We start from the raw sequence: 57,671 nt of genomic DNA, 5'->3' as shown, positions 1-57,671 counted from the left end.
GAAATCCCGGATATTTCCACATAATTCGGCCTAATGACCAAAGCCTGCTCCAAACCACGACACCAAAACTGATTGGCTTAACACGGCACCCCTGCTGGCAGCCAAAACTGGTTTTTCTTAGAGTGGCTGTCCTTTTAATTCTACCGACTTCATATAGCAGATGGCTGGCATTTGATTGGGCAAAAAGGTTTGAAGTTCTATCCGCTTGAAAGCTCTCGATTATTCTTTGCGCGGTTTCTCTAGGGATTGCCATGCGCTTCCTCCTCAATCCCCTCAAAACATGCAGTAACTAATTCGTTGGGGTTGGACATGGCCAATGAGATCATGACTAGTTCGCGTATATTGCTATCTGCATGAGCATTGATCGGATTGGCACTGTTTTTATTGCTTAAGAGTATTCCAGCATAATTTAGATCGAGGTTCCCATTGGCCATATGTAGAGCGCAGCTTTCTATCTGGTCAGCTAATCCGTTTTGACCAGATTCATATAGTCTATCTGCTACAAACTGTAGGGAAGCAGGCAGACCTCCATGGTAAGAACTATTAAGCCCCATAATTATTTCTTCGACAGCTGTTTTGGATGGTACACCTCTGAATTTTGCTTCTCCGATTATTATTCGGGGCCTTCTACCCCGAAAGTCAAAGGCTAAGACATCATCTCCCTTCATGGATTGCTCTACGTTTGGATTGTGCCTTAATCGATATACTGGAAGATCAGCCCCAGACGAAGCACTAATATATTCAGCTAGAAAAACTTCCGTTAAGTTACCTTTCTGTGTATCTGAGTGAGTTGGAAAACGCTGTACATTAGCATCATCGAGGGTGTAACCAAGTCTTTTTAGAGAAGTAATCTTTCTGTTGTCTCGCGCTATCATTTCGGGGCTTGCATGATGCTCGATCAGCGCGATTCTTAGCTCTTGAACGGCATCATCAACCTTGTCGTCAGGAAGTAATAGGGCACGATGCGCAATACTTTTAGCAGTAACTGAATCTGTTGACGCAGTGAAGCTACCAAAGTTTTTTCCAGTGGGATGTTTACCTAATATGCTTTCGTGTTTTGTTTTACGTCTCTCCACCTTCTTCTTGGCCGGTACTTTTTTGGGCGACTTGGGCATTTCTATTCTTCCGTGTCATTAATAATATTCTTCGATATAAGCATAAGCTTCGTTCGAATATTTCTTTATCTTTGCCAGGTTTGAACTAGTGGTGATTTATCCTTTTTTAGCTCGGAGGATATTTTTTAGTCATCGAAATAATCAAGACACCGACGTTAAAACAACATCGCAGTGGAAACTTTCACAGAAAATCACACACGCACTAATGCAAAACGTACTGCCAAACCTTTCATTCTGAGCCTGTTGCACAGGCTATCTGCGTCATTAATAACAGAAAAGTCAATTTTATTGTCTACGTATAAAGTACTGGTTTTTCGCCTAGCGCGCCTAGCGGGAAGCGCGCCTAGCGGGACACCCACGTTAGCACTTGAGTTGTTTATATCGCGGGCATGGCCCGCTCCTACCGCCCGCGATAAGCAGCCAACGCGAACACTATCAGCGAACACTATCAGGACACCCACGCTAGCTCTCTTATATCTCGGGCATTGCCCGCCCCGACGGCCTTGGTGACCCTCCAGCAACGGCTTTGCGGCTCAAATATCGCCCATTTATGAGCCGCAAATCTGAAATTTACGGCTCATCACGTTACTGAACATACACAACACCCTCCCCGCTGCATTGCCCAATTCCCTGCCCCTGCCGTCTCTACCGACTTCAGCACGACAATCTAAAACCTGAGCCGCACAAGATTGTATACAATCCGACTAAAGCGGCAGTCATAAACCTTGATTTAGCCCCTTATCGCGCTAAAATTGGCGACAATTCAGGCTTCTGCCAACCCTGCACTCAACAACCTGTCAGGAATCCAGCATGACATCACCTACCCATTTCGACCCTTCAAGCTCGGTTAAGACTCTGCCAGGCACGTCTCATCGCTTTCACAGCCTGCCAGACACCGCGGAACGCTTCGGCATCAATCTGGATGATCTGCCGTTTTCTCTGCGCCCTATTCTTGAAGGCATTGCGCGTAATGTCGGCAAAAACGGCATCACGGTTGAGCAGCTGCAGGCGCTGGGTAACTGGCCTGAGCATCAGGGTAAAGAGCCGGTAGAAATTCCGTTCACCGCCGGTCGTGTGATCATGCACGATCTGAGCGGTACACCCGCCATCGTCGATTTTGCGGCGATGCGCTCTGCGGTTGAACGTATGGGCCTGAACCCATCCATTATTGAGCCGCTGGTGCGTGCTGATCTGGTGATCGACCACACGGTCACCATGGACAACACCGGCAGCCCGGCGTCGCTGCGCATTAACAGCGAGCTGGAGGCTGCCCGTAACAAAGAGCGTTATGCCTTCCTGAAATGGGGCGCGCAGGCGTTTAACACCATCCGCATTATTCCGCCGCAAACCGGCATCGTGCATCAGGTGAACCTGGAATATCTGGCTCAGGGTTACCTTGAACAAGATGAGCTGATGATCCCGGATACCCTGATCGGTATGGACAGCCACACGCCAATGGCTAATGCACTGGGTATTGTTGGCTGGGGTGTAGGTGGTATTGAAGCTGGAGCATCTATGCTGGGCCAGCCGATGGAAATGCTGGCACCGGAAGTGATTGGCGTTGAGCTGACCGGCGCCCTGCGCGAAGGCGTGACCGCCACCGATCTGGTATTAACCATCACCGAAATGCTGCGTAAGTACCCGCGCGGTGTGGTGGGTAAATTCGTGGAATACGTGGGTGAAGGCAGCGCGAACCTGTCTCTGCCAGACCGCGCGACCATCGCCAATATGTCACCGGAATACGGCGCCACCATGGGCTTCTTCCCGTTTGATGAAATCGCCGCTGACTATATGAAAGCCACCGGCCGCGATGGCGACCTACCACTGGCTTATTACCAGGCGCAGAACATGGCGTGGAAAGCGGGTCAGAAACTGCCACGCTACACCGACCTGCTGCATCTGGATCTGTCGACCGTCGAGCCATCTGTTGCCGGACCAAAACGCCCGCAAGACCGTCTGCCGCTGGGCGATATCGGTAAGGTATTCCAGCAAGCCGCCACTGCAGGCAATCGCACCCCTGAAGTAGCTACCGTTACGCCGGTTAAGGCCGACGAAGCCGGTATCTTCCAGTCTCTGCCAGAGCGCACCTTAAAAGACGGCGACATTGTTATCGCCGCCATTACCGCCTGTACCAACACCTCTAACCCGGGCCTGCTGATTGCCGCTGGTTTGCTGGCGAAAAAAGCCAACCAACTGGGCATGAAAGTGCCGGACGGCGTTAAGACTTCTATGGCACCTGGCTCACCGGTAGCGACTGACTTCTTAACCAAAGCCGGACTGCAAGAGCATCTGGATGCATTGGGCTTTAACACCGCTGGTTACGGCTGTACTACGTGCGTTGGTAACTCTGGCCCTCTGGCACCAAGCATTGAAGCGGCCTTGCGTGACCACGACATTATTGTGTCTTCTGTGCTGTCGGGTAACCGTAACTTTGAAGGCCGCGTACACCCGGATGTTGATACCAACTTCCTGATGTCGCCGCCGCTGGTTATTGCCATGGCGATTGCTGGTAACGTGAATATCGACGTGACCAAAGAGCCACTGGGCAAAGATGCTAAGGGCAATGACGTGTTCCTGAAAGACATCTGGCCAAGCAACGCCGAAATCACGCAAACCATGCATGAGTGCATGGACCCAGCCGCCTTCCGCGCAACCTACGAAAACTCACTGGATGGTCCGGAGAGCTGGCAGAAGCTGGAATCACCGACCGGCCCTGTGTATCAGTGGGATGAGAAGTCGAGCTACATTCAGGAAATCTCTTTCTTTGATGGCTTCGCGCTGGAAACTCCAGCCGATTCACTGAACAACATCAGCAACGCCCGTATGCTGGTGATGTGCGATGACAACACCACTACCGACCATATATCACCGGTGAGCCGTATCCGCCCTGACTCTCCTCCGGGTGAGTACCTGATGTCGATCGGCGTTGATGCCAACGACCTGACTTCACTGGGTGCCCGTCGTGGTAACCACCACGTGATGCTGCGCAGCATCTTCGGCAACGTAAAAGCCCGAAACCTGATGCTGCCGGGCACCACAGGCGCGGTTACTAACTACTACAACGCTAATGGCGACGCTGAGAAGATGTCGATCTACGACGCTGCCTCCCGCTACCAGCAGGAAGGCACGCCATCGGTTGTATTTGGCGGCAAGCTGTACGGTACCGGCTCATCACGTGACTGGGCGGCCAAAGGCCCTGCTCTGCTGGGTGTGAAAGCCATCATCGCTGAAAGCTTCGAGCGTATTCACAAGTCCAACCTGGTGGGTATGGGCGTACTGCCACTGCAGTTACCAGAAGGCGTGACACTGGGTTCGCTGAATCTGGATGGCTCTGAAACCTTCGATCTGGCGGGTATTGATAGCCTGACGCCACGTGGCTCAGTAACGCTGACAATCAAGCGCAAAGACGGCTCAAGTGAAAAGCATAAACTGCTGTCTCGTGTGGATACGTCTTCTGAACTTGAGCAGATTCGCCACAAGGGCATTCTGCCGATGGTGTTGCGCGATATTATCGCTGCTAACAGCTGACAGCAGCCAACAACTGCTGAAACAGCTACTGCTCGCTTAGTCAGACACTCTGGTGCAACCAGGCAGTCTGACTGAGTAGCAAAACGAAACCGGCACTCGCAAGAGGAGCCGGCTTTTTGTATGCCCCTGCCCCCCCCTTTTTTCATGGAACAGCCCGTTGCTGTCGCCTGTTGCACTGCACACTATCGACGTTCGTCTCTTCATATTATCGACGCTTGCCTCTGGGACATTAAACCCGGCAATACTGTTAGAACCAAAAACAAAGAGCTGTCCCTCGCCACGAAGATGAACGGGCCGTGAAAAGTGTTTCTGGTAACGATAGGGATACATCAGCGTTAGAAGCTTATCGCGCACACGTCGCTCAACGTACTGAACTGAATATTCCGCCAGCCATTGAACGCTGATCATATAGTTGCTCTGGTCGAACTGCTGAAGGTCCACCACGGGCTTGCGAACAACTGAAAAACACCCTGCTGATGTTCGATGACTTCAACAATGTTAAAGGCGCGGTTACGCATCAGAACGCAGAGGCGAAACCTTCAGAGGCAGATTCTGGCAATACATTTTTGAATTAAAATCAACAATAAACGACGTCAGCAGGTTGAACGGGCCATACCCATTCAATAACATTCGGGCACTACGACCAATACAGGATTGAATGAGTGCCACACCCTGCTGACGAAAAACGCTCCCTGCTGATGGGTGTCATCAGTTCCGTTGCTTTGCTGATGAACACGCTTTTTCTTGGTGTGTTCCTTTACTCCTTTATCCTGCTTCGTATCATCCTGCCGGCACGACTGGCCGCGATATTCGCCAACCCAGTGATCACTGGTATTGCGTCTCTCTGGGTGAACAGCATCCTGTGGTGGATGAACAACGTTTACAAAGTGCAGTGGGACATTCAGGGGCTGGACCGCATTGGTAAGAAACAGTGGTTCCTGATTACTGCTAACCACCAGAGCTGGGTCGACATTTTTGTTCTGTACAACACTTACCTCGGCAAAGTACCACTGCTGAAGTTTTTCATTAAACAGGAACTCGCTTACGTGCCGATTGTAGGTCAGGCATGGTGGGCACTGGATTTTCCGTTTATGCGCCGTTATTCAAAAGAATATCTGGCCAAACATCCGGAGAAAGCCGGCAAAGATCTGGAAGAAACACAGAAAGCCTGTGAAAAATTTTCGCGCATGCCAACCAGCGTTATGAACTTTCTGGAAGGTACCCGCTACACCGGCAGCAAGCATCTCGGCCAGCAATCGCCATACAAGCATTTGCTGAAACCCAAAGCCGGTGGTCTGGCCTTCGCCATTCAGGCCCTCGGTGACAAATTTACCGCGCTGACCAACGTGACCATTCATTACCCGGATGGTATTCCAACCTTCTGGGGCATGATGTGCGGTTCTTTCAAGCGCTGCGTTGTACGCATTGAAGAGTGTCCGATTCCACCGCATTTCAGCCAGGGCGACTATCAGAAAGATGAGTCCTTACGCCTGGAAATCCAGCAATGGGTCAGCGAACTGTGGGAACAAAAAGACAAGCTGCTCGATTCTCTGGAGAAAAGCGCAAGCTGAGCGGCATCCGCGCACGACATTGCCATTCAACTTACCATGCTGGCAGCCATAAACTGGCCAGCATGGTTTCTTATTTTACAGCTCTGGCTGAGTCGCGTGGCAAATTACGTTGCCGGGAAGTGAAAAACCGGCACCGTATCACCGCCCTTTAATGCTGAATTACGCAGCTAAGGGCAGCGTCTTAGACTTCACGCCTTAAAGTATTCGCTGATCCAGCGATACAACACATCTGCGCTGAAATCAGTGCTGCTGACAGCCTGATAGTCATCGCCCGGGTCCTGATCCATCAATGTGTATTGATACTGAATCAGTCCAGGATGTTCATCATGCAGCACAATCAGAATGCGTTTGCGCGTCTGTAAGCAATCAATACTCATCACATCGGCGGGAATCCCCATGCGGCGCATCCCCTGCATAACCCCGATCACCGGATTAATATCGGCGAAATCCTGCTGAATACGCAGGTGTGCATCACTGGCAATTTCGGATAACGACAGCAACGCCGGGTTTGCACTTATTTTCCTGTTCATATGAATTCCTTGCAGCATAAAAAAACGGGAGCTGAGCTCCCGTTTTTTACGATTTAAACCGTCAGAGATTATTCTGCTTTCGGTTTTTCACGCAGTTTGATGTTCAGCTCACGCAGCTGCGCGGTGCTCACCTCGCCCGGCGCCTGAGTCATAACACAGGCAGCAGACTGAGTTTTCGGGAAGGCGATCACTTCACGAATACTGTTCGCACCGGTCAGCAGCATGATCAGACGATCCAGACCGAATGCCAGACCACCGTGTGGTGGCGCACCGAACTTCAGAGCGTCGAGCAGGAAGCCGAACTTCTCACGCTGTTCTTCTTCGCTGATACCCAGTACGTCGAATACTTTCGCCTGCATATCCTGATCGTGGATACGGATAGAACCACCACCCAACTCGCAACCGTTCAGTACCATATCGTAAGCACGGGACAGAGCAGCCGTTGGGTTGGCAGCCATTTCTTCCGGAGTACAGCTTGGCGAAGTGAACGGATGGTGCAGTGCAGTCAGAGAACCATCGTCGTTTTCTTCGAACATCGGGAAATCAACAACCCACAGTGCAGCCCACTCGGACGTATACAGGTTGAGGTCCTCAGCCACTTTACAACGCAGCGCACCCAGAGCATCACAAACGATCTTGGTTTTATCAGCGCCGAAGAAGATGATGTCACCGTTCTTCGCTTGCAGTTTTTCCATGATCTTCATGGTGTTGTCATCACCGATGAACTTGATAATCGGAGACTGCAGACCTTCTACACCCTTCTCGATTTCATTCACCTTGATCCAGGCAAGACCTTTAGCACCGTAGATGCTGACGAACTTGGTGTAGTCATCAATCTGCTTACGGGACAGTTCTGCGCCACCCGGTACTTTCAGTGCAGCAACGCGGCACTTAGGATCTTTTGCCGGGGCAGCAAATACTTTGAAGTCGATATCCTGCAGGAACTCTTCAACGTCAACGATTTCCATCGGGATACGCATATCCGGCTTATCGGAACCGTATTTGCTCATCGCTTCTGCGAACGGCATACGTGGGAAATCGCCCAGATCAACGTTCAGTTCTTTGGCAAAGATCTCTTTGATCATGCCCTGAGCCAGACCCATGATGTCTTCTTCATTGATGAAGGAGGCTTCGATATCAATCTGGGTGAATTCCGGCTGACGGTCAGCACGCAGATCTTCGTCACGGAAACACTTGGCAATCTGGTAGTAACGGTCGAAACCGGACACCATCAGCAGCTGTTTGAACAGCTGTGGAGACTGCGGCAGAGCGAAGAAAGAACCTTCGTGAGTACGGCTTGGTACCAGGTAGTCTCGAGCACCTTCCGGCGTAGCACGAGTCAGAATCGGGGTTTCGATATCGAGGAAGCCATTCTCTTCCAGGTAGCGACGCACAACAGAAGTTACTTTCGAACGGAAGCGCAGCTTGTCCTGCATTTCAGGACGACGCATATCCATGTAGCGGAACTTCAGACGGATATCTTCACCAACATCGGTGTAGCCATCCAGCGGGAACGGAGGAGTAGCAGCCTTGTTCAGGATGCTGATTTCCTTGCCCAGCACTTCGATCATGCCAGTCTTCATGTTGGCGTTGGTGGTGCCCTCAGGACGACCACGAACACGACCGGAAATCTGTACAACAAACTCAGAGCGAACGCTGTCTGCGGTGTTGAACGCTTCAACGGTATCCGGGTCAAAAACCACCTGTACCAGACCTTCGCGGTCACGTACGTCCAGGAAGATTACACCACCGTGGTCACGGCGACGGTGCACCCAGCCACAGAAGGTTACGGTTTGGTCGATCAAGGTTTCGTTGATATCACCACAATAGTGCGTGCGCATCGCTTGGTCCTGCTTCCGATTCGTCAAATTTAGCGTAGCCGCGCCCAAATCACGGGCGAGCGGCTGACCATAAAATAAAAGGCGGGCAGTATAACGGATTTCTACCCCCCTCCGATAGTTCCGCAGAGCGTCGCCAGGCACCTAAATCGTCACATATTCACCTTGAGCAACGGCGGCAAAGCGTTAGTCTGGCGCCATAACCATAACAATCCGCCCGCAGGGAACTCCTATGCACTCTTTTCAGAACAAAGTCATCGTTATCACTGGCGCCGCTTCCGGCATTGGGCGCGCACTCGCTCAGGCCTTTCACCAGCGCGGCGCGCATCTGGCACTGTCCGATATCAATATGCAGGGACTTGAAGAAACCCGTTCACTGCTCAGCGGTCAGGGCCAGGTAACCCTCGACGTGCTGAATGTAGCGGATCGTGCAGCCTTCAGCGCCTACGCAAAGAAAGTGGTCGATGATCATGGTCAGGTCGATGTTGTCATCAACAATGCCGGTGTCGCGCTGTCCGAAACCATCAGCAACATGTCTTACGACGATATGGAGTGGATTGTGAACATCAACTTCTGGGGTGTTGTGCAGGGTACCAAGGAGTTTCTGCCTCACCTGCTGCAACGCCCTGAAGCCGCCATCGTCAATGTCTCCAGCATCTTCGGCATCATCGCTCTGCCGACTCAGGGAGCCTACAACGCAACCAAGTTTGCCGTACGCGGCTTCACAGAGTGCCTGCGCCAGGAGCTGAAAAACAGCTCTGTATTCGTTACCACCGTGCACCCGGGTGGTATTAAGACCAACATCGTACGTAATGGCCGCATGAAAACCTCAATGACCGGAGATAAGTCTCTGGATGAGCAGGCAAAAGACTTTGAGAAAATGGCGCGAACCACTCCGGCACAGGCTGCAGAGACAATTATTCGCGGTCTGGAGCGACGTCAGCGCCGCATTCTGATCGGTGGAGATGCGCGCCTGATGGACCGTCTGCAGCGGCTGATGCCAGTACGCTACAGCGACGTTTTTGGCTGGGTTCTGAAAAAACTGGGCTGAAAACGCAGCCTGAGTCATCTTTTTAGTCAAAAATGCCTGAAAAACAGGGGTAAAACCCTTGCCACCCCTGTTTTTTTGCTTAAGAATCGAATGGCGCTCTGATACGCAAAAGCCTGAAGAAAGGCCGGTTTCAAAGCTGCCCGACTCCGGAACAAAACTCTAAAAAGGATCTGACTATGGCTGCAAGAAAAGCACCAGCAAAAGCAAAAGCCCCTGCTAAAGCAAAAGCACCAGCGAAAGCCGCTGCTAAAGCCAAGGCACCAGCAAAAGCTAAAGCACCGGCTAAAGCGCCTGCTAAAGCAAAAGCGCCTGCACGTAAGGCTCCGGCCGCTAAAGCTGCCGCTGCAGCACCTGCGCGTAAAGTGACCGCACTGTCTGAGAAATACACCAAGACTCAGATCCTGAACGAAATTGCAGAAAACACCGGCCTGAGCCGCAAAGATGTGACTGCAGTACTGGATGAGCTGAACATTGTTATCGAACGTCACCTGAAAAAACGTGCCGTTGGTGAATTCACTCTGCCAGGTCTGCTGAAAATCAAGACCATCAAAAAGCCTGCTCAGAAAGCCCGTAAGAATGTACCAAACCCATTCCGTCCGGGTGAAACCATGGATGTTGCGGCTAAGCCTGCATCAACCAAGGTTAAGATTCTGCCACTGAAAAAACTGAAAGACATGGCTGTATAAGCCAGCCTTTCTGTGGCCATGTAAGCGGTCTGTTCCGTCAGGAACCGGCCGCTTTTTTATGCCTGCTGACACCATGAAACAGCTGATTCCCCTGCTTAACCAGATCAGAAACTGCACCCTGTGCGAAGATCACCTGCCTCTCGGTCCGCGACCGGTTGTACAGGCAGCCAGCAGCGCTCGGATTCTGATTATCGGACAGGCCCCCGGCACCAGAGTGCATGCCTCCGGCGTCCCCTGGGACGACGCCAGTGGTAAACGCTTACGCCAGTGGATGAACGTCAGTGACCAGACCTTTTATGATGCCTCCCGCATCGCCATTATGCCGATGGGCTTCTGCTATCCGGGTAAAGGCAAAAGCGGTGATCTGCCACCACGCCCCGAGTGCGCGGCAGCCTGGCATCAGCAACTGCTGCAATGTTTGCCCGAGATACAGCTGACGTTACTCATCGGTCAGTATGCTCAGAAGTATTATCTCAACGATGCGTATAGCAGCCTGACCGAGCGTGTTCGCCAATGGCAACACTTCCCCAGCGGCAGCTTTGCGTTGCCTCACCCTTCACCACGCAACCAGCTCTGGTTGAAAAAGAATCCCTGGTTTGAACTGGATGTTGTTCCTCAACTACGCCAGCGCATTGAACTTGCCCTCAACACTTAGCGTGATTTTGCCAGCGCCATTCGCTGGCCGTATAGTGAAGCGACTTCACTCTCGCTGATCAGTATCCTCTATGTTTAAAGCGCGCCTTTCCGCCCTGCTGTATCTGCCACTCGTGCCGCTGTTGCCTCTGATTATTGCTCAGGGCAAACGGGTAAAACGCGATACGGTGCGCTTACCGGAACCCTCAGGTATTGCAGCGGGAGCGTCAGATAAAGGCGAGTTCACACTGATACATATCGGCGAAAGCACAGTGGCCGGTATCGGCGTTGACGATATTCAGCAGGGTCTGACCGCTGCGATACAGCGCCATTCACGTAACTGTTCAGGCTGGCACAGTGTCGGCCGCAATGGCTATACCGTAGGCGATATTCTTAGCAGCGTTGATCTGCTGCCCCGCATCAGCGACGAAAAACCTGTATGTGTGTTGCTAACCTTCGGCGTCAACGACACCACACGCTTTACGACCTTGTCAGACTGGCAGCAACACCTGCAACAGCTGGTCAGCAAACTGCCAAAGCCGGCGCTGGTCGCCTGCACCCGGGTGCCGGCCATGCAGCAATTTCCTGCTCTGCCAAAACCTCTGAATTTCTTTCTCGGTCTGCGTGCCTGGCAGCTTAATCAGGTTCTGGCTGCAACCTGTCGCCAGAACGGCTGGCACCACATCAGCACACCGATGAAAATTACCAGCGATAAAATGGCGCGCGACGGTTACCACCCCAATGCCGCTGGCTATGACCTGTGGGGGCAGGATATTGCTGCGACAATTGACCACATTTTCAGTGGCGGAAAAGCAGAGTAAAAAGAAATTATCAATCCGCAAGAGGATAACGTGATGAAGTATTTTCGCACTTTTCGTCCACTGAAACTGTGGCTATCCACCAGTGTTATTGCCCTTGCCTGTGTTGCATATCCGGCACTGGCAGATAACCGTGAGGTTTTTGCACTTAAGGCTGATGAACAGCAGTGGGTACGGGAATACATGCGTCAGATGCTGGAAACGGTCACCCTGATTCAGGGTGATCTGGCTGCCGAAAAACCCGGGGCAATTGCCGCACGGGTAAGTGCCCTGAATGCCTTTCAGGCAGAGACCAAGCCCAAAGGGATTGGCCGCTCGTTTCCGCAGGGGTTTCGCACAATGGCTCAGAGCATGGATCAGCAATGGCAAACACTGGCTGCATCAGACTCTTCCGCTGAAGCGCTGAAAAACAGCCATATGCTGCTCAATTATTGCAATGCCTGCCATCGCAGCTATCGACTGACTGTGCGCGAATAAATCGTTGCATTACCACTGGTCGCGCAACTGGCGCAGCGCCCGGAATACATCCCGGTCGGCTTGTCCCAGTTGCGGAAAATCCTGCAATAACTGCTCACGAATCCGCACTTCATGCAGGCGTAAAAACGGGTTGTACTGACGCTCCTGACCGAGTGTCATAACCGGCATGTCATCAGGTTCCAGTGCCTGAACCTGATCGGTCCAGTATTCAGCCATGCGATTGGCCGGCTCACGATTAAGGGCAAAGGCCAGATTGGTTTTCATATAATCGTGGCCGGGATACAAAATCGTTTCATCGGGTAGTGGCATCAACTGCGAAACAAAGGTGTCGTACATCTCATCCACATTTCCGCCATTACGGCAGTTTCCGGCGGCGGCATTAAACAGCGTATCGCCGGAAAACAGGATGGGAACCGGATCATACTGGGATGCAGGCGCCAGCAAACAAAGATGCCCCGGGGTGTGACCCGGTGTGTATAACACCTGCAGACGTATTGTTCCCAGCTCCACCCAGTCACCCGCGACCAGGCCACGAGCCTGTTGCGGGATTTTGCCCATGGCGCTTTGATGCGCCCACACAGGAGCGCCGGTTGCCGCCTTAACCACCGGATTCCCTTCAATGTGGTCGTGGTGTTCGTGGGTGTTCACAATCAGCTTAATGTCATAGCCGTATTCTGCCGCCAGCTGCAGCATCTGCTCGCCATCCAGCGGGTCCAGTGCGATAGCCTGGCGGGTTTCTTCGCAACCGATCAGGTAATTAAAATTACGCAGAGGGTTGTTCATAAAGCGTCGGATGACCTGCATAGCGCCTCACCAGTAAACGTAGTTTTCGACATCGTCCTCGCCTGTCAGGTCATCGACAAAATGACTGGAAAACAGGCTTTTCAGGTCGTGCACACGCTTTTCCAGCGTATCAGAGTCATAGGCTACCGCCGGGCTGTGTCCCCAAACCGGGCCCGGCCAGGCAGGGTCATCGGTGTAACGTGCAATATGATGAACGTGCAGCTGAGCAACGACATTGCCCAACGCCGCAACATTCATGGATTTTGCAGAAAAGTGGTCCGCCATTTTCTCCAGTACCCAGGACGACTCTTTTGCCAGTTGCATCTGGTCGTCGTGGGACAGGTGATACACTTCAAACACGTCATTGCGGGCAGGTACGAGAATAACCCAGGGGTAGCGGCTGTCGTTCATCAGCAGCACCTGACACAGCGGCAGACGGCCAATCAGGATAGTGTCAGATTGAAGACGTTCATCAAGACGGAACATAATGCTCTCCGGCAGTTGTAATACAAAGTCATAATAGGCCCACGCGTTCAGGGACACCAGCACGGACAACGGAACCGCCATGATTACCAGGGTAAACATCGTTCACAGTATTCACGACATTGGCGAGGACGCCTGGCAAAGGCTGAGCGCTGACAGCAACCCTCAGCGCTACCCGTTTCTTGATTTCGCCTTTCTCGCTGCGCTGGAAGACTGCGGCTGCATCGGCCTGCAGGCCGATCACCCCAGCGGCTGGCAGGTCCTGTACCTGACCGACAACTCAGACGCTCCTCAGTGGCTGTTACCCTGCTATGTGAAACAGCACAGCTACGGTGAATATGTGTTTGACTGGAGCTGGGCCGAGGCATACCAGCGTTACGGCCTGAACTACTATCCGAAACTGCAGTGGGCTGTGCCTTTTACCCCGGCGTCCGGTCCACGTCACCTTGGCATTTTACCCGATGAAAAGACGCTTATTCCCCTGCTGAACGGGATCTGTGAACGTCTTAACCTCAGTAGCTGGCATCTCACCTTCCCGGCAACGCCGCTGGCGCCACATGCGCAGGTCAGTGAACGCATCAGTTGTCAGTTTCACTGGCATAACCGCGACTACCAGAGTTTCGCTGACTATCTGCAGTATTTCACCAGTCGTAAACGCAAGAGCGTAAATAAAGAGCGGCTGCGGATTGTGCAGCAAGGTGTGACGCTGCAACGCAAAAGTGGCACTGATATTTCCGCTGCCGATATCGCCTTTTTTTATCGCTGTTATCAGGACACCTATCAGCGCCGGCGCTCATGGCCGTATCTGAATCAGGCGTTTTTCGAGCAATTGCGAACGACGATGTCCGGGCAAATGATGCTGGTCATCGCTTGCATTGATGAAACACCGGTGGCGAGCGCCTTGTATTTTTATGATGAGCAGACGTTATACGGCCGCTACTGGGGAGCGCTGGACGATATCGACGGCCTGCATTTTGAAGCCTGCTATTACCAGGGCATTGAATTCTGCATTGAAAATAATCTGCAGCGTTTTGATCCCGGCACTCAGGGTGAGCATAAAATCAGCCGTGGTTTTGAACCCGTTATCACGCGCAGTTATCACTATCTGCAGCACCCGGGTTTTGCTCAGGCCGTTGCAGATTTTACCGATGAAGAACGTCAGCAAGTGCTGAGCTACCAGCAGCAGGCCAGAAGCCTGCTGCCGTTCCGCCAGCAGGATGACGATTAAGGGTGCAGCAGTGTGAATGTCTGGTTATCGCCCAGCGCTGACGACGCCGCACTGAGTCCCGCACCACCGCCAAAATCCGCACGCATATAACGACCGTTGTCCGCGCGCAACGCCACACGATCGTTACCCAGATCGGTCACGGTAAACGCAGCAGCGGCACTGCTCTGAGCATGACCACAGGTCAGCGTACCCAGCAGATAGGAATCCAGTCCGATATAACTGCCATCTCGTGCCCGCAGAGCAATTTTATTGTCGCCGAGGTTTACCGGAATAAAGCTTTCCCATGTGCCAGGCTGGGATGAACCCGCAGAAATGAAGCTGCCACCACCGCTCATGGCGCGTACAAAATGACCATTAGCTGTACGCAGATGCACGACCTGCCCGGCGTATGGGAAGTCGTTGCTGGCGGCGTCACTGGCGTCAAAGCGGAAGATTCCTTCGGCGGCGTAATGATCCGACAGATCCCATTCCCCCCACATCGCCGCGGAAATATCGCGCGGCGCAAAGATGCGCTGCGTTGCCGCTAAAGGCTGCTGATGTACGCGACTGAACAGCGTGTAATCCAGGTATTCCAGATACGGCGCTTCGGCCCAGTGATTGCTGGCCGAATCGTAGCTCAGATTATGGCCGAGGTTCTCAGGTTCCTGCGCCTGTAGCAGGCTTTCCATCTGATCACGATCCTGCGGCAGACCGATCTTATTCACGTTGTAATCACCGGCCATCAGCACCGGCTCATCAGCCGGAATATTCAGGCTCTGAATGTACTGCCCCATTTCCGCCAGTTGTGCCAGACGCGCATTACGGTTGGCATCGTCATCAGACGACTGCGTATGGGTAGCAAACAGGTTATATGCCTTGCCGGCTTTATTGATGCGGGCGTAAATCACACCACGGGTAGCGGCACACTGAATGCCATCACAGGCATCGTAGGCGTAGGAATCTTCACGCTCAATCGGCCAGCGCGACAGGATACGGGTACCTGACGGCATCAATTTGCCAGCCTTGAAAATATCACCGGTCTGATACGGATATTCGGCACGCAATGCCTGCAGCAATTTATCGGATGGCGCTGCATCAAAGACCTCTGTCAGCACCAGTACGTCATAACCTGCCATCATCGCTGGCATTAACTGCAATCGGGTATCAACTTTCTTTGAGCCATAAATGGTGGTGGCCCAGATGTTATAACCGAGAACAGCCAGCTCACCGGCTTCGGCAGAGACCTGACGCTGCGGTACATGCTGCAACACATAGCGGATGTTGCCGCCTTCATCGGTATCGTCAGCGCGCACTGCAATATGGGCGGGCAGCGAGTCGAAGCTCACCTGCTGCTGGTGAATTTCCGCATCAGAGAAGGCGCCGGTCTGCCAGTCGCTGCCGCGAGCCGAATAGCTCAGTGCCAGACCATCCAGTGACTGCGCGAGCGTCAGGCTGTCTGCCGCAGACGACAGATGCACCATCACCTCACCTTCTGAGCCCTGAGTGCGTTGCAGGCGAGTCAGTACCCGGGTGGCGAGGGGCGGCACTTCGTTGACCAGTAAGGTCGCTTCCCCTTCCACACTGACCTGCAAAGTCTGGTCAGTGCTGTTGGTAAAAATCAATTCAGTAGACAGGCTTTGCGGTGCTGCAGACATGGCGGCAGCCTGAGATGCACACAAAGCACCCGCTACCCCACCCAGCAACAAGGTGCGGAAAGAGAAGGTCAGAGACATAGTAAGAATCCAGTTATTGTTATTGTCGGCTGTTCAGCGTCGGTAGCTGCCAGCAACTCAGAAGATTACCTGAGCCGGCAAGTACTTTGAGGGACCATCCAAGCCAGAGAAGCGACTTATGCGGACACCTGAGCGCTTTGCGCAAGCATTTGCAGCCCATGACCCGAAACGTCCTTTCTGCTATAAAGCCCGCTGGTATTTCAGGCAGGACAAGTCATGGCATTACAGGCTTACAAAGTAGAAGACGTGCTGGTATTTGCATCGCGCGGAACCGAGGCAAAAATGCTGGCTGCTCCGGCTCTGCGCCCGATGGAAGAATGGCGTGAAGACGTTTCCGGCTGGGTTGCCCTGCGCGCCGAACGTACTCCGGAGCTGGATGACCTGTGCGACCCTTCCAGAGAAGAGCCCTATATTCATAGCGCCAGTTAATGCGGTGCCGGTCAGCCGGGCACCTTTTGCTGGCAGTTTCGGGTTCCTGCCTTCCTGCCCGATAAGAATGCGTCTGAGACGCATAGAGGCTTCCTTCGTTTTAATTTGTAACCCAGGCGATAAAGCGCATTTCCCTCATATCCGGTGCTGATATTATAAAAGGACAATTCACGCCACTTCGGACATTCTGAGTAATGCACAGACTTCTGACGCTGATCGCTCTCTTTCTTTGTTTTTCTGTACAGGCAGAAAACACCAGTACTGGCCTCTACGACCAGAAACACATTAAGTCCATCAGTATCGTTGCCCCGGAATGGGAAGGATTCACCAATCGTGATGGCAGCGGCCTTTACTGGGAACTGCTGAAAGCGATTTATGAACCTGAAGGCATTCGTCTGCGCTACGCCATTGTGCCGTGGAATCGGGCAATGAAAATGGTTACCCGCTATCAGGTCTACAGCGCCATTGTTGGCGAGTACCTCGACAGTGAAGAGCCGCTGATTTTTCCGCAGTTCGCCATCGATGTGGAGTACCTGTCGGTACTTACTCGCAGCGAGCGTGGGTTGCCATGGCAAGGACTGAGCAGCCTGTCAGGGAAAAAAGTCGGCTGGATCAAAGGCTATGACGTACTGCCCGATGAACAGCGCGACTTTGAACTGGTCGAATACCGCACCACGGCTGCCGGCCTGGAATTACTGGCCGATGGACGCATCGACTACATGATCGATGAATGGGATGAAATTGCCGCCGCCGCTGCTGCGAAAAGCGAAGACATGGGGCTGTATACCTTCAACGAAATGCCGGACGGAACGGATGTCTATGTGGGTTTTCTCGATTCACCGTTATCCGCCATCTACATCAGCATTTACAACAAACGCATGCGTGAGCTCTACCACAGCAAGCAGTTGCAGCAGCTGTATGAAAAGTACGAAGCTGAAATCCCACAATCGGTTATCGACAATCTGCAGGCCGATAGCAACTAACGGTTAACGGTCTCGCAACAAAACGGCCGCACCATAGCGTTGCGCGCCGTACTGCACCATATAGCCCAGATTTTCCAGACTGACCGGCACATACAGGTTGTCGGTCGCCACCTGATCCAGTTGCGGATCAACATCCGGATCATTGATGTAGGCATAGCGTTCGTCCATCGCCACCAGCCATACCCAGTGCGGAGCTTTGTTACGGTTAAGACGGTAAGTACTGATCAGCAACAGAATGCGCCAGCCTGCATCCAGTGCCTGGCGATAATCGGCCAGCGTTTTACTGCCGACATCCGTGGCAATGCCCTGCTGATCACAGCGCTGCTGAAAATCGTCGCCCACCAGCTGAATAACATCGCGCTTGTGCTGACTACGAACGCCATCAATAAAGGCTGGCTTACTGTCCGACAACCACAGGCTGACATCAAATTCCCGTGCACGGGCGGCCAGTGCCAATCCCTGCGGTGATGTACCGCCATGACCCGTGGTCAGATAAATGGTGGTCGCCTCACGCCACAGATTCAGTTCCGCCAGACGATCCATCGGCAGCGATGGACGCGCACTGCGCATCGCCATCAGCAGCGCTGCAGGACCACAGGTAAACGGCGTTGTCTGGGCATAGAATGGCAGCGATTTGGGTAACTCCAGCGCCGGACACAAACGCTTTTCCATACGCCAGCCATCACTGCCATCATCATAATAGGCCTGCAAATGGCGAATTCGGCGATAGCCGCTGCGCTGATAAAGTCTGGCCGCAGGCAGATTATCTTCGCGCACTTCAAGGCGCATGAATAACACGTCGCGTTCAATCGCCCGCTGCTCGACCCAGGCCAGTAATTTTGCACCCAGTCCGGCACCCTGCGCTTGCGGAGAAACCGCTACCGAATACAGACGCGCCAGCGATGTGCCACGATGAAACAACACCAGCGCATAAGCCAGTAACCCCTGTTCCCCCGGCACGCACCACAGCTCAGAATGTTCACCACGAATAAAGTGGCGAAAACGACGCGCCGACAGCGTATCGCCCTGAAAGGCATTCTGTTCCAGCGCTACCAGCATGGGCACATCGGATACATCGGCTAAGCGGGGATTCATGGCAGAAACCTGCAGAAAAACAGAGAAGATGGCTGAGATTAGAACTCCTTCTGAGGAAAAAAAAGAGGGGGCGAAAAATATTTTTCAGAGGCTCTTTTGTGCTGTGAAAATGCGGTCTATATTCAGCACTTCTCCCTCCTCCTTTGTGGCGTCCTGCTCATGAAACCATTGCTCGTACTCGTCGACCAGTTATCCGACTGGGGTCCTTATTACCCTACCAATCAGGTGATTGCCATTGAGGAATACCTGAACGACTACGCCGAAACCAAGGGCTACGTTATTAACCTGTGTCGCGATTACAGTTACCTGAGTACCGGCTACTACGGCTCCCTGCTGGCGGAAGCCCGCGGCGGCCAGGTGTTTCCATCGGTACGCGCTATTCGTGAACTGAACAGCTTTGAAGCCGGTCAGGCACTGCCATTGCGTTCCGGTAAGCAACTGGACTCGGCACTGCGTAAATCCGTCGCTATTGGCGAAAGCACCACGCTGCGTATTTATTTTGGCCAGGCGGAGCAGACCGAACTGGCTGGCGTCGCACGTCGACTGTTCGATACCTATGCGTTCCCGGTTACTGATGTCACCCTCACCCGCCATCAGGCCGGAGTCTGGACGCTGACCGGTATCCGCTGCCTGTCGCTCGACGATATGGATGAACAATCCCAGAGCCGTTTTGCTGAAGCGCTGGATGCCTTCAGCCATAAAATCTGGCGTACCCGTCGCAGCAAACGCTTTAAATACGATGTCGCTATTCTGGTAAACCCGGAAGAAGCCCTGCCGCCTTCCAATAAAGGGGCACTGAAAGCCTTCGAAAAAGCCGGCAAGGATATTGGCCTGAACGTTGATTTCATTACCTGGCGCGATGCGTCACGTGTTGGTGAATACGACGCGCTGTTTATCCGTGAAACCACCAGCGTGGATCACCACACCTACGCCATTGCCCAGAGTGCGGAAAATCAGGGGTTACTGGTCATTGATAGTCCGACCGATATTATGCGCTGCTCGAACAAGGTGTATCTGCACGAGCGCCTGCAGCGCTATGAGGTAGATACTCCGCGTACCAGACTGATCATGGGTAGCCAGCCCTTTGATGTCGATGAACTGATCGCCGACCTTGGCCTGCCGATCATTGTTAAGGTGCCTGATGGCTCGTTCTCGATAGGTGTCGAAAAAGCCAAAGACCGCGATCAGCTATTGGAATGCATCGAGCGCCTGTCACAGCGCTCAGCCATTTTGCTGCTGCAGGAATTTATGCCGACCGACTACGACTGGCGCATCGGTATCATGGATAACCAGGTGCTCTACGCCTGCCGCTACTTTATGGCCAAGAGTCACTGGCAGATCTATAACCACTCTGCACGCTCCCATAAGTCGGGCAACGCCGATGCCATGTCCGTCGACAAAGTGCCGCGCAAGGTGATTAAAACCGCCCTCAAGGCGGCAAAATGCATGGGTAATGGATTTTACGGTGTAGACCTGAAGGCTAATGGCGATCGGGTGGTGGTTATTGAAGTCAACGATAACCCCAGCATCGACATGGGCGTTGAAGACCTGCACAGCGGCAGCATGCTGTACCAGCAGATCATGGGCATCATGCTCGGTAAGCTTGAGGAACTGAACGGTCGTCGCTGAAGCAAACAAAGTTGCCCGGGGCGACAGGTAAGATCTCAGACAGCTGCTAAGCTGAATTCAGGTCTGCATGGAACCCCAAGTAATGTCTGATCAGCCAAGCCATTCACAATCTGCTGAACGCCGCCTTCATAAGCAATCCATCAGGTTACAGATATTCATGCCGATGCTGCTGGTGGCGTTAATTCCATTGCTGATACTGGCATGGCAAAGCTACCGGGATACGCACCAGAACCTGTTTGATCTGGCCGAGGCGGAACTGATCAGTTCCGCTCACCTTGAACAACAGACCATTGTCACCTGGCTGAACTACCGTCTGATGGACGTCGAGTATCAGGTTCGCTCTTTTCAGTTTCTGCCACTGCTGGACAGTCTTTACGACGCCCGTCAGAAGAGTGGTCAATCCGTTGCAAACTTCGTCCGCAGCCGGGAATGGCGCAAACTGGCCGACCAGTATGGCCAGCCGGCGCTCGCTCTGTCAGCAACCTATGACTACACCCATGATGTCATGCTGACGGATCTCGACGGTAATGTGCTGTTTTCCATGGCCGAAGAGGCTGATCTTGGTACTAACCTGGCGAATGGACCATACAGCGATACGGGACTGGCCTCGGTTGTTCAGAAAACGCTGAAAGATGGCGAAAACCACCTGTCGTCAATCAAAAAATATTTACCCTCAGCCAATCAATTATCACTCTGGCTGTCCGCACCGGTGCACAACCACGACGGTGAGCTGCGCGGTGCCTTTGTTCTGCAGTTACAGACAGATCAGTTACTGACTTTACTGCGTAATTCACTGATGGCTAACCACCGTTACTATCTGGTCGATGCAACGGGCAAGATACTGTTTGCCAATGGTCAGCTGACCATTGGCGGTGATGTTTCACAGACGCAAAGACAATCACTGATTCCGGCCCATCTGGGACAAAGCCATCACTATACTGCGGCCGATGGCGTTAACGTCATCGGCGTTGCATTGCCACTGGAAATGCTGGGCCAGTACTGGTATCTGGTGGCCGAAACGGATCTCAGTCATATTGAAGCCAGAGCTCTGGCAGCACTACCCAATGTTGGCATACTGGCCCTGGTACTGATGGTGCTGGTTTTCCTGGCGGCTATGATGACCGCCCGCTTCATTTCTGCCCCCTTAAACAGGCTGGTGCAGCTAATGACACTGGCAACGCGCGATAGCCACTCCAGTATTTCGTTACAGGATTTGCCTGAAAGCTCGACCAGAGAGGTGGCAGATCTTGCTCATAGTCTTCATTCTCTGCTCGAATCCCGGGTTGAGTTGCACCAGTCACTGATTGCCAGTCACGAAGAAACTGAACAGGCACTGCGTACGCTACAGGATCAGAAAGCCGCATTAGATGAACACTCAATTGTGGCGGTTACCGATGCCAAAGGCACCATTACCTACGCTAATGAACGGTTTTGCGCCATCAGCGGCTACCGCCGGGAAGAGCTTATAGGCGCCAATCACCGCATACTGAACTCCGGCGTCCACAGCCGGGAGTTCTATCGCCATATGTACCGAACCATTCGCGCCGGGCGCGTCTGGCAGGGTGAATTCTGTAATCGCGCAAAAGATGGCAGCCTGTACTGGGTAAACAGTACGCTGTTCCCCATTCTGGATAAGGACAAGCGCGTTGTCAGCTACATCGCTATACGCACGGATATATCCCAGCAACAACGCATGTTCTCCGCACTGCACCAGCTTCACGAAGTTTCCGCTTCTGGTAGTAGTACAGACGATAAAATCCACCGTATTCTAGAGATCGGCTGTCAGACACTGGGCCTGCCCTATGGCGTGTTGCTGACCATGGACGACCCGGGGTTTGTGATACGCAGTATCGTCAGTCCCGACAATTCTATTCAGCCTGGCCAGCACTACTCGCTGGGCCATATAAGCTCCAGTCGCACACTGAACGCAGACAAACCTGTGGTTTATCGCTACCGGGAAGACGGTGATGTTATCCGACATCCTTTTTATCCGGACAAAACCATCCGCACCTACGTCGGGGTAGCCGTTAAAGTTAAAGGGCAATCGGTTGGTACCGTCAGTTTTTCCAGCCTTAGCGACAATGGCAGACAGTACGACGACCATGACCTCAAGCTGATGGAGCTGATCAGCCAGTGGGTCAGTCACGAGCTTGAGTATGAAGATCATCAGCGTGAAATCTCACGCCAGCAGGACCTGCTCGAGCGCATGAGTGAAATGGGCCGTATCGGCGTCTGGGACCTTGATCTGGAAAGCAGCAGCCTTTACTGGTCATCAATGACCAAACGCATTCACGAAGTTGCTGATGATTACCAACCCGATGTCGATACTGCGATCAACTTTTACGCCGAAGGCTACAGCCGCAGCAAAATGCAGGCTGTTATCAGCGAAGCTACAGCCACCGGTGCACCGTGGAGCGAAGAGCTGCAACTGGTAACCGCTAAAGGCGACACCATCTGGGTCAACGCTCAGGGCAATGCTGAGTTCCGCGATGGCAAATGCGTGCGGCTGTTCGGATCATTCCAGGATATTGATGCGCGTGTTCGGGCTCAGCTGGCAGCGCGTGATCGTAACGAGCGGCTGCAAATGGTGGTCGAGTCAACGGCTGTCGGCGTCTGGGACTGGCATATTCCAACTGGCAAGACCATATTCAACCCACGCTGGGCAGAAATCATTGGCTACACCCTGGAAGAGCTGGGAGAAACCAGCATCGACAGCTGGGTTCACTTCGCCCACCCGGATGACCTGAAACGTTCGAACGCTGCCCTGCAGGCGCACTGGCGTGGCGAGGCTGAACGCTACGAATACGAGAGTCGTATGCGCCATAAAGATGGCCACTGGGTTTGGGTAATGGACACCGGTCGCGTGGTGGAGTGGGACGATGAGCATCAACCGGTGCGTATGATTGGCACCCATCTGGATATCACCGAACGCAAGGAAGCAGAAGCCAGGCTGGAAGAAAATAACCGACGAATGCTGTTGGCCACGGACTCTGCTGGTATTGGCATCTGGGAAATCAAACTTGAAAGTGCGCAAGTGTTCTGGGATGAACGCATGCGCAAACTGTATGAGTTTGAAGACATCCCTGCCGATCAACCCATACCATTTCGCCGTTGGCGCGATTCCCTGCACCCGGATGACCGCGAACGGATACTGCGCGAATTTAATAGCGCCATCGAAACGCAAAAGCCGCTTAACAGCGAATTCCGCATCTGCCATGACGATGGATCAGTTCACCATACCCGTGTATCGGCGCTGTTTGTGCACGATGACAGTGGCACCGCCGTGCGCATGACGGGGGTGAACTTCGATGTCACTGACCTCAAAGCCAAAGAGGACATGCTGCAGGATTCCCTGTCATTGCTGGAAGCAACGCTGGAATCCACCGATAACGGCATTCTGGTTACCGATAAAGATTATCGGGTTATTCGCTGGAATACTCAGTACCGCCATTTGTGGAAGATCCCGACTGCTGAGCTGGAAGGAAGAGACTACTCAGAGGTGGTTGAAGAACTGATCATCCCACAGCTGAAAACGCCCGAACGAACACGCAAACAGTTAAAAGAAGTGATGAAAATGCCGTATCAGGGCATTTTCGATCTGATCGAATGTACCGATGGTCGGGTATTCGAGCGCACTTCCCTGCCAATGATGATTGGTAACCAGGTTCGCGGTCGGGTATGGAGTTACCGCGATATTACGCAACAGAAAATTGATGAAGTCGCCCTGCGCGAAGCCAAACAGGCCGCAGAAGCCGCTGCTTTGGCCAAGAGCGAATTTCTGGCCAGTATGAGTCACGAAATCCGGACACCAATGAATGGTGTTATCGGCATGCTCGACCTGTTGCGTGCTACGCAACTCAGTGACGAGCAGAATCACCGGATAGACCTGGCCATCAGCAGCGCCAACGCGCTGGTGGGTCTGATCAATGACATTCTCGATTTTTCTAAAATCGAAGCCAATAAACTGGAACTGGAACCCTTGCCCTTCCAACTGCTGGATATGGTTGGCGATCTTGCCGAAAACATGGCGCAGCTTGCTCAGGGTAAAGGACTGGAGCTGATTCTGGACACCCAGCTTGTCCCCGTCAGAGACGTTGTCGGCGACTCCGGTCGACTACGCCAGATTCTGACTAATTTATTGGGTAATGCGATTAAATTTACCAGTCATGGCGAGGTCACGCTGAAGCTGCGCCTTGAGGACTGTACTGACGATGGGTGGATTCTGCATGCCGACGTCATGGACACTGGCATTGGTATCCCTGAAGAAGCACAGCTGAGACTGTTTCAGGCCTTCAGCCAGGTTGATGCCTCCACCACTCGTCGCTATGGCGGCACCGGGCTCGGATTAGCCATCGTTCGGAAATTATGTCAGCTGATGGGCGGCGATGTGAACGTCGACAGCTCCCCAGAGAAAGGAAGCTGTTTCCATTTCACCATTCGCCTCGGCAAGGCGGCCGATTCCAGAGCTGCAGAACCACAGGCACTGCTTAGTGGAAAAACGATTCTTGTCGCCGAGCACAACCATGCTCAACTCGATGCCCTTTTACGCCAGCTGAGCCAATGGGGAGCCACCGTAATAGCAAGCAGCTCGGCCAGCGGAGCCACCGAAAAGCTGATGGAGCAACAGACCGACATCGTTGCTCTGTCCCTTGAGCTGCCTGACAGCGACGGTATCAGCATCGCCCAGGCATGGCATGAACAGGGGCTTACCGCAGACACCCGGGTGGTGTTAATGACCCCCATGCATTACCTGTCAGACGAAGCCCACCTGGGAGAAGCGGGTATCGCCGCGAACTTCCCCAAACCCGTTACCTTTGGCAACCTGCTGACCATCATCGGCCAGGAAGAAGCCGCTGCAGAGCAAACGGACGATCAGCACGAACAATTGAGCGGCCAATGGTTGCTGCTGGTGGAAGATAACGATATCAACCAACTGGTGGCTACCGAGTTGCTGGAAGTAGCCGGCTTCAACGTTGACGTTGCCAACAATGGCCTGGAAGCCATTACCCGCCTCCTGGAAGATGACGAGCAGCAACGTTACTCACTGGTTCTGATGGACTGCCAGATGCCAGAGATGGACGGCTTTGAAGCCACCCGCCAGATCCGCGCCGGGGCCGCAGGTGAGCGTGCCAGTAAGCTTCCCGTTATTGCTATGACAGCCAATGCTATGCAGGGGGACCGCGAACGCTGTCTGGAAGCCGGTATGGACGACTATCTGACCAAACCCATTAAGGCCGACCAGGTACTGGCAACCATCCGCCAGTGGCTCAGTGGCATTGATGCCGTCATTACCGTATCTGAGCCCGGAGAACCTGCTGCCGCAAGCAGTGAAGTCTGGAACCTCAACGGCGCGATAGAGCGCCTGATCGGCGACGAAGAACTCCTTAAGCGCCTGCTGATAATGTTTATGGATGAGTTTCCCCGCCGACTGGCCGAACTGGTACAGGCAACAGAGGACCATAACTTCGCAGATCTGCATGCACAGGCACACAGCCTGAAAGGCGTCACAGGCAACCTTGGGGCTGAAAAAATCCACCAGCTGGCTGCAAGGCTGGAGAAAATCAGTAATGACGAAAATGATACCGCCTGCGCTGCCCTGATCGCCGACATTCGCCTTGCCGGCGAGGAGTTTATTGAAGCTGCAGCCACTTACATCGCCTGAAGCGCAAAAAAGCGGCGCGATTTGCCAGCCAGTGACTAGACTGAAAAGAGGGTCATGGCCCCAAGTCAGCCGAAGAGGTAAAGGTGAATGAAAGCAGGCAAGGTACTGATCGTTGATGATGCCGCGGACAACCGCATGTTGCTTGGCGCATTGCTGGACAGCGACTATGACACAGCCGAAGCAGAAAACGGTGAACAGTGCCTGGAAATGCTCGAATCCTATCAACCGGACCTGATTCTGCTCGATGTCAGTATGCCCGGCATCAGTGGCTACGACACCTGTGTCGCCCTGCGTAAACGGGCAGCCACCGCGACAACACCTGTTATTTTCGTATCTGCCAAAGACTCCCCGGAAGAACGTCTGGAAGGCTTTGAAGCTGGTGCAGACGACTACCTGACCAAACCCATTGACGGCAATACCCTCCTTAGCAAGGTGAAGCACCATATCCAGCTGACTCTGGACAAAAAAGCGGCCATGCAGCAATCCCAGGAAGCCATGAACGTTGCAATGGAAGCCATGACCAGTTCCAGTGAACTGGGTCAGATTATTCAGTTCGTAAAAGAGGTTCAGTCGATCTCGGATGTTTCTGGTCTTGCTGCCGCGGTTATGTCAGTCGCTTCTCAGTTTGGTCTGAATGCCTGCGTTATGGTCGATTCCGAGAGCCCTTTTCTGCTCGGCTGTGGAAACGATTCGATGGAAGCTCGTGTCATGCTCAAGTTCCGGGACTCCGGACAGCGTGTGACCCATCTGGGTATCCGTACCATCATTCACAGCAGTCCGATCACACTGTTGATCAAGAATATGCCAGCCGGTGACGAAGCTCGCTACGGGCGCCTTAAAGACCACCTCGCCGTGCTGGCCGATATTGCCAGCGACCGGGGTAAAGGCATTCTCACTGAAGTGATGATGCGCGAGCAGCGCAAGGAATTTCTGAAACAGATTATTCAACTGGCAGAAGACAATATCCAGAAAACCAGCGATGAAATTCGCGTGTAGTCGGAAACTGTTACCCAGACCATGAGCGACATGCTGATCCATCTGGAGGGCATGCTGTTCAGTCTTGGTCTGGAAGAAGATCAGGAGAAAAAACTCCTGGCCCTTGCCAATAATGCGACCGACCGCCTGGAAGAAACCTCTCAGGCCACTCAGCATCTGGATGCCAAACTTACCCGTATTCTGGAAGCACTCTACGAGCTACTGGCCGATCAGTAACGGCAGGGAACTCATAGTATGAGCCGACAACACATTCTGATTGCCACCAATTCCCATGAAACCTCTGAGCTTATGGAGCAAGCACTGTGTGATCAGTACTCCGTACGAGTCGTTCACAGTATTGAGGATGTGCAGCATTACGTAGCAGCCGATACGCCGGCGTTGCTCGTTATAGGAGCTGCCCTGCACGGGCTGGCGGCATCGCCAGACAGTACGGTTAATGATGGTTATCAGCTTTGCGCTGAACTGAAAGCGCTGGAAAAAACACATACCGTACCGATTATTATGTTATCTGCCGTAGCTGGTCGCGAAGCGCGTCTGGCAGCCTATGAAGCCGGAGCAGATGACTTTATCGATGATAATCGTGATGGCCTGTCACTCCGCTACCGCGTGGAAAAGCTGCTGAATGACCGTGCCGATATAGAAAAAAGCATGCGTGAAGCCCAAAACGCGGCTGCAGTTGCTATGGAAGCCATGGTTAACTCAAGTGAACTGGGAAAATTAGTGCAGCTGTTACGTACGCTGCATCAGATAGAAAACCAGCAAACCCTTGCCGAAACTATCCGTAACTCAATTGCCTACTTCAACCTGACTAGCTGCGTCATGATCAGCAGTGCCAGTAAGATTTACGCAGGGTGTAAAGCGGACTCACTTGAAGCATCCCTGATGGACCGTTTTTTTGCTTCCGATCAGCGTATGACTCATCAGGGCAACCGCACTCTGGTCAACAGCAGTAAAGTCGTGTTGCTTATCAAGAACATGCCCATTGATGAAGAAACCCGTTACGGACGGTTCAAGGATTTACTGGTAATGATTACCGACGTCGCCAGTGATCGGGCAATGGCAATTGAAGCCGGCTACACCCTGAAAATGAAACAACAGCGAATCAGTATGCTGAACAAAATTATCAGCCTGGCGGAAGACAGTGTTGATTTGTCGACGTCTGATATTCAGCACTTCTCCAACAGTCTGATGAATGCTGTGCGCGATATGGTCAACGCGCAGGACGACCTGCTGGTGAACCTTGGCCTCGATGATGATCAGGAGGAGCGACTGCGCAGACTTGCACTGATAGCCACCGACAAAGTCGAACTGACGTACGGACGATCAGAAGATCTTGGGAAAAACCTTACTCACCTGCTGGACGTCCTGCGAGAGCTACTGGCGCATCAGTAGCCACTGCTGCCATCCATCTCCGGCATCCCGAAAAGCAGCCTGCAACCCTATGCGATTAACACTGCCAGACAACTCGAGCAAACGCCCGGCTGCCGCCTGCATATCACCAGATTGATAACGGTATAAATCTGCATACTGTTCGCGATAGCACAGATCATCCGGCAACACCGGAATTGCCCCCGCCGTTACCGCCTCCTGCACCGACAGCCCCTGAAACTCATGAATCGCCGTACTCACCACAAACTGCGCCCGCCCAAGCAGCTGTTCGTACTCTGCCCGGCTGACCATGCCATCGGCAATGATTCGGGCGGAAAACTGCTGGCGAATAGCCTGTAACGCAGATGGCGTTTTATCCGCACGCGGGCCAAGCAACGCCAGTGAAAAATCGAATTGCTGCTGCTCAAGTAGTTGCAACAGCTGCAGAAATAACTCCGGCTTTTTGTCGTATTCCCAGCGATGATTCCAGACGATTAATCCCGCTGTTTTCTGCCCTTCAGCCACCGGTTTAACCGGCACCGGTAACAGTGAGCATTTAGCCGCCAGGCGCTGTGCCAGCGAATCAGGCTTGCAGTCGGGCAGTTTCTTCAGCAAGGCATCAACGCCTTCGAGAAACGTGTGACGATTATAATCCGAATTAAATAAACACTCGTCAGCTGCCAGCGCACCGTACAGCTGCACCATTAACGGGTCGACAGAGCTGTGCTGACCTTCCCCTAGCGGATAAGCAAACTGATTTTCGTGAAAGTAATAGCTGACCGGCACCGACGCCAGCGCCGGGTTCAGGCCTTTGATCGTGGTGATATCCACCATTGAAGTGGCAAGAATACGGTCAGGCTGCCAGCCATCCAGCAGCGCCGGTAACTCGCCCAGCCAGCTCAGTGGATTGCCACGAATGCGCCAGCGAAAGTAGCGCCCCGGCAACTCCAGCACACGCCAGTCGGCAACCAGGTTTTGTCTCAGCCAGTTAGCCCAGCTGGCATGACTGTCGGAGCGATAGGCAGAAAGCAGCAATATTTTTTTCATAAATTAAGCCGCAAATGAGCCTGAAATTTCCACACTGGCGCTTAAACGCTAACCACGGATGGCGTTACAAAAAGGGGCTTTTAAAAACACAAAATAAAGCCCCGATTAAGGGACTTTGAAATACACTCAAGCCGCAGCCTCAGGCAACCGGCGATGCCCACAGGTCGTATTCGTCAGCGTGCTCGATTTCCACTTCAAGGAAATCACCCGGCTGACAATCGAAGAACTCGTTCAGGTACACCATGCCGTCGATGTTTGGAGCGTCGCCTACCGAGCGCGCCACCGCGCCTTCTTCATCGACTTCATCCACCAGTACCGTGATGCGCTGGCCAATCTTACGTGCCAGTTTGCGTTCACTGATGCGCTGCTGGGTTTCCATAAAGCGCTCCCAGCGATCCTGCTGCACGTCTTCCGGCACATGATCCGGCAGATCGTTGGCTTTTGCGCCTTCTACCGGGCTGTACTTGAAGCAGCCGACACGGTCGAGCTCTGCTTCTTCCAGCCAGTCTAGCAGTTCCTGGAATTCTTCTTCGGTTTCACCCGGGAAGCCAACAATAAAGGTCGAACGGATCACCAGCTGCGGCACCTGCTCGCGCCACTTTTTAATGCGTTCCAGCGTGTTCTCAGCATGAGCCGGACGCTTCATCAGCTTCAGAATACGGTGATTGGCATGCTGGAAAGGAATATCCAGATACGGCAGAACCTTACCTTCAGCCATCAGCGGGATAATGTCGTCCACGCTCGGATACGGATACACATAGTGCAGACGCACCCAGGCACCCATGTTGCCCAGCTCGTTGCACAGATCGTACAGCTTGGTCTTGACCGGCTTACCGTCCCAGAAACCGGTGCGGTACTTGGTATCAACACCGTAAGCAGACGTATCCTGCGAGATCACCAGCAGCTCTTTGGTGCCGGCCGCCACCAGACGCTTGGCTTCATCCAGCACATCGCCAATCGGACGACTGACGTGCTTGCCACGCATATCCGGAATGATGCAGAAGGTACAGCTGTGGTTACAGCCTTCAGAAATTTTCAGGTAAGAGTAATGACGTGGCGTCAGCTTCACACCCTGCGGTGGCACCAGCTCGGTGAACGGGTTGTGTTCTTTTTCAACCGGCGGCACCCACTCGTGTACCACACCCATGACTTCTTCATAGGCCTGCGGGCCTGTCACCGCGAGAATCCCCGGGTTCAGTTCCTTGATGGTTTCGGCGTCTTTGCCCTTACCCATACAACCGGTAACGATCACCTTACCGTTTTCGGTCATGGCTTCCTTAATGGCATCGAGTGATTCCTGCTTGGCGGCATCAATAAAGCCACAGGTGTTCACCACCACCACATCGGCATTGTCGTAGGTATTCACCACCTCATAGCCGTCCATTTTCAGCTGGGTCAGGATCTTTTCAGAATCCACCAATGCTTTCGGACAGCCGAGGGAGATCATACCTATACGCTTTCTGTCTGAGCCTGATATATTTTCGGCCATCGTTAAAACCCGTGAGTTAAAAATGCGGCGATTATACAGCTATATCCGTTTCTCAACACCTGAGCAGGCAGCGGGATCATCAACGACCCGCCAAACAGAGTTTGCTGAACGCTATGCAGCTGAGAACGGCCTGTACCTCGATACCAGCCTGACCCTCCGTGATGAAGGCCTGAGTGCCTATCACCAGAACCACATCAAACAGGGTGCCCTGGGTGCGTTCTTACGCGCCATTGAAAACGGCCAGGTTGAGCCAGGCTCCCTGCTCGTTATTGAGGCTCTCGACCGACTGAGCCGGGCTGAACCGATTGAGGCACAGGCCCTGCTCTACCAGATCATCAATGCCGGCATCACCGTAGTAACCGCGAGTGACGGTAAGCACTACGACCGGACCAGCCTGAAATCCAATCCTATGGACCTGGTTTACAGCCTGCTGGTGATGATCCGCGCTCACGAAGAATCTGAAACCAAGGCCAAACGGGTTTCTGCCTCTATCCGTATCGCTTGCGAAAACTGGATCAGTGGCAAGGTACGAACGCATATCCGCAATGGTCGGGCCCCGGAATGGCTAGAGGAAACCGGCAATGACGCTCCGCCCCTTTTCCGGGTGATCCCGGAACGGGTCGAAGCGTTAAGACTGGCAATCGAAATGTATCTGTCCGGCCAAGGCGCTGGCGCAATCGTAAAGAAGCTGAACCGGGAAAAAATCACCTACACCGGCAGGCCTTTACTCTCCAGTCACCTGTATAAAGTAATACAGGCCAAGACCTTAATGGGTATCAAAGAGATCAGCGTGAAGGGTGAAACCTACCTGCTGCACGACTACTACCCTGCGGTTCTTAACCAGACTGAGTTCGACAAGCTGCAAGCGGCCAAGGGCAACCGGCCACGGGCCAGTACCAGCACCATTCCCGGTGTGATAACTGGACAGGCCATCTGCTACTGCGGTTACTGCGGGGCTAACATGAGTGGCATTAATATGCAGAGTCGTGCTCGCGCTGATGGCTCTATTTCTGATGGCCACCGCCGTCTGATCTGCGCCAGCCAATCACTCCGACAGGACTGCCCAGTAGGCGGTAGTTGCTCGCTGGCCGTTGTTGAACGTGCCTTACTGACGTACTGCCGTGACCATCTGACATTGCACGAACTGGATAGTGACAACACCGTTAAAACCAAGCTGCAAACTGAGCTGGCAAAGGCAGAAGCTGAACTGGCTGAAATTGGTAAGAAAAGTGCCCGTTTGACGGAAGCCCTGCTGGAAACCGATGAACCGCCTTTGACCATCATGCGAACCATGCGTGAACTGGAAAAACGTCAAGGTGAGCTCACCGCGCAATGTAAGCAGCTGGGTTCAGAGTTACGCACCCTGCAATCAAACAGCAGCGCAAAACTGCTGAAAGAATGGTCCAACGTGGTAGCAAACGTGACCAGCTTGGATTACGAAGCGCGGAACACTGCACGGTCGCTGTGTGGTCGCACCTTTGAACGGGTGGATGTCTTTATCAAAGGAATGGAGGCCAACACACACGGCGCGCAGGCAAAAGTGGCAATGTCACTGGGCTCCCGGCTGGGTAAAGACGGCACTAAAAAGCCCCTGATTGACCTTGTTCTGCGATTCAAAGGCGGTGCAGTACGACTGCTGCGGATTAACCCCAACAATGGGAAATGGGTTGCTCAGGTAGACTTCTGAGCAATCCAAAACTTCTTCTGAAATCCTGATCCCCTGGAAGTAGCCTCTTTATCGCCAAACCAACAACATAAAGAGGCACACCATGACTCAACTCCCTTGGTACAAGTCCAAGTCGATCTGGTTAGGATTCATTGCGGTGGTTGCGGGTATCGGCACCCTGTTCGGATTGGAGATCAGTCAGGAAGATCAGGAAGGCTTTGCGGAAGCAGCTGTTGCCATCGGCACGGCCATTGGCGGTATCGCGTCTGCTTTCTATGGATACCAGAAACGGAAGGCTGGCTAAGAAGTTTCCCTGAAAACCAAGGAAAGGTAGGTAGGATCTTGTTTGACGGTGGCTCCCGTAACATCAATCAACTCTGATGCTAGGGGAACCAAACCGGCCCACAGCGGTAGGGATGAACTGTGGGGCTTTAGCTTTTGAACTGTGGCTGTTTATCAGCAATTATCTGACACAGCATTTTCCACAGCCTCGAGAAAAATACATACCTTATTTACAATTCTTACTAACCCACTGTAAGAAATCATTTTGCGATTTAGCAAGCAAATCCGGCGCCATCTTTCCTGCAACTTCATCAATAAGCTCTTGCGTTATCAATTGTCCAATTATAAGTTCATTGCCAAGAAACTTACTTATACTCAGCCATTTATAAGCCAACCCATAGTTAGGCAGCTTGTGATAATACAGTTTGGCTAAATATTCGGCCGCATCATAGGGGACGCCCTCATCCTTACACTCACTTGCCAACGATTCAATTCCAGCAACACCTAATGAAATATTCCTTTTAAATGGAAAATCACCATCAATATTTGATTGATAATAAAGATAATCAACATACCCACCTGGATCCATATTTGATATCATCGAATACCAATATTTCATCTCCTCAGCCAATCGGCCAGATTCACCTTCGGAAAAGTAATATATAACATTACTACTTCTTTTAGTTAAATTAGAATTTCTAACAATATGATCAATCGTAGATAAAATTGAAGAAGCAACAACTTTGTTACTCCGAGCATTAATTCGAACATAATCCAACTCTCTAAAACCATCTATATAGACAAAACTTACCGCGTAAGCCACTCCTTTCTTTTTCCACTCCTCACTAGAAGCGTCACCGTAATTTTGAATTATGTTCTCACCAAAAGCCTTCGTGAAATATGATTTCGCCTTTAATGAATCCACAGAAACACCAAGACCTTTTGAATATATTTCAGCCATTGCCACATTGGCACGCTGAGAGTAATGACTGTCTAACAAACCCTCCAGAATCACACGTGCTTCGCTCTGTTTTTTTTCAAAACCGTTAGCGCCATAAAGCAGGGATACAGCCAGAATAAATTTTGCATGCACATTCCCACGCGCAGAAGCTGCAACTATCTGCTCCAAAGAAGCAGACCTGACCGCATGAGCATTCCAGTCCTCCATTGGCAAATCATTCCTTTGCTGCCGTGCGATATCATCAAACATATTGGCATATCCAACGCTCGGACTTCCCAGGACCAACAAAAATAAAAAAATTAACGCACCATATTTATTCATACATTATCCAACCTATTACTATCAAGACATCGTTCAATCATTAAATACATACTCACTGATAGAGAATAATGCTTCTATAGTGCTCTTAATATTGATGCAGTCCTTATTTATCGTCACGATATCAGGACTGGCCGATCTGTAAATTTTCAAAGCTAAGGGAAGAATCTGGTTCCAAACCAGCGCCCTGACAGGCATGAATGGACTAGCTGCTTCCCTGCTCAGTGCAAACCGTACCGGACATTCCCTGCCAGATCAACTACTGATAAGCCTCGGATCAGTCCTCAAGTATGGCCAGAAGTGACTCTGCCACCCGCTTACCCTTTGGGGTAAGAAACACGATCTTGCGGCGGCGCTCTGCTGGGTCTTCAATGGCGTACACAAGATCATGGCCTGGCTTATTCAGGCGGTGAACCTTTGATAAGGCTGCAACATTACGACTACAGGAAAATGGCAGATTCCGCATCATGCAGAGGACGCCTAGGAGCGTCTCCCGTCAAGCTTCACGCCTCATGCCTCAGGCTTCAGGCTTCAGACGTCAGACGTCCGACGCTCTGTTCAACCGACTATCCACCACCACACTGGCCACCAGATCCCCTTCCACATTCACTGCCGTACGAATGGTGTCGAGTATGCGGTCAATGGGCAGCAGAATAGCAATGGCTTCGGCTGGCAGGCCGACCGATTGCAGCACCATCACCATGGTGACCATGCCGGCGCTGGGAATGCCCGGTGCTCCCATCGATGCCACCATGGCTGTCAGCATGACCACCAGTTGCTGTGACACACTCAGATCAATGCCTACCAGATAGGCAATAAACAGCGCCGCCGAGGCTTCATACAGCGCCGTGCCATCCATATTCATAGTGGCGCCAACAGGCAGAACGAAGCCGGCAATATCCTTGCGTACCTTCAGGTTTTCTTCGGCACATTGCAGGCTCAGTGGCAGGGTGGCGGCACTGGAACTGGTGGCAAAGGCGGTAATCAGCGCGGGGCGGGCTCCACGCCAGAACCACAGTGGCGACTTTCCGGTAAACAGCGTCATCAGGCCCGGCAGAATCACCACACCGTGCACAATGGTGATGGCGAACACCAGCGCGATAAAGGCCGCCATGGTGGTCAGCAAACTCATATCCTGAGTCGCCATCAGTTTGGTCAGCAATGCCAGAATCCCCAGCGGAGCCAGGCGCATAATCCAGTGCACGATGCGCATCATCAGCGCCAGCAACTCATTCAGCAGGCCCAGTACGCGCGATTCGTCGGCGGCTTCGCCTTTGGCCGATTCATGGGCGACGATGGCAATGCCAAGAATCACGGCAAACACCACCAGTGGCAGCACTTTGCCATTGGCCATCGCCGTAAACGGATTGAGAAATAAGCTGTGTAACAACGTGGCGAAGAACTCGCCGCCAGACATTTGTTTGGCTTCAAAGTCCTGCATTGCACCGGCAAACATATCGAGCTGTAAGCCCTTGCCCGGTTCGGCCCAGCCTGTGGCTATCAGCGCCAGTAACATCGCCAGCACCATCGATAATACAAAAAAGCCCAGCGTCAGCTTCCACACCCGTGATGCCTGATGGTGACTGCGCAGATTGGCAATACCCACCACAATAGAAGTAAAAATCAGCGGCACCAGAATCATCTTTAACAGGTCGATAAACAGCCGTCCGGCCACATCGGCGCCATACAACAGCTGAGCTTTAAACACGCTGTCCGGGTCAACGCCATTAAGCCAGCCACCCAGTAACAGGCCCGCTACGGCGGCGATCAGAATCTGACTGTTCAGTCCTGGCCAGGTCAGTCTGTGCTTGGTCACTATGGCGACTCCTTATGATTTGAGCTGATCCGCAATCTGCCGCTATTAAAACATGAAATTCAGCGCCGCCCAGACCACACTACCAACTGGACTTATCAGATGGGCCATTTACACTGGCGGGCAATGTTCAAACGGGTATCACCATGACCTTCACCCTGCTTACCACCGCCTGCGATGTCGATGCTCTGGCACAGCTTATTAACCGCGCCTATCGCGGCAGCGAAGGCAGCGGACGCTGGACCACCGAACAACATCTTGTTGAGGGCGAGCGCATCCAGCCAAAGCAGCTGCGTGAGTTGCTGCAGCGCAATGATGTCGAACTGCTGGCAGCGCTGGATGAAGCCGAAAACCCCATCGCCTGCATTTCCATTCACTACCTGACCGAGGTCGCAGAATTCGGTACCTTCGCCGTTGATCCACAGCGCCACGGCAGCGGTTTAGGCAAGCAACTACTGGCACAGGCGGAACAGCATGCCAGTCGTAAACGTCAGCGTTTTCAGGTGGAAGTGGTGAACCAGAACAGCGCGCTGCGTAATTTCTATCAGCGCCGCGGTTATCAGTTAACCGGCGAGACCATGCCCTACCCGGTGCAGGCCGGAGTCGGCTTACCCAAAATCGACGGGCTGCACCTGCAGGTGCTACAGAAGCAGGCTGACACTGAGCAGCCATGCTAAAATGGCGCAAATTCTTTGCGATATGACTTATGCGTCTCGATAAATTCCTCGCCGATACCACCGACCTGACCCGCTCACTGGCCACCAAAGCGGTAAAAAACGGCCGGGTACTGGTGAACGGCAGCAAGCCGAAAAGTGCCTCACTGAAAGTCAGTGAGACTGATGTAGTAACCCTGGATGGTGAAGCCCTGACCCATCAGGGTGGTTTCCGCTACATTCTGATGAACAAGCCAACGGGCTATGTCTGTACTCACCGTGACAGCACCCACCCGCTGGTGTTCGACCTGCTGGAAGGTATCGTCAATCGTATGGACCTGCACACCGTTGGTCGTCTGGATATGGACACCACCGGCCTGCTGCTGATTACCGATGATGGCCAGTGGTCACATCATCTGACTTCGCCCAAGCATCATCAGCCTAAAACCTACCGCGTCTGGCTGGCTGAGCCGCTGCGCGAAGACGCCGAAGCCAAACTGGCAAAAGGTATTCTGCTGGAAGACGACCCGGAGCCGACCAAACCGGCGGAGCTGGAACGCGTCAGCGATACCGAAGTGCTGCTGACCATCCACGAAGGCCGCTACCATCAGGTGAAGCGCATGTTTGCCGCACTGGGTAACCATGTGGAAAAACTGCACCGTGAGAAAATGGGCTGCATGGACATGGACCCAACACTGCAGGAAGGCGAATACCGTCCGTTAACCGACGAAGAAGTCGCCGCTCTGGCGGGTAACTGATCAGCGTCTGAACTGCGTCAGCCGATAAAAAAGCCACCCGAAGGTGGCTTTTTTATTGTTTCGGCTCAGGCCTTAACTTTCGGCAGACGGGCCAGTGCAGCATCGATTTCAGACTGCGGGTATTCGTAGTCTTCCAGCTGCTTAGTGAAGTACTTGTCGTACGACACCATATCAAAGTGACCGTGACCGGACAGGTTGAAGAACAGCGTCTTCTCTTCACCGGATTCCTTACAACGCAGCGCTTCGTCGATACAGGCGCGAATCGCGTGGTTGGATTCCGGCGCCGGAATAATGCCTTCGGCACGGGCAAACTGAACACCGGCTTCAAACGTCGCCACCTGAGGAACCGCAACTGCTTCAATCAGCTTGTCGTGGTACATCTGCGATACCAGAGAGGATGCGCCGTGGTAACGCAGACCGCCAGCGTGAATACCCGGCGGCATAAAGTCATGACCCAGGGTGTATTGCAGCATCATCGGCGTGAAGCCTTCGGTATCACCGAAGTCATAGGCGTAGTGACCTTTGGTTAAGCTTGGGCATGAGGTTGGTTCAACCGCGACCAGACGAACCTTCTTACCGCCTGCGGCTTCATCGGCATAGAACGGGAACGCCACACCACCGAAGTTAGAGCCGCCACCACATGGCGCGAAAATCATATCCGGGTAGTCACCCACCATCTCAAACTGCTTCTTCGCTTCCAGACCAATCACAGTCTGATGCAGCAGTACGTGGTTCAGTACCGAACCCAGTGAGTACTTGGTGTCTTCACGGCTGACCGCTTCTTCTACCGCTTCAGAAATAGCGATACCCAGCGAACCGCGGGAATCCGGGTCGGCAGCCAGAATCTTACGACCGGATTCGGTCAGGTTACTCGGGCTGGCAATCACTTCACCGCCCCAGGTTTGCATCATTGAACGACGGAATGGCTTCTGTTCATAGCTGACTTTCACCATGTAGATGCGCACGTCGATACCGAACATCTGACCCGCCAGCGACAGTGAAGAACCCCACTGACCGGCACCGGTTTCTGTGGTCAGACGCTTGATACCTGCCACTTTGTTGTAATACGCCTGAGCGATCGCAGAGTTCAGCTTGTGCGAACCGGCGGCGCTGACGCCTTCGTATTTGTAGTAAATTTTAGCTGGTGTACCCAGCGCTTCTTCCAGGCGGTGCGCGCGGAACATTGGCGCTGGACGCCATTGCTGGTAAATCTCTCGCACTGGCTCCGGAATATCGATCCAGCGCTTATCTGATACTTCCTGCTCAATGATATTGTCGGCGAAAATCGGCGACATAGCTGATGGATCCAAAGGGTTCCCATCCGGTCCGAGAGCTGGCGCTGGCGGCGTAGGCAGATCGGCAACGACGTTGTACCACTGCTTCGGAATCTCGGTTTCAGGAAGAAGAATTTTGGTTTGTTTCATCAGCTGTTTTCCATCAATTGACCAAATGGTCAGCTACCTTAACGAAACAGCCCTGAAATAGCTATGATCCAGCGCATGAATCGCCGGTGATTTCGCGTTCTGGCCCGCAAGGCGGAATCAACCACACAGCGTCGCTTGAAATCCGTACCTGACTCCCCCACTAACATAAGTCATTACACCCGACCGCCGTCTGTGCGGTCGAATGAATTCACGCTGTCAGGTGGTAGGTATGAGCGATAACCATCAGGAATTTATCAGTAAAGAAGACAACAGCGGCACGCTGGCGCTGCCAGATGATTTTTTACCCGATCAACTGCATATTCTGCCCGTTAATGGCCGGCCGTTTTTCCCGGCTCAGGTGCAGCCAATTATGATCAGCGAAGAAATCTGGGGCGATACACTGCGCCAGGTCGCTGACAGCGAATCCAAATTACTCGGTGTCGCCTTTGTGAATGAAAAAGGTGCCGACGAGGTTCCGCAGCTGGGTGATATTCCCCTGGTAGGCTGTGTGGTGCGCGTACACAAAATGCAGACTGAAGAAGGCCGTGTGCAATTTATCGCCCAGGGCATCCGTCGCTTCCGCGTGCTGGAATGGCTGCACGCCAAGCCGCCATTTGTTGCCCGGGTGCATTACCCGCTCAGCCGCGTGCAGCAGGATGACGAAACCAAGGCCTATGCGATGGCCATCATTAATGCCATCAAAGAGCTGGTGAGCATTAACCCTTTGTATTCCGAAGAACTGAAACATTACCTCAACCGTTTCAGTCCGAATGAACCGTCACCGCTGACCGACTTTGCAGCTGCTTTAACCACTGCCGAGGGCCCGGCGCTGCAGGATGTGCTGGAAACCCTGCCGCTGCTTAAACGCATGGAAAAGGTGCTTCTGCTGCTGAAGAAAGAAGTGGAAGTGGCACGCCTGCAAGTCGAAATTAACGACAGCGTCAACGACAGTATCAGTAAGCATCAGCGTGAGTTTTTCCTGCGCCAGCAACTGAAAACCATCCAGCAGGAACTGGGCCTGTCAAAAGACGATAAAACTGCAGAAATTGAAGAGTTCGAGCAACGCCTGGAAGACAAGCAGGTACCGGCACAGGCTCGCAAGCGCATTGATGAAGAGCTGCGTAAATTACAGATGCTGGAAGTCGGCTCTCCTGAGTACGGGGTTACCCGTAATTATCTCGACTGGGCTACATCTGTACCATGGGGCCTGTATTCAGAAGATTCCTTTGATCTGCAACAGGCCCGGCATACGCTGGACGCCCATCATGCCGGACTGGATGACGTAAAAAGCCGCATTCTCGAATTCCTTGCTGTCGGTTCATTCAAACAGGAAATCTCTGGCTCCATTATGCTGCTGGTCGGCCCACCGGGTGTGGGTAAAACCTCCATCGGCCGTTCGGTTGCCGATGCACTGGGGCGTAAGTTCTACCGCTTCAGTGTCGGTGGTATGCGTGACGAAGCCGAAATTAAAGGCCACCGCCGTACTTATATAGGCGCCCTGCCCGGCAAACTTATTCAGGCGTTAAAAGACGTCGAAGTGTCTAACCCGGTTATTATGCTGGATGAAATCGACAAGCTGGGATCGTCCTATCAGGGCGACCCGGCATCGGCGCTGCTGGAAGTTCTGGACCCGGAACAGAACCGCGAATTTCTCGACCATTACCTCGATCTGCGGGTCGATCTGAGCAAAGTGCTGTTTATCTGCACCGCTAACCAGCTGGACACCATTCCGGGGCCGCTGCTCGATCGTATGGATACCATTCGTCTGTCGGGCTATATCACCGAAGAAAAACTGGCCATTGCCCGCAACCATTTGTGGCCGCGGGTGCTGGAACGTCATGGTCTGAAGAAAGGTCAGGTCAAAATCAGCGACGCCACCCTGAAAGCCATCATCGAAGGCTATGCGCGTGAATCCGGTGTGCGCAATCTGGAAAAACTACTGCAACAAATTGCCCGTAAATCCGTCGTGCAATTACTGCAACAGCCCGACCTGAAAATCTCGGTGACACAGAAAGATCTGCAGGAATTACTCGGTAGCCCGGTATTCCGCAGTGAAAAAATTCTTAAAGGCACCGGGGTTGTTACCGGGCTGGCATGGACTGCCATGGGCGGTGCCACACTGCCGATCGAGGCTGCCAGCGTTCATGAGAAAAATCGCGGCTTTAAGCTCACCGGAAAACTCGGCGATGTGATGAAAGAATCTGCGGAGATTGCCTACAGCTACACAGCGGGCCACGCCAGTGAGTTTGGCGGTGACCCTGAATTTTTTGCCGAACGCTTTATTCACCTGCATGTACCGGAAGGCGCAACACCGAAAGACGGCCCCAGCGCCGGTGTCACCATGACCACCGCCCTGATGTCGCTGATGCTGAATAAGCGCATAAAAAGATCACTGGCAATGACGGGGGAGTTAACCCTTACCGGGCATGTGCTACCGGTGGGCGGTATTCGCGAGAAAGTAATTGCAGCACGGCGTTCAAAAATTATGGAAGTAATCCTGCCTGCCGCTAACCGCCGCGATTACGAAGAACTGCCTGAACACATCCGCCATGGCATGACCGCGCACTTTGCCGAAACCTACCGTGATGTGTTTGATGTGGTGTTTGGATAATTAACGGTCGTGGGCATGGCCCACTCCTACGGCTATAACGTTATGGGAGCGGGCCATGAACAATCCACGTCCATTATCGGATAATTCAAGCGCCGTAGGAGCAGGCCATGCCCGCGACCAGATAAATCGGGCAGCCAACGCACAATCCACGCCCACATCGAGTAATTCAAACACAGTAGAAGCGCGCTATGCCCACGACCAGATAAATCGGGCAGCCAACAACAATCCACGTCCATTATCGGATAATTCAAGTACCGTAGGAGCGGGCCATGCCCGCGACCAGATAAATCGGGCTGCCAACAACAATCCACGTCCACATCGAGTAATTCAAACACAGTAGAAGCTCGCTATGCCCACGACCAGATAAATCGGGCGGCCAACGCACAATCCACGCCCACATCGAGTAATTCAAACACAGTAGAAGCGCGCCATGCCCACGACCAGATAAATCGGGCAGCCAACAACAATCCACGTCCACATCGAGTAATTCAAACACAGTAGAAGCGCGCCATGTCCACGACCAGATAAATCGGGCAGCCAACAACTATCCACGTCCACACCGAATAATTCAAACGCCGTAGGAGCGGGCCATGCCCGCGACCCACATCAAAGCCAAACCGCATCCCAATAGGGATAGTCACCAAGCCGATCCACCAGCCCTGCCCGCAATGGATTAGCAGCGATATACCGTGCTACTGAGCGGATATCATCCTCTTCTCGCAAAGCATGATCATAAAAAGCCGGAGCCCATATGTTCTGCGAGCAACCAGCGCGTCGGGTAAGACGCGCTGACGCTGATTTCATTGAGCCAACCAGAGTACTCAGCTTCGTATCATCCGCTAATTGTATAAGCCAATGTACATGGTCAGGCATCAGAACCCAGCAAAGCAGCCTTGAATGCCCCAATAGTTTCGTCTGTGTAAACCCGTTTATTGCTGCTCTTGCGTACAGCCACTCAGAAAATAGCGGAGAACGATCAACAGTGGCTGCAGTAATAAAGTAAATATTATTAGCGGCCGAAAAGCGTCCTTTCCGAAGACTGCGATGTCCGTAATTTGTTTCCATTCTGCTCACAATACCATCCTTGGTATTTCAGGCTTTTGTCGTGGGCATGGCCCACTCCTACGAATCCCTAGTCGAAGAAACGACCATGATCACACGCGAAGAATTCAATCGCCCTGGTCGTGGGCATGGCCCACTCCTACGAATCTATAGCCGAAGGAACGATCATACCCGCGACAGAAGAATCCAAACGCCGTAGGAGCGGGCCATGCCCGCGACCCGTTACAACAATGAAGGTTATTTAATAATCTGAATCAGCTGCTTAAAGGCCGTACCTTCGGCTACTTTCTGCAACTCAAACAACGCCATTTCCACCGACGTCAGTTGCGCGCCCAGGCTTTCCATCTTACGCAGGCCAAGTTCTTTGTTCGCCAAGGTGCGCGAGCTGACGGCATCCATAACCAGATGCACATCGTATTTTTCACGCAACAGATCACACACGGTCTGATACACGCAAACGTGAGTTTCCAGGCCCGCGACCAGCCAGTTCTGACGCTTGTGCTCTTTCACCGCACGGGCAATAGCGGCATTCTGCATTCCACTGAAGGTATTTTTTATCAGCGGTTCACCGTCAAGCAAATCGCGGATTTCTTCCCGGGTTGAGCCCAGCTTTTCCGGCAGCTGTTCCATCCATACCACCGGCAAGCCCAATATCCGGGCTCCTTTAATCAGTGTGCGCAGCTGGGCAAATAAACTGTCTGAATCGTGCATCAGTGTCGATAATCGGCCCTGCACATCGACAATCATCAGGCCGGTATTTTCTGTGTTTAACATACGCCTTTCCTGTGTTGTATGGATCAGTGATTCAGTAAGGTTTCCAGATCCGCCTGTGACGGCATAAACCAGTAAGCCCCGGTTAATGCGGTTGAATATTTCATCAGATGGTCACTGAAACCATCGCCGGTATTACCCAGCATACGTTCCAGCTGAATTGAAATACGGGTGAGGTTGCAGGCGAAGGCAAGAAAATACAGGCCATGCTCATCTGCACCGCCATAAGGGGTACTGCGGCGGTATATTTTCTGCGCCACACCATCGAGTTTCACATCGGTACGGGCGACGTGGGAAGTCGGTGGCATATCGTCACCTTCCAGTTCGATATTATCGCTTTTGGTACGGCCGATAACCTGCTGCTGCTCATGCAGACTGAGTTTGGCAAAATCCTGCAGATGGTGTTTCCATTCCTGCGTGAACACATATGAACCGCCACAGCCGGCTTCACCTTGCGGAATCAGGGTTGCATCCAGGCGCTTGTCGCCTTCCGGATTGGCAGTACCATCAACAAAACCGGTAAGGTCACGCGCTTCGCGATTTTTGAAGCCGCTCAGATCGAGTACACAGTCGGTACAATCACGCATGGCGTCATGCACCTGCAGTACAGCGTCCATAACATCACCGCGATCTTCACCATGAATCCAGAAAAACAGATCGGATTGATTGGACGGCATGCTGTAGCCATTTTCACCGATCATTTCGCTGAACGGCACCAGCTGGGCCGGACGCCATTGCGGATTCAGACGATCCCAGGCATCGGCGCCAAAGCAGACCGCAATCCAGGCTCCTTCGACATGGCGTACAGCCTGTTTGATTGCCTGCAGCAGGGAGGCATTATCAACCCCCTGACGCCATTGCATTTCCAGATAGTGAGCACTACGGCCAGGCTCTTCCAGCAGACCCGGCTGACAGATAGTTTGATTCGACACGCTTGAGCTTCCTCCTGAATCTTATGCCCGGACTATATCACGTCCGGGCATAAAGCTCCTGATCAGCGGCGGGCCGAGCTGACTCTGTCGAGCAGATAAAACAGCGAGTGATACGGAATGCCGGAATGGCGGCTGAGGCCTACCTCGCAGGTGCGGCTGGTTGAGATCCCTTCGCGGCACTCACTCACCTGCGCTTGCAGAGGCGCCAGTGCCGAGGCGTTCAGTTCCGGCTGCATAAAGCCTTTATCGCCGGCAAATCCACAACAGGTTATATCCTGCGGAATCACCACCTGGGTTGAGCACTGTCTGGCCAGTGCAATTAAACCATCCGCCAGCCCCTGTTTGGTGGTTGAACAGGTAACGTGCACGGCAACGGCTTCTGCCGTCGGCGCAATATTCAGTGCTGGCACCAGCATACGATTGGCAAATTCAATCGGGTCCAGCAATCGAATACGCTCATCGAGTTTCTGCTGCATGCGAAAAACACACGGGCTGGTATCAATCATGACCGGAATACGGCCATTATCAGACACCTGCAACAGCGCCTGATTCAGGCGTTCACGCATGGCATCGGCCTGGTCAAAATGCCCCTTACTTTCCAGCGGCATACCGCAACAGTGCTGATCCTGATCAGGCAGCATGGCAACATGTACCCCGGCTTTTTTCGCCAGTTCCAGCGTCACCTGCATTAAGCTGCGCTGATCGCTGTCCTTTGCCCCGGGCCCCATGGTACGGCTGGCACAGCTAGGGAAATAAATCACCTGGGTCAGCTCATTAACACTATGCTCGCAGGCGTTCACAGTCGCAGCTGACGTTGGCATGGCATCGTGCCACAGTGGCGTTTTACCGAGTGTCAGCGTATTCACACCTTTGGATACCGCAATCAAAGCGCCATCACCGAGTAAATCGCGGGAAAAATCCGTCAACTGAAAGGCCATTCGGCTGGCTTTGGTAATTCCGCCAAAATGGTCAGCCGCCCAGCGGGCCTTACCAGCATGTTTCTTATTGCGTTCGCTGCGTAGCTTACGGCTGAGATCACCGGTATTAATACCAACCGGACAAGCCAGACTGCACAAACCATCCGCCGCGCAGGTGTCGATGCCCATGTACTGGTAATCGTCCAGCAGTGACTGGTAAGAAGCGTCTTTGCCATCACGCTGCTGGCGCTTCAGCTCGCGCATAATCACAATGCGATGACGCGGCGTCAGAGTCAGGTTCTTTGACGGGCACACAGGTTCACAGAAACCGCATTCAATACAGCGGTCAATCAGATCGTCTGCTTCTGGTATCGGTTTCAGATTTTCAATATGAGCCCGCAGGTTGCGGGTCAGAATAACATCCGGATTGAGCAGCCCCTGCGGATCAAACAGCTGCTTAATTTCCCACATCAGCTCATAGGCCTGAGCACCCCACTCCATTTCCACGAACGGTGCCATATTACGCCCGGTACCGTGTTCGGCTTTCAGTGAGCCGTCATAGCGTCCGACCACCAGCACACACACCTCATCCATAAAATCGGCATAGCGCTGGACTTCCTGCGGATCGGTGAAATTCTGGGTAAATACAAAGTGCAGGTTTCCGGCTAAGGCATGACCGAAAATAATGGCTTCGTCGTAACGGTATTTTTTAAACAGTGCCTGCAGTTCAAGAACCGCTGGTGCGAGGTTTTCCACCGGAAAGGCAATGTCTTCGATAATAACCGTGGTGCCTTTTTCACGCACTGCACCCACCGCCGGAAATAATCCTTTACGGATATTCCAGTACAGGGCACAGGTGTTTTTATCCGTGGTGAACTCTTTGGCCGTCAGGGTAGAGAAATCCTGCAGAGCCGACGTGGTTTGCTGCAGTCGTTGTTGCAGCTCCTGCTCATTACTTGCACGAACTTCAACCAGCAGCGCGGCAGCGTCATTATCCAGCCCGGCCAGATAGTCCGGCATACCCGGCTTATTTTCCACCGAGCGCAGACCGGCACGATCAATCAATTCCACCGCGGCCACCGGAGCAGAAGAAAGAGCGGTTACTGCCCTGCTGGTCTGTTCGATGTTGGCAAACAGCAACAGGGCAGACGCTTTATAGGCGTGCTCTTCGACCGTGTGATAAATCACTTCGGACACAAATCCCAGCGTGCCTTCTGAGCCCACCAGAAGGTGCTGCATAATATCGATCGGATCAGAAAAATCCACCAAAGCATTAAGGCTGTAGCCGGTGGTATTCTTAATTCTGAATTTGTTAACAATGCGTTCGTGCAATGACGGGTTATTTTTTACCCGATTATGCATAGCCTGCAATGCATCCAGCAGATCGCCATGACTATCGCGAAAAGCGCTGCGCGATGCCTCGTCACCAGTGTCCAGCACGGTGCCATCAGCCAGTATCAGACGCATGGAAGCCAGTGTCTGGTAGGTATTCTGCGCCGTACCACAGCACATACCCGATGCATTGTTAGCGACAATACCACCGATTTTACAGGTATTAATGGATGCCGGATCCGGGCCTATTTTGCGCGCAAAGGGTGCCAGTAACTGATTTGCCCGTGCACCGATGACTCCCGGCTCAGTCCTGATCTGAGCGCCGTTATGCAGAACTTCAGCGGCATTCCAGCCATTACCAAGACGCACCAGCACGCCATCAGTCACCGCCTGCCCGGAAAGGCTGGTGCCTGCCGCGCGAAAGGTTAAATGCACTTTGTGCTGGTGCGCGTAATGCAGCACCTGACGAACTTCTTCTTCGTTCACCACGGTGAGCACAATCTGCGGAATCAGGCGATAAAAGCTGGCATCCGTGCCAAACGCCAGGGTGCGTAACGGGTCGGTGATAATGCGTTCGACAGCAATATGACGGGAAATATCCTGCGCAAAAGCGCTGTAAGCCTGCTTCATTGTTTAAATATCCATCACCAGAATGACAACCAGCTGTTTCGGACCATGAGCACCGTAAGCCAGTGTCTGTTGAATATCGGCGGTTTTACTCGGGCCGGAAATAAGCAAAACGTTGGTTGGCATGGGCGATGGCATGCGCCCCTGTGCCACCAGTTGGGAGAAATTGGCCACCATGGCTGACGCACGCAGCAGCACAATATTCAGCGGCGGAACCAGCGATAAGGTACGCGGTTCGTTGGCACCGGTGACAATCACTAATGAACCGGTTTCCGCCAGGCCAGCCGTGGCCACAGAAAAGCCGGCATCAATCTGGTGGAACAGGGTTTCTTTACTCTGCTCTCCGGTAATGCAGGCAGCATCCAGCATGGCAGACACACTATCCACCAGCAGGCGGCCCTCGGCATGATTACCACTGCGCAGTACCGATACACCCTTTTCCGCCAGTACAGACGCCACCAGTTCCGGCCAGTTATTGTCATCACATTCAATAACCTCGGCGTGGTTATCGCTGAGGTTCTGGCGAAACAGCGCCAGCCATTCGCTGCGTTCTGGCAATGGCCAGTCGCATGGTGTCTGCAACGGGTCCGGGCGCGGTGCGTCCGCAGAGGAGCGCAAACGCTGTAAAATTCTGTCGCGACTGTTCATCAGCGTTGCGCTCCTGTTTCGTTGTGTGATTTCAGCTCACTGGCCACGCCGTGTGCTCTGGCCAGTTCATGCAATGTTTTCGTTTGCGGCAGCGGCGTTGTGCGACTGTCAGTCCATGGCGACAGCAAGCGCGTCACCAGGGCTGTGCGGAACAAGGGCCGGCTGCGGGTCAGTAACCACATCATGGTGCGGAATAACCAGGGACTACTGTGCGCCAACGCCCAGCCCCGCCATATCAGTGCTTCAGACGCCGAGCGCTTCACGCCCTGGCCGCTGACCGCGCTGTCATCCCGGGTTGGTATGCGGTTGGCTTCATGACGTAATTCACGAATCAGTGCAGGCAACGGAATACGCACCGGACAGGCCTCACCGCAGGCACCGTTCAGCGAGCAGGCGGATACCATATCGCCATGTTTTTCCAGCCCGCCGATTTGCGGTGTGACCACCTGACCGATAGGTCCCGGATAGGTTGAACCATAAGCATGGCCGCCGATACGGGCGTACACCGGGCAATGGTTCATACAGGCCCCGCAGCGAATACACTGCAAGGTTGGCTTCAGGGTTGGATGGCTGAAGATTTTTGAGCGCCCGTTATCCACCAGCACCAGATGCACCTGTTGCGGGCCATCCAGCTCACCCGCTTTGCGCGGTGCGGAAATCATATTGAAATAGGTACTGATTTTCTGGCCGGTGGCTGAGCGGGTTAACAGCGTCAGTAGTTCCGGCACATGGGAAAAATCTTCCACTACTTTTTCAATCCCAGTTACCGCGATGTGCAGATCCGGTACCGTGGTGGTCATGCGGCCATTACCTTCATTTTCCACCAGACACAGTGTGCCAGTGTTAGCCACCGCCATATTCACACCGGAAATACCGGCATCGGCTTTTTCAAACTTTTCGCGCAGAATCGCGCGTGCATTGCCGATCAGCTCATCAACGTCTTCGGTATATGGCACTGGCTCACCACTGCTGCTTTGTGCGCGGCCATGCATCAGACGGGCTATCTGTGCAGTGTTTTTATGAATTGCAGGCATGATGATGTGCGATGGTGTTTCACCGGCGAGCTGCACCAGATATTCACCCATATCACTTTCTAAACACTCGATACCTTTTTCTTCAAGGTAGTGGTTCAGTTCGATTTCTTCCGTCACCATGGATTTGCCCTTCACCACAGTGCGTGCATTATTGTCCGCCAGAATGCCGTGAATAATTTCACAGGCTTCGGTGGCGGTTTCGGCCCAGTGCACCTGAATGCCATTGGCCGTGAGATTTTTTTCCAGCGTTTCCAGCAATTGCGGTAATTTACTCAGACTGTACTGGCGAATAGCCTCACCACGATCGCGCAGGCTTTGTAATGCGTTATCGTCGCTGAAGACCGAACGACGTTTATTCATCAGAAAATCGGATGCACCGCGAAAGCTTTTACGCAGCGCTTCGTTTTCCAGTGCCATGCGCGCGCGCACGCTGAAATGGCGCGACTGCATATCGCTGAAGTCGTGCTGTTCCTGATCCAGCTGCTGCTGCATCTGTTCGCGAGTCTGCGTACTCATGCCTGACCTCCCTGACCGTGCAATCGCTGATACAGCAAGGAAGCCAGATGCTGTGAGGCAATGCCCTTACCCTGTTTCTTCATGGTACCGCTGATATTCATCAGACAACCGCAGTCCGCGCTGACCAGTCGTTGCGCACCGGTATCGGCGATGGCGCTGGCCTTATCAGCAGCCATGGTGGCGGAAATATCTGCCTGCTTCACGGCAAAAGTGCCACCAAAGCCACAGCATTCACTGGCCCGCTGCGGCTCAACCAGATGCACACCCGGCAGGTTCTGCATCAGTGTCTGATGATCTTCGGCCACACCCAGACTGCGGCGCGAAGAACAGGATACGTGCAGTGCCAGACGCATAGCGCTCTGATCCTGCGCCTCTGCCAGACGGGTATGCAGCTGCAGTACATTGACCAGAAACTCACCCAGTTCAAAGGTACGCGCGGCGAGATCAAGCGCTTGCTGCTCTTCCGGCTGGCCGGCAAACAGTTGCGGATATTCTTTAATCATCATGCCGGTGCAGGAGCCCATCATCACCACCAGCGGAATATCGGCGGCAAACGCCTGTAACTGCTGACGCGCAACGCGCCGCGCTTCGTCGTCATAGCCCGAGTTGTAGGCTGGCTGCCCACAACAGGTCTGGCTTTGCGGAAAGATCACCTCCAGCCCTTCAGCCTGCAGCAGACGAATGGCATCCAGCCCGGCATCCGCGTAAAAGCCGTCCACCAGACAGGTGCCCATCAGGTAGACCGCTGACGGTCGGCCTGGATACTGGCGACGCGCACTGCCACTGGCAGCATCGACAAATAAGGGTTCATTCATTGGGCTTGGCTCTCTGTTTGGCTGAGTCTGTTTGCTTAGCTAACGGCTCTTTCTATATCCGATCGCTCCGGATAAATTGGTAATACCAATTAACCAGTTATAAATTATGCAGTAAAAAGTACGCCCATGAAGCAGCCCGGTCAATGCGTATTATCCCTATATTCCTCAATATAATATCGACATTGGTGGTATAAATCGGATGTGCTGCCATCGACTAAAACTCTTTCAACCAATTGACCATTTATGGATGACAGAGCTGCAAATTGGTCATACCATGAGCGCAGTTAATGACCTGTAAGAGCGTAGCAGCATGTCTGAGCGTCCGATCAAAGCCAGCAAAATTTCTGACATTATTGCCGAGCGTCTGGAATCTATGATTCTCGAAGGCAGCCTGGCGCCGGGCCAGAAAATGCCCCCGGAGCGCGATCTGGCGCTGCAGTTTGAAGTGTCTCGCCCCTCCCTGCGGGAAGCACTGCACAAGCTCGAAGCCAAGGGGCTGGTTACCCGCAAACAGGGCGGCGGTACCTTTGTTTCAGCCGATATCGGCCTGTCGTTCGTCGACCCTCTGATGCAACTGTTCCAGACTCACTCCGAATTCAATTACGATCTGCTGGAATTCCGCCACGCTCTGGAGGAAGTCGCCGCCCATTACGCAGCACTGCGCGCAACCGCCGCCGACCATGAAATTATTGAACGTCGTTTTCAGGAATGGCTGCAGTGCCATGAAGCACGCAAGGGCTATCGCGAAGAAGCCGAAATGGACTGGCGTTTTCACCTCGCTATTGCCGAAGCCTCGCACAACGCGGTGTTGCTGCACTCCATGCGGGCACTGTTCAGCCTGTTCAAACAGACCATCGCCAGCAACCTCGAGCACCTGTACAGCAAGGATGAACGCCGCGAGGAAATTCAGCATCAGCATCGCGCCATTAAGGATGCGGTCATCGCTGGTGATGCCAAAGCTGCACAGCAGGCCATTAACGATCATCTGGCCTTCGTTGAGGAAACCCTGCAGCAAAGTGCGCGCGTGGCCAGCCACTCACAACGCTCACTGCGCCGTATCGGCCTGATGCGCTGACCTTCAGCGCAAGAGCAGAGGCCGAACACTTGCCTCTGCTACCCTGCACCGCTAGTCTGGGCGCCTCCAGCGACGTCAACAGGGACAGCGACATGCCCGCTCCAGCCGAGCACACTCTCAGCCACTGGCTGCATCCACGGCAGATGCTCAGTCATTTACGCGATATCGACAGCGAAGCAAGCCGCGAGCGCCAGCAATGCAGTGACGAAACACTGTGGCTGCGTGCCTGGACGGTTATTGCCGTTGCCTGCCTGTGCCTGCTGATGGTCCATTACCTGAAATATTCCAACAACCTGCGCGAATTTATCCCGCTACTGGAGAGCCTGTTTGGTATTGAAAACAGCCAGTGGAAAATGGCCTGGTTGCGCTCGCCTTATCGCGATCTGATTGGCAATGTCTGGTGGGGCTGCTGGCAACTGATTGGGTTTATGCTGATTCCGATGCTCACCATTCGCTTCATTCTGAAGCAGCGCCTGCGGGATTACGGCTGGCAGGCAGGTAGCGTCAAAGAGCACTGGCTCGGCTATGTATTACTGGCCACGCCGATCATGGTGTTCGCCATCATCGCCAGCTTCGGTGATGATTTTTCCAACCATTATCCATTTTATAAACTCGCCAACCGCAGCTGGAGTGACCTGCTGATGTGGGAAGCGATTTATATTCTGCAATTTGTGGCGGTGGAATTTTTCTTTCGCGGCTTTCTGGTGAATGGCCTGCGTCTGCAGTTCGGCAGCCTGTCCGTCGCCGTGATGTGCCTGCCCTACCTGATGCTGCACTTCCCTAAATTGTGGCCGGAATCCTTTGGTGCCATTCTGTTCGGTTTTTTTCTCGGCATTCTCGCGCTGCGCTCAAAATCTATCTGGGGCGGCGTAGCCGTGCACGTCAGTATTGCAATGACCATGGATATTGCAGCGCTGCTGCAAACCCGGGGGCTGCCACAGCAGTGGATGCCTTAAAGCCAGAAGCCAGAAGCCAGAAGCCTAAGCTAAAACCGCCAGGCAATAAAACGGCTCTGTTTCTGCCCCTGTGCCATCGGCACAACGTGCACAACTTTCGCGTCCAGCTGGCGTAATAAGCGTTTCAGTGGTGCGACGTTTTCATCTTTTGATACCAGCGCAGTAAACCAACCCACCTGTTGTTTAAAATGGGCGCTGTCACGCATCAGGCGTTTAAGAAAAGCCAGCTCGCCACCTTCACACCACAGCTCATTACTCTGGCCACCAAAATTGCGCTCGACCGAGGATTCGCGCCCTTTCAGATTACGCCATTTACGCCGCGCCTGCGCTTCAGCTTCTTTCTGCGACGCATAAAACGGCGGATTGCACAGCGTTAAATCAAAGTATTCACCGTCACGGATCATGCCCGTGAATACCTGCTCCGCTTTACGCTGCATACGAATATCGATACCCGCCAATTGCGGGTTATCCGTCAGTAATTTATGCGCATTACGGATAGCGATACTGTCCGCATCCGTTGCCACAAACTGCCAGCCAAAGGCCTGACTGCCAATCATCGGGTAAATCAGATTCGCTCCGGTACCAATATCCAGCACACGTACCTGCTCTGTTTTATCACCGAGCAGATCACGTACGTGATAGAGGTAGTCTGCACGCCCCGGCACGGGTGGACACAGGGAGCCTTCCGGCAGATGCCAGTGGGCAATGCCATAGTGATGCTTCAGCAAGGCACGATTCAGCGTTACCACCGCCGAATTCTTGCTGAAATCCACGGTTTGTTCACCACTTGGGTTAGTTGTCAGAAAACGTTCCAGTTCCGGCAGGTCTGCTACCAGTGCCGCCATATCGTAGCGCCCCTGATGCGGGTTCTGCGGGTGCAGGCCAGTGGCTTTTTCTTTCCACGGGCTGGCGGCGCCTTCAGTACGGGGTTTGTAATCGTCACGCGGGCGCGCGCCATCGCGGCCGCCGAAGCCGCTGCGCGGACGCTCGTCGCGGGAGAAACTGCGATCACCACGTGCAGCACCACGGTCCGGGCCACGCTCGTTGCGGCTGAAAATACGGTCACCGCGATCACCGCTGCGTTCGGAACCGCGCTCAGAACCGCTGTCATTGCGGCTGAAATTACGGTCACCGCGATCACCGCTGCGCTCAGAACCACGCTCATTGCGACCATAGCCACGGTCAGTGCCATCACCGCGTTCTGAGCTACGTTCGTTGCTGCGGAAATCACGGCGATCGTCTGCACGGGCAGGACGGCCTTCACGCTGCTCGTAGGCAGGTTTGCCAGATGACTTGTCGTACGGTTTACGCTCGGATGAGCGGGACTGGTCATCACGACCTTTATTGCGCCATTCGCCACTACCTTCTGAACGGCTTTCATAGCGACCTTCTGAACGGCTTTCATAGCGACCTTCTGAACGGCTTTCATAGCGACCTTCTGAACGGCCTTCGCTGCGCTTGTCGAAACGGTCACCGTGCGCAGGCGCACGCTCTTTGCGCTCATACGGACGGGACGACCGTTCGCCATCGGCTGAGCGTGGCGGGCGATCATCGCGCGGGGCGCTTCTGGAACCATCGCGCGGGGCGCTGCGGGAACTATCACGCGGCGGCTGGTCACGACGGTCGTAAGGCTTGCGATCGGCGCGCGGTTCGCGGCGGCCATAGGGCGACTGACCAGCCTCAGACGGGAAAGCCTTAGCATCCGGTTCGCCAGAGCGATCCTGTTCTGCTGAATCTGTCGTTTGGCGGGACGATCTTTCCCAGGGATTTTTTGATGAGCTCAAGGCGGTATACCAAGGATGGAATTGCGCACATGATAGCAGAGCCAGCCGTTTAAAATAAAAAGCCCCGCAGAGCGGGGCTTGTGTCATTTACGGCACGGTAACACGATTCGGATCCGGATCAGCCACATCAAGAATTCCGTCACCGTCGGTATCGACCGGAATCTCGATGTTGTCGAGCCAAACGGTATCCTGCCCGGCCACGGTGCCGCCGTCTTTCGTGTAGCGCCACTCGAAGGCGTGCTGACCCGCTGTTACCGCAAAGTCGGTGGATGCCAGCCATCCTGTTTCACCTGAATAGCTGGCCATTTCGACTCCGTCGATCATAAAGATCAGGCGGTCGTAGTCTTGCTCGGTACTGGTTTTCACGCGGAAGCGCACATTGCCGGAACCGGTTACCAATGACATCCCCAGACTGGCGCTGCTGTTATCAGCGACAGTAGCGCCGATTTTCACGGCGTAACTGCCGGCATAAGCCTCATCGTCACTCACTTGCCAGATCTGGCCGCCATTACGCCAGTTCGGCGGCAGTTGCCCCAGCTCAAAGCCTTCCATACCCAGCTCGGACAAATAGGCTTCCTGCATCCAGGCCACCGGCATCAGACGGTTTACGTTTGTATTGGAGCCTACACCGAGTTCACCGGAATAGTTGTTCCCCATAGCGTAGGTAATACCCTTACGCTGAATAAAGCTGGAGTTGCTGCCTGCCCCGATCAGATCGACCGCATCAGCGATCAGGCAGCCCGTAGACGCCCCATAGGAACTACATATCCCCAAGGCATCGCCATAGCCCGCCCCGTAAAGCTCACCGTTATTTTTCAACCAAACAGAATGGCCGTACCCGGCCGCAACCGCTGTGACGTCTGCGGCAATCCACACCGGCACGTTGCGGTTTACAGTGCTGCCATCACCAAGGGTGCCGTAGTATTCGTTATATCCCCAGCCGAACAGATCGCCTTGTTCATCAATGGCAAAACTATGATTTCCACCCGCCGCGATGTGGCGAATGCCGCTGATTTTACTGACGGTTTGCCAACCACTGACAGAGCTGAAGCTGCCGATACCCAGCTGGCCATCCCCATTGCCGCCGCTGGACATGACAGAGCCATCTTCCAACAGAGCCAGAACATGGTTGTAACCGCCAGCTAACTGCCGGACGTTAGCGATGCTGTTATCGGAAGTAATGGATGACAAGCTGGAAAGAGAACTGCGCCAAACGGTGCCATCTTCAGCCAGAAGCCACAAATAAGACCCTGCCTGCACAAGCTGAGTAAACGCGGTATTTTCCGGCGCGCTCAACTGCACAGGCGACAGCTGACCATTCCCCGCGTTCAAGCCCCAGCCCCATACCGAGCCATCAGTACGCAACGCAACGGTGCGCCCGTAATAACCAGAAGCAACAGCAAAATCTTTTACGTCCGTCATTGCCAGCACAGGAACATTACTGGCAACTGTGTCACCGGTGCCCAGCTGTCCATTATTGTTATTACCCCAGAGGTAGAGCGCGCCATCATCAAACAGAGCACCACTATAATTACTGTTCTGACTGCCTTCTATTTTCACCAGGGCGGGTAATTGCGTATTGCGGATGCGGATCAGAATCTGGCCTTCTGCCGTACTGTACTCATCCTGCGCGGTATAACCTACGCTCAGCCAACCGATGTAATCCGCTGGCGCGGTATAAAGGTACTCGCCATCAACCTGCTGCAAAGTACCGACATCGGGTGAATCCACACTGATCAGCTGAATACTGCCACCGCTCAGATCGTTAGCGAGTGGGTCCAGCACCACAGTCTGGCTGCTGCCGACCTGCACAAGATCGAGAGCGGTTTTAAGATTAGCAACAATCGGGTTGGTACCAGCCAGAAACTCAGCGATGTTGTTTTCTCCATCACCGTCTGAATCATCATCCGGGTACGCATTCCAGTAATATCCGAAATATTCGCTTTCCCACTCATCGGCCAAACCATCGGCGTCATTGTCCTCGCTGTAGCGCGCATCATCCGGGAAGGCGTCTATGCCATCGTGCACTCCATCACCATCGCGGTCGTCCAGCGGTTCTGTACCCGCGACAAACTCATCGGCATCGGACACACCATCGCCGTCGCTATCGGCTGAGCCATCGTTGGCACCTAACCAGCCAAAATATTGGTACTCCCATTCATCGGGCAGACCATCGGCGTCGTTATCCTGCGAATAACGGGCATCGTCGGGGAAGGCATCCATCGTATCCGGAATGCCATCACCGTCGCGGTCGTTTTCGCTCGGCACAGGTACGCTGACATAATCATCCAGATAATTCGGAATGCCGTCGTTATCGGCGTCGCCCGGCGTTGGGCCATGAATACCGTGAATAAAATCGAGATAGATTTTGCCCGGAACAACAGGCTCTGAACTGCAGCAATACATAGGCATTACTGACAGGGTTGCCTGATAACGGCCCGCCGCAACGTGCGCAACAGCCACCAACCATTGGTCATAGGCACTGATGCTGGAGTTACCATCAAAATAGATTGGGTTCGGTAACTCGATGTAATGGTATGTGCCTAAGCCGTCTATTGGCTGCAATTCGAACACTACACGCAGCAACTGCCCTGGCTTATCAATACCTTCAAAATAAATGCGGCTGGCGATATCACTGCCATCCAGATCCAGAACAAAAGACAGCTGCGGATAACCGGTCGAATAATCTCCGGCACCGCCAGCCATCAGAGAATACTGGCCAGAGTATGCACGCGTGCTGGTGACGCTCCACAAAGCATTCGCTGTGTTGCTCCAACCGTCGGGCAGACTGCCGTTTTCGAAATCGAAACGCAGATGATTCAGTGGACTGCCAGTGGTAAATGCCTGCAGATCGGAGATGCCGTCGTTGTCGTAATCGGACGTTGCCGTTGCCGTTGTCAGGTCCCCCAGCAGCCTCAGTTCCCATTCATCGGCGATACCGTCGGCGTCGGTATCCAGTTTGTACAGAGGGTTCTGAGGAAAGGCATCTGTGGAGTCGGGTGCACCGTCACCATCGGCGTCATTTTCGCTCACCAGCCAATCGACACTGATCAGGCGCTGACTGTTATCAGAAAATGTCAGGCGCAGACTGACGGTGCCAGAGCTGCCAACCGCCTCAACAGGCACCTGGCCAGTCATGATTAAACCACTCCAGCTCTGCAATACCGTCAACCAGGCCGGCGCCTCCAGAACTTCCACGCTGGCCGGATTACACGCCTCTAGATTGTAGCCCCCATCATTGCCGCTCACGTATTCCCGGCATGGATAATGTTCATAGATGGAAGTACCGGAAATCAGCTGCAGCGTATCGTTTTCCTGAATGGCCACTCCATGTTCCGAGGCCTGAACAATGATCTCGTCGGAATTAGTATTAAACGCTGTGATGCCTACCCGCAGTGACGGATTCAGAACGAAACGGTCATCATCCGGTATCGCAACCGGAACGGACTTACGGGTATCTCCGGCTGGGATTAATACCGCGTAACGGAGATAGTCGTAGTAGTAATAATCACCGCTGTAAGAGAGGCTATATTCAAGTTCCAACGACTCTGTCAGTGGCGCCGAC

At 53.3% G+C, this 57,671-nt stretch carries 44 protein-coding genes (1 of these 44 only partly in view); 22 read left to right on the top strand and 22 right to left on the bottom strand.

Annotated features, from left to right (window positions below; genetic code table 11):
- Positions 1 to 239: 239 nt before the first annotated feature.
- Positions 240 to 1,115, bottom strand: a complete 876-nt coding sequence (locus I9W95_RS04840) for a Hachiman antiphage defense system protein HamA (protein WP_225672422.1) — start codon at positions 1,113 to 1,115, stop codon at positions 240 to 242.
- A gap of 810 nt (positions 1,116 to 1,925) precedes the next feature.
- On the opposite strand from I9W95_RS04840, the gene acnA reads away from it, so the two are divergent.
- Both acnA and I9W95_RS04830 read left to right on the top strand, forming a co-directional pair.
- Positions 1,926 to 4,643 (top strand): aconitate hydratase AcnA, encoded by a 2,718-nt coding sequence (gene acnA / locus I9W95_RS04835; RefSeq protein WP_225672420.1) that lies wholly within the window; start codon positions 1,926 to 1,928, stop codon positions 4,641 to 4,643.
- A gap of 662 nt (positions 4,644 to 5,305) precedes the next feature.
- Positions 5,306 to 6,214: an acyltransferase gene (locus I9W95_RS04830; RefSeq protein WP_225672418.1), complete on the top strand. Its 909-nt coding sequence runs from the start codon at positions 5,306 to 5,308 to the stop codon at positions 6,212 to 6,214.
- Positions 6,215 to 6,402: 188 nt separating this feature from the next.
- On the opposite strand, the gene I9W95_RS04825 is transcribed toward I9W95_RS04830, so the two are convergent.
- On the bottom strand, positions 6,403 to 6,744 hold the full coding sequence (locus I9W95_RS04825) for a hypothetical protein (protein WP_225672416.1): 342 nt from the start codon (positions 6,742 to 6,744) through the stop codon (positions 6,403 to 6,405).
- A gap of 68 nt (positions 6,745 to 6,812) precedes the next feature.
- Positions 6,813 to 8,585 carry an aspartate--tRNA ligase gene (aspS, locus tag I9W95_RS04820; RefSeq protein ID WP_225672414.1) on the bottom strand — a complete coding sequence of 591 codons (1,773 nt, stop codon included), beginning with the start codon at positions 8,583 to 8,585 and terminating at the stop codon, positions 6,813 to 6,815.
- A gap of 229 nt (positions 8,586 to 8,814) precedes the next feature.
- Here aspS and I9W95_RS04815 point away from each other — a divergent pair, with 229 nt between their 5' ends.
- The 5 genes from I9W95_RS04815 (at position 8,815) to I9W95_RS04795 (ending at position 12,247) form a co-directional block, all read left to right on the top strand.
- On the top strand, positions 8,815 to 9,633 hold the full coding sequence (locus I9W95_RS04815) for an SDR family NAD(P)-dependent oxidoreductase (RefSeq protein ID WP_225672412.1): 819 nt from the start codon (positions 8,815 to 8,817) through the stop codon (positions 9,631 to 9,633).
- Between the two features lie 176 nt (positions 9,634 to 9,809).
- Entirely contained in the window at positions 9,810 to 10,319 is a 510-nt protein-coding gene (locus I9W95_RS18335) for an HU family DNA-binding protein (RefSeq protein WP_263866096.1), read from the top strand.
- A gap of 58 nt (positions 10,320 to 10,377) precedes the next feature.
- On the top strand, positions 10,378 to 10,974 hold the full coding sequence (locus I9W95_RS04805; protein WP_225672410.1) for a uracil-DNA glycosylase family protein: 597 nt from the start codon (positions 10,378 to 10,380) through the stop codon (positions 10,972 to 10,974).
- 70 nt (positions 10,975 to 11,044) lie between these two features.
- Positions 11,045 to 11,773, top strand: a complete 729-nt coding sequence (locus I9W95_RS04800; RefSeq protein WP_225672408.1) for an SGNH/GDSL hydrolase family protein — start codon at positions 11,045 to 11,047, stop codon at positions 11,771 to 11,773.
- A 33-nt stretch (positions 11,774 to 11,806) separates the two neighbouring features.
- Positions 11,807 to 12,247 (top strand): hypothetical protein, encoded by a 441-nt coding sequence (locus I9W95_RS04795; protein ID WP_225672406.1) that lies wholly within the window; start codon positions 11,807 to 11,809, stop codon positions 12,245 to 12,247.
- Positions 12,248 to 12,256: 9 nt separating this feature from the next.
- Here the strand turns inward: I9W95_RS04795 and I9W95_RS04790 are convergent, their stop codons facing one another.
- Positions 12,257 to 13,051 carry a hydroxyacylglutathione hydrolase gene (locus tag I9W95_RS04790; RefSeq protein WP_225672404.1) on the bottom strand — a complete coding sequence of 265 codons (795 nt, stop codon included), beginning with the start codon at positions 13,049 to 13,051 and terminating at the stop codon, positions 12,257 to 12,259.
- A gap of 6 nt (positions 13,052 to 13,057) precedes the next feature.
- Positions 13,058 to 13,516: an HIT domain-containing protein gene (locus I9W95_RS04785; protein ID WP_225672402.1), complete on the bottom strand. Its 459-nt coding sequence runs from the start codon at positions 13,514 to 13,516 to the stop codon at positions 13,058 to 13,060.
- 79 nt (positions 13,517 to 13,595) lie between these two features.
- Between I9W95_RS04785 and I9W95_RS04780 the strand changes: the two genes are divergently transcribed.
- Entirely contained in the window at positions 13,596 to 14,741 is a 1,146-nt protein-coding gene (locus tag I9W95_RS04780; protein ID WP_225672400.1) for a GNAT family N-acetyltransferase, read from the top strand.
- Here the strand turns inward: I9W95_RS04780 and I9W95_RS04775 are convergent.
- Complete coding sequence (locus I9W95_RS04775; RefSeq protein WP_225672397.1) at positions 14,738 to 16,453, bottom strand: endonuclease/exonuclease/phosphatase family protein; 1,716 nt, start codon at positions 16,451 to 16,453, stop codon at positions 14,738 to 14,740. The genes I9W95_RS04780 and I9W95_RS04775 overlap by 4 nt on opposite strands.
- A gap of 216 nt (positions 16,454 to 16,669) precedes the next feature.
- On the opposite strand from I9W95_RS04775, the gene I9W95_RS04770 reads away from it, so the two are divergent.
- Both I9W95_RS04770 and I9W95_RS04765 read left to right on the top strand, forming a co-directional pair.
- Positions 16,670 to 16,882, top strand: coding sequence for a hypothetical protein (locus I9W95_RS04770; protein ID WP_225672395.1), 213 nt, complete (start codon positions 16,670 to 16,672; stop codon positions 16,880 to 16,882).
- A gap of 194 nt (positions 16,883 to 17,076) precedes the next feature.
- Positions 17,077 to 17,865 (top strand): substrate-binding periplasmic protein, encoded by a 789-nt coding sequence (locus I9W95_RS04765; RefSeq protein WP_225672394.1) that lies wholly within the window; start codon positions 17,077 to 17,079, stop codon positions 17,863 to 17,865.
- A gap of 3 nt (positions 17,866 to 17,868) precedes the next feature.
- Here the strand turns inward: I9W95_RS04765 and I9W95_RS04760 are convergent, their stop codons facing one another.
- On the bottom strand, positions 17,869 to 18,960 hold the full coding sequence (locus I9W95_RS04760; protein WP_225672392.1) for a GNAT family N-acetyltransferase/peptidase C39 family protein: 1,092 nt from the start codon (positions 18,958 to 18,960) through the stop codon (positions 17,869 to 17,871).
- A gap of 159 nt (positions 18,961 to 19,119) precedes the next feature.
- Here I9W95_RS04760 and I9W95_RS04755 point away from each other — a divergent pair, with 159 nt between their 5' ends.
- The 5 genes from I9W95_RS04755 to I9W95_RS04735 all read left to right on the top strand — a co-directional run bounded on the left by I9W95_RS04755 (position 19,120) and on the right by I9W95_RS04735 (position 28,639).
- On the top strand, positions 19,120 to 20,589 hold the full coding sequence (locus I9W95_RS04755) for a RimK family protein (protein WP_225672390.1): 1,470 nt from the start codon (positions 19,120 to 19,122) through the stop codon (positions 20,587 to 20,589).
- 82 nt (positions 20,590 to 20,671) lie between these two features.
- A complete protein-coding gene (locus I9W95_RS04750) occupies positions 20,672 to 26,251 on the top strand; it encodes a PAS domain-containing protein (RefSeq protein ID WP_225672388.1) in 5,580 nt (1,859 codons plus the stop codon).
- Positions 26,252 to 26,338: 87 nt separating this feature from the next.
- The gene (locus I9W95_RS04745) at positions 26,339 to 27,247 is read left to right on the top strand and encodes a response regulator (RefSeq protein ID WP_225672386.1); all 909 of its coding nucleotides are present in this window, start codon (positions 26,339 to 26,341) and stop codon (positions 27,245 to 27,247) included.
- Between the two features lie 21 nt (positions 27,248 to 27,268).
- Positions 27,269 to 27,463: a hypothetical protein gene (locus tag I9W95_RS04740; RefSeq protein WP_225672383.1), complete on the top strand. Its 195-nt coding sequence runs from the start codon at positions 27,269 to 27,271 to the stop codon at positions 27,461 to 27,463.
- Positions 27,464 to 27,481: 18 nt separating this feature from the next.
- Entirely contained in the window at positions 27,482 to 28,639 is a 1,158-nt protein-coding gene (locus I9W95_RS04735) for a response regulator (RefSeq protein WP_225672382.1), read from the top strand.
- Here the strand turns inward: I9W95_RS04735 and I9W95_RS04730 are convergent.
- Complete coding sequence (locus I9W95_RS04730) at positions 28,622 to 29,662, bottom strand: tRNA-queuosine alpha-mannosyltransferase domain-containing protein (protein ID WP_225672380.1); 1,041 nt, start codon at positions 29,660 to 29,662, stop codon at positions 28,622 to 28,624. The two genes, I9W95_RS04735 and I9W95_RS04730, sit on opposite strands and share 18 nt — an antisense overlap.
- Positions 29,663 to 29,801: 139 nt before the next feature.
- Positions 29,802 to 31,151, bottom strand: a complete 1,350-nt coding sequence (gene rimO, locus I9W95_RS04725) for a 30S ribosomal protein S12 methylthiotransferase RimO (RefSeq protein ID WP_225672378.1) — start codon at positions 31,149 to 31,151, stop codon at positions 29,802 to 29,804.
- 22 nt (positions 31,152 to 31,173) lie between these two features.
- On the opposite strand from rimO, the gene I9W95_RS04720 reads away from it, so the two are divergent.
- Together I9W95_RS04720 and I9W95_RS04715 are read left to right on the top strand one after the other, a co-directional pair.
- A complete protein-coding gene (locus tag I9W95_RS04720; protein WP_225672376.1) occupies positions 31,174 to 32,838 on the top strand; it encodes a recombinase family protein in 1,665 nt (554 codons plus the stop codon).
- Positions 32,839 to 32,920: 82 nt separating this feature from the next.
- Positions 32,921 to 33,121: a hypothetical protein gene (locus I9W95_RS04715; protein ID WP_225672375.1), complete on the top strand. Its 201-nt coding sequence runs from the start codon at positions 32,921 to 32,923 to the stop codon at positions 33,119 to 33,121.
- 204 nt (positions 33,122 to 33,325) lie between these two features.
- Here I9W95_RS04715 and I9W95_RS04710 read toward each other — a convergent pair whose 3' ends face one another.
- The 3 genes from I9W95_RS04710 to I9W95_RS04700 all read right to left on the bottom strand — a co-directional run bounded on the left by I9W95_RS04710 (position 33,326) and on the right by I9W95_RS04700 (position 36,194).
- Positions 33,326 to 34,381, bottom strand: a complete 1,056-nt coding sequence (locus tag I9W95_RS04710) for a hypothetical protein (protein WP_225672373.1) — start codon at positions 34,379 to 34,381, stop codon at positions 33,326 to 33,328.
- Positions 34,382 to 34,655: 274 nt separating this feature from the next.
- Entirely contained in the window at positions 34,656 to 34,847 is a 192-nt protein-coding gene (locus I9W95_RS04705; RefSeq protein WP_225672371.1) for a helix-turn-helix domain-containing protein, read from the bottom strand.
- 69 nt (positions 34,848 to 34,916) lie between these two features.
- Entirely contained in the window at positions 34,917 to 36,194 is a 1,278-nt protein-coding gene (locus I9W95_RS04700; protein WP_225672369.1) for a dicarboxylate/amino acid:cation symporter, read from the bottom strand.
- Between the two features lie 143 nt (positions 36,195 to 36,337).
- Here I9W95_RS04700 and I9W95_RS04695 point away from each other — a divergent pair, with 143 nt between their 5' ends.
- Both I9W95_RS04695 and rsuA read left to right on the top strand, forming a co-directional pair.
- Entirely contained in the window at positions 36,338 to 36,868 is a 531-nt protein-coding gene (locus tag I9W95_RS04695; RefSeq protein ID WP_225672367.1) for a GNAT family N-acetyltransferase, read from the top strand.
- A gap of 29 nt (positions 36,869 to 36,897) precedes the next feature.
- Positions 36,898 to 37,602 carry a 16S rRNA pseudouridine(516) synthase RsuA gene (rsuA, locus tag I9W95_RS04690; RefSeq protein ID WP_225672366.1) on the top strand — a complete coding sequence of 235 codons (705 nt, stop codon included), beginning with the start codon at positions 36,898 to 36,900 and terminating at the stop codon, positions 37,600 to 37,602.
- Positions 37,603 to 37,667: 65 nt separating this feature from the next.
- Here rsuA and I9W95_RS04685 read toward each other — a convergent pair whose 3' ends face one another.
- A complete protein-coding gene (locus I9W95_RS04685) occupies positions 37,668 to 39,026 on the bottom strand; it encodes a TrpB-like pyridoxal phosphate-dependent enzyme (protein WP_225672363.1) in 1,359 nt (452 codons plus the stop codon).
- A gap of 229 nt (positions 39,027 to 39,255) precedes the next feature.
- Here I9W95_RS04685 and lon point away from each other — a divergent pair, with 229 nt between their 5' ends.
- Positions 39,256 to 41,637: an endopeptidase La gene (gene lon / locus I9W95_RS04680; RefSeq protein WP_225672361.1), complete on the top strand. Its 2,382-nt coding sequence runs from the start codon at positions 39,256 to 39,258 to the stop codon at positions 41,635 to 41,637.
- A 606-nt stretch (positions 41,638 to 42,243) separates the two neighbouring features.
- Here the strand turns inward: lon and I9W95_RS04675 are convergent.
- From I9W95_RS04675 to I9W95_RS04645, 7 genes are all read right to left on the bottom strand, one after another.
- A complete protein-coding gene (locus tag I9W95_RS04675) occupies positions 42,244 to 42,702 on the bottom strand; it encodes an REP-associated tyrosine transposase (protein WP_225672545.1) in 459 nt (152 codons plus the stop codon).
- A gap of 234 nt (positions 42,703 to 42,936) precedes the next feature.
- Positions 42,937 to 43,473 (bottom strand): hydrolase, encoded by a 537-nt coding sequence (locus tag I9W95_RS04670; protein WP_225672359.1) that lies wholly within the window; start codon positions 43,471 to 43,473, stop codon positions 42,937 to 42,939.
- A 23-nt stretch (positions 43,474 to 43,496) separates the two neighbouring features.
- Complete coding sequence (locus tag I9W95_RS04665) at positions 43,497 to 44,402, bottom strand: Dyp-type peroxidase (protein ID WP_225672357.1); 906 nt, start codon at positions 44,400 to 44,402, stop codon at positions 43,497 to 43,499.
- Between the two features lie 62 nt (positions 44,403 to 44,464).
- A complete protein-coding gene (locus I9W95_RS04660; RefSeq protein ID WP_225672355.1) occupies positions 44,465 to 47,281 on the bottom strand; it encodes an FAD-binding and (Fe-S)-binding domain-containing protein in 2,817 nt (938 codons plus the stop codon).
- Between the two features lie 3 nt (positions 47,282 to 47,284).
- Complete coding sequence (locus I9W95_RS04655; protein WP_225672353.1) at positions 47,285 to 47,926, bottom strand: LutC/YkgG family protein; 642 nt, start codon at positions 47,924 to 47,926, stop codon at positions 47,285 to 47,287.
- Positions 47,926 to 49,476 (bottom strand): LutB/LldF family L-lactate oxidation iron-sulfur protein, encoded by a 1,551-nt coding sequence (locus I9W95_RS04650; RefSeq protein ID WP_225672351.1) that lies wholly within the window; start codon positions 49,474 to 49,476, stop codon positions 47,926 to 47,928. The genes I9W95_RS04655 and I9W95_RS04650 overlap by 1 nt, the downstream gene beginning before the upstream one ends.
- Complete coding sequence (locus tag I9W95_RS04645; protein ID WP_225672349.1) at positions 49,473 to 50,291, bottom strand: (Fe-S)-binding protein; 819 nt, start codon at positions 50,289 to 50,291, stop codon at positions 49,473 to 49,475. Before I9W95_RS04645 ends, I9W95_RS04650 begins: the two co-directional genes overlap by 4 nt.
- A 310-nt stretch (positions 50,292 to 50,601) precedes the next feature.
- On the opposite strand from I9W95_RS04645, the gene I9W95_RS04640 reads away from it, so the two are divergent.
- Complete coding sequence (locus I9W95_RS04640) at positions 50,602 to 51,366, top strand: GntR family transcriptional regulator (RefSeq protein ID WP_225672347.1); 765 nt, start codon at positions 50,602 to 50,604, stop codon at positions 51,364 to 51,366.
- A gap of 92 nt (positions 51,367 to 51,458) precedes the next feature.
- Positions 51,459 to 52,322, top strand: coding sequence for a CPBP family intramembrane glutamic endopeptidase (locus I9W95_RS04635; protein ID WP_225672345.1), 864 nt, complete (start codon positions 51,459 to 51,461; stop codon positions 52,320 to 52,322).
- Positions 52,323 to 52,351: 29 nt separating this feature from the next.
- Here the strand turns inward: I9W95_RS04635 and rlmF are convergent, their stop codons facing one another.
- Together rlmF and I9W95_RS04625 are read right to left on the bottom strand one after the other, a co-directional pair.
- Positions 52,352 to 54,106, bottom strand: coding sequence for a 23S rRNA (adenine(1618)-N(6))-methyltransferase RlmF (gene rlmF / locus I9W95_RS04630; RefSeq protein ID WP_225672343.1), 1,755 nt, complete (start codon positions 54,104 to 54,106; stop codon positions 52,352 to 52,354).
- An 87-nt stretch (positions 54,107 to 54,193) separates the two neighbouring features.
- Positions 54,194 to 57,671: the 3' portion of a DUF7151 family protein gene (locus tag I9W95_RS04625; protein ID WP_225672341.1), read on the bottom strand. It continues 1,673 nt past the right edge of the window; 3,478 of the gene's 5,151 nt are visible here — the last part of the coding sequence; the start codon falls outside the window, past its right edge — the gene reads right to left on this strand; it ends in the stop codon at positions 54,194 to 54,196.

Source organism: Thalassolituus marinus (assembly GCF_020320395.1).
Lineage (GTDB): Bacteria > Pseudomonadota > Gammaproteobacteria > Pseudomonadales > Oceanobacteraceae > Venatoribacter > Venatoribacter marinus.
The sequence above is the reverse complement of the archived record's forward strand: the minus strand, read 5'-3'. Positions and strand labels throughout refer to the sequence as shown.

Bases quoted from the DNA above. Each gene is read 5' to 3' on its own strand.
- I9W95_RS04645 (WP_225672349.1), bottom strand. From the start codon at position 50,291: ATGAATGAACCCTTATTTGTCGATGCTGCCAGTGGCAGTGCGCGTCGC.
- I9W95_RS04760 (WP_225672392.1), bottom strand. From the start codon at position 18,960: ATGAATCCCCGCTTAGCCGATGTATCCGATGTGCCCATGCTGGTAGCG.
- I9W95_RS04735 (WP_225672382.1), top strand. From the start codon at position 27,482: ATGAGCCGACAACACATTCTGATTGCCACCAATTCCCATGAAACCTCT.
- I9W95_RS04730 (WP_225672380.1), bottom strand. From the start codon at position 29,662: ATGAAAAAAATATTGCTGCTTTCTGCCTATCGCTCCGACAGTCATGCC.
- rsuA (WP_225672366.1), top strand. From the start codon at position 36,898: ATGCGTCTCGATAAATTCCTCGCCGATACCACCGACCTGACCCGCTCA.
- I9W95_RS04775 (WP_225672397.1), bottom strand. From the start codon at position 16,453: ATGTCTCTGACCTTCTCTTTCCGCACCTTGTTGCTGGGTGGGGTAGCG.
- I9W95_RS04825 (WP_225672416.1), bottom strand. From the start codon at position 6,744: ATGAACAGGAAAATAAGTGCAAACCCGGCGTTGCTGTCGTTATCCGAA.
- I9W95_RS04715 (WP_225672375.1), top strand. From the start codon at position 32,921: ATGACTCAACTCCCTTGGTACAAGTCCAAGTCGATCTGGTTAGGATTC.
- I9W95_RS04770 (WP_225672395.1), top strand. From the start codon at position 16,670: ATGGCATTACAGGCTTACAAAGTAGAAGACGTGCTGGTATTTGCATCG.
- I9W95_RS04785 (WP_225672402.1), bottom strand. From the start codon at position 13,516: ATGTTCCGTCTTGATGAACGTCTTCAATCTGACACTATCCTGATTGGC.
- I9W95_RS04800 (WP_225672408.1), top strand. From the start codon at position 11,045: ATGTTTAAAGCGCGCCTTTCCGCCCTGCTGTATCTGCCACTCGTGCCG.
- acnA (WP_225672420.1), top strand. From the start codon at position 1,926: ATGACATCACCTACCCATTTCGACCCTTCAAGCTCGGTTAAGACTCTG.
- I9W95_RS04840 (WP_225672422.1), bottom strand. From the start codon at position 1,115: ATGCCCAAGTCGCCCAAAAAAGTACCGGCCAAGAAGAAGGTGGAGAGA.
- I9W95_RS04635 (WP_225672345.1), top strand. From the start codon at position 51,459: ATGCCCGCTCCAGCCGAGCACACTCTCAGCCACTGGCTGCATCCACGG.
- I9W95_RS04695 (WP_225672367.1), top strand. From the start codon at position 36,338: ATGACCTTCACCCTGCTTACCACCGCCTGCGATGTCGATGCTCTGGCA.
- I9W95_RS04720 (WP_225672376.1), top strand. From the start codon at position 31,174: ATGCGGCGATTATACAGCTATATCCGTTTCTCAACACCTGAGCAGGCA.
- aspS (WP_225672414.1), bottom strand. From the start codon at position 8,585: ATGCGCACGCACTATTGTGGTGATATCAACGAAACCTTGATCGACCAA.
- I9W95_RS04710 (WP_225672373.1), bottom strand. From the start codon at position 34,381: ATGAATAAATATGGTGCGTTAATTTTTTTATTTTTGTTGGTCCTGGGA.
- I9W95_RS04795 (WP_225672406.1), top strand. From the start codon at position 11,807: ATGAAGTATTTTCGCACTTTTCGTCCACTGAAACTGTGGCTATCCACC.
- I9W95_RS04650 (WP_225672351.1), bottom strand. From the start codon at position 49,476: ATGAGTACGCAGACTCGCGAACAGATGCAGCAGCAGCTGGATCAGGAA.
- I9W95_RS04780 (WP_225672400.1), top strand. From the start codon at position 13,596: ATGATTACCAGGGTAAACATCGTTCACAGTATTCACGACATTGGCGAG.
- I9W95_RS04805 (WP_225672410.1), top strand. From the start codon at position 10,378: ATGCCTGCTGACACCATGAAACAGCTGATTCCCCTGCTTAACCAGATC.
- rimO (WP_225672378.1), bottom strand. From the start codon at position 31,151: ATGGCCGAAAATATATCAGGCTCAGACAGAAAGCGTATAGGTATGATC.
- I9W95_RS04685 (WP_225672363.1), bottom strand. From the start codon at position 39,026: ATGAAACAAACCAAAATTCTTCTTCCTGAAACCGAGATTCCGAAGCAG.
- I9W95_RS04750 (WP_225672388.1), top strand. From the start codon at position 20,672: ATGTCTGATCAGCCAAGCCATTCACAATCTGCTGAACGCCGCCTTCAT.
- I9W95_RS18335 (WP_263866096.1), top strand. From the start codon at position 9,810: ATGGCTGCAAGAAAAGCACCAGCAAAAGCAAAAGCCCCTGCTAAAGCA.
- I9W95_RS04745 (WP_225672386.1), top strand. From the start codon at position 26,339: ATGAAAGCAGGCAAGGTACTGATCGTTGATGATGCCGCGGACAACCGC.
- I9W95_RS04675 (WP_225672545.1), bottom strand. From the start codon at position 42,702: ATGGAAACAAATTACGGACATCGCAGTCTTCGGAAAGGACGCTTTTCG.
- I9W95_RS04660 (WP_225672355.1), bottom strand. From the start codon at position 47,281: ATGAAGCAGGCTTACAGCGCTTTTGCGCAGGATATTTCCCGTCATATT.
- I9W95_RS04815 (WP_225672412.1), top strand. From the start codon at position 8,815: ATGCACTCTTTTCAGAACAAAGTCATCGTTATCACTGGCGCCGCTTCC.
- I9W95_RS04790 (WP_225672404.1), bottom strand. From the start codon at position 13,051: ATGCAGGTCATCCGACGCTTTATGAACAACCCTCTGCGTAATTTTAAT.
- I9W95_RS04640 (WP_225672347.1), top strand. From the start codon at position 50,602: ATGTCTGAGCGTCCGATCAAAGCCAGCAAAATTTCTGACATTATTGCC.
- I9W95_RS04705 (WP_225672371.1), bottom strand. From the start codon at position 34,847: ATGATGCGGAATCTGCCATTTTCCTGTAGTCGTAATGTTGCAGCCTTA.
- I9W95_RS04670 (WP_225672359.1), bottom strand. From the start codon at position 43,473: ATGTTAAACACAGAAAATACCGGCCTGATGATTGTCGATGTGCAGGGC.
- lon (WP_225672361.1), top strand. From the start codon at position 39,256: ATGAGCGATAACCATCAGGAATTTATCAGTAAAGAAGACAACAGCGGC.
- I9W95_RS04755 (WP_225672390.1), top strand. From the start codon at position 19,120: ATGAAACCATTGCTCGTACTCGTCGACCAGTTATCCGACTGGGGTCCT.
- I9W95_RS04740 (WP_225672383.1), top strand. From the start codon at position 27,269: ATGAGCGACATGCTGATCCATCTGGAGGGCATGCTGTTCAGTCTTGGT.
- I9W95_RS04765 (WP_225672394.1), top strand. From the start codon at position 17,077: ATGCACAGACTTCTGACGCTGATCGCTCTCTTTCTTTGTTTTTCTGTA.
- I9W95_RS04655 (WP_225672353.1), bottom strand. From the start codon at position 47,926: ATGAACAGTCGCGACAGAATTTTACAGCGTTTGCGCTCCTCTGCGGAC.